Source organism: Rhodanobacteraceae bacterium, assembly GCA_024234055.1.
In the GTDB taxonomy this organism is placed as follows: domain Bacteria; phylum Pseudomonadota; class Gammaproteobacteria; order Xanthomonadales; family SZUA-5; genus JADKFD01.
Window position 1 is genome coordinate 57,672 of record JACKOW010000016.1, and the last position, 47,281, is coordinate 104,952.

Consider the following 47,281-nt stretch of genomic DNA (forward strand, 5'->3'; position numbering starts at 1 on the left):
AAGACAGGAAGTGATGTCAACTATCTGTTCTTTGAAGTACTTCCTCGGTTGCAGCCGGGAGTCATGGTCCATGTCCACGATATCTTCCTGCCCGCGGATTATCTGCAGGAATGGGCGATCGATGAAAATCGAAGCTGGAACGAACAGTACCTTCTGCGTGCCTTGTTGATGCACTCCTCCGCTTTCAAGCCTGTATTTGGCAGCTACTATGCTTGGCTCGTGCATCAATCGGCGGTGATTTCTGCGCTTTCACTTGAGGGTGGTGCCGGCTTCGGCGGTGGCAGCTTCTGGTTCCGGCGCTGTTAGCGTTTCCCTCGCGAGCGCCGTTTCGAGACCACCTGCACGTACCTGGACAGTCACCGCCGATTGTGGCTACAGCGATTGCCTGGCCATGCCTCTGGGTAACCGCGACGAAGTCTGCGCAGGCTTCGCGTTGGCGAGATTCTAGATCACTCGCGATCTCGAATCTCAGACGCATTCGGCAACGCCTGCCTTTGCGACGGCTGAAACGCCATTGCCTTTTTGACGCTGCAGTTGGATGAGCCTCGACTATACTTTTGACTGCGCCAACGGATACCTCCATGAACATCCTGCACCCCGAACTGACGGACGCCTTGCCGCGTCTGGCCGACGAATTCGCTTCTGCGCAGCCTTTCCGCCATGTGCTGATCGACGACTTCCTCGATCCGGCCTTGGCAGCGCAATTGCTGGCCGACTTTCCGGGCTTCGAAGAGCGCTATGCGCGCAACGAGAGCGGGCAGGTCGGCGGCAAGGCGGTGCGGATGGACATGCGTGATGTGTCGGCGGCCTATGCCGAGCTGGACCGCTTTCTGCAGACCCCCGAGTTCCTGCAGACGATTTCGCGCATCACGGGCATCCCGGACTTGCTGTACGACCCCGACTATGTGGGCGGCGGCACGCACGAGAACGTGCACGGTCAGGGGCTCGACGCGCATATCGATTTCAACTACCTGCCCAAGACCCATTGGCATCGTCGGCTCAACCTGATCGTCTATCTCAATCACGAGTGGCATCAGGAATGGGGCGGTTGTCTTGATCTGCACCGGGATCCCTGGAGCCCGGAGACTGATGAGGTCAAGACGGTGTTGCCGCTGTTCAACAGGTGCGTGATTTTCGAGACCAATGAGATCTCCTGGCACGGATTCAGCGCGATTACCCTGCCCGAGGACAGGCGCACGCTCTCGCGCAAGTCGGTTGCCATCTATCTCTATACCAAGGACCGGCCAGCGGCGGAAACCGCGCCTTCTCACGCGACCATCTACGTGCCAGCGGGACTGCCCAAGGATCTGCTGCCAGGTCAGTTATTGAATGAGCCCCAGTGGCTGGATCTGCGCCGGCGATTTGCCCAACTGCGAGGGCAGCTGAAGTTCCTGTACCAGCGCGAGCTCAAGTTCAGCCGAGACTACGATGAAGTGGTGACAGCGCTGCACGAAGCCAGGGCCAGTAATGGACTGCCCTTGCAGGGCTTTGTCCTGCGGGATGGTGCCAGCAGCGGGCACTGGCCCGATGGTTGGGTGGGATCACAGCTGCAATTTGGCTTCAGGACGACGCGCAAGGCGCGCCAGCTGAAACTGGATCTTTGGGCGCCCAACCAGCTGGCGACAGCCCAGAAGCTCAGTATTGATATCGATGGCCGCGGCTACACCTTGGCCTTGCAACCCGGTCAGCGCACCCCGATCCAGCATGTCGGGAACTGGGGGGCAGACGAAGCGTGCCGGGTCAGCATCCGGGCATCACAGACTTGGCAACCCTCCAGCAACGGCCAATCGCCAGACAGCCGCGAACTGGCCTACAAGTTGATCGAGGCGGTGGTCGAATAGCCCAGCGGTTCCTCATGGAAGCAGCGCCGGATCGCGAGGACGCCGCGATCCGGCAGGCTGTTCAGGGGATTGAGATCAGCGTCTGACCCTGGAAGTCCAGCAGGCGCAGTCGCAAGTCTCTGGCACCCGATGCGCCGTAAGTCGGAGCCGACAGTACTCTCGCCGTGCTGGAGTGCTGATCGCCAAGGCAGATCGCGGCGAAACCGGACACGCCGCCGAAGGGATGTGCCGCGTGGTAGCCGCCGACGACGGCGCCGGCAAAGAAGCCGCCGCCGGGGCGGTCGACGAACTGCGTGGTCGCGGATACAAAGACTTCGCCGTCAGCGGCGCCTCCAGGCACGCTGGCTGCTCCCTCCGGCGCGACCGTCACCACGTAATAGGCAGGCGTCAACTCGAGACTGCGCGTGAACGGCGTCGCCAGGTTCAGCGACGCTGTGGTTTCGAGGATCAGCTCATTGACATTGGCTGCCGGCTGACGGATCACCTTGATACGCACAGGCAACGAGCCTGCCTGATTTGATGCGGGCGCACCGGTCATCGACAGGTTCAGGCGTTGGGGCTCGTTGGCGGCATTCTGGAAGTTGAAACCTGCAAAGGCGACCTGGCTGCCATCCACCAGCCCACCGAAATTGAGGCCACCTTCCAGCCGCTGCGTACCCGGTGGGTTCAGCAACAGCTCCAGCCCGAAGATTCCCGGCGTCAGACCGGCGCCCGGGCCATCATCAATGGCTGCGACGAAATAGCCCCCAGGACAGTTCGGGAATGCGGCTCCCGCGAAGGGCAGCGGAAAACCCTCGAAGCCCGGCTCATCCCTCGGTGCGTTGGTGGTCAGGCCGGCGGTGAAGATGTCGGTGGCGTTGTTGTTGTCTCCAGGCGACAGATTGGTCGCGCCCGAACCGAACACGATGGTGCTGCCGTCGCCGGAGACCACCGGCACCGTGCTCGGGCCATTGGGTTCCTGGCCGGTGGAGCTGCTGTTCTGGCGGATCACATCGCCGGTCAACAAGGACTTGATCATGACGTCGCTGGCGCTGTTGTTGTCGGCGTCGGCCAGATTGGTGGCGTCGGTCTCGAAGGTCACGAACAGCCCGTCGTCGGTGATCGTGGCATTTCGGCTGGCGCCATTGGCCTGCACGCCGGTCTTGGACACCGACACGCGCTCCAGCGACACCACGGCATTGTTGGCAATCTCGAAGCGGTAGATGTCGCTGAGTCCGTTGGTATCGCCGCTGATGAGATTGGTGGCCAGCGACTGGAACACGCCGAAGCGACCGTCCGGTGTGATCTTGACGTTGGTGCTGTCGCCGTTGCCGAGTTCGCCGCTGCTGAGATTGCGGCTGAGATAGAAGCGGCTCTGACCAAAGCCGCCACCGCGCATCATCGTGGCCTGTTGGATCGTGCCGGCCTTGACCCCTCTGGGCAGCGTGGATTGCTGCACGGTCGCCAGCACCAGATTGGTGGCGGTGACGCTGTCCAGACGCGCGCCCAGACCGCCAACGGAGGAATCCGTCGCCATGCGCCAGCGGAAGCGCAGCTGGCTGCCGGTGGCAATGGCGGCATTGCCCGGATGGGACAGGGTCACCGGCACGAAGCCGCCGGAATTGCCGGTCCAGGCATTGCGTCCGGCGATCGGGCTGAAGAAGTTCTGCGAGATCACGCCGGTGTAGCCATTACTGGTGAATGTGCCTCCCAGAGCGGTGACATCCATATAGCTGCCACCGTTGACCGAGACTTCCAGGACCACGCCGTCGAAGGTGCTTTCGACATTGAAGTAGAGCTGGAAGCTGAGCGTGAACGGCACCGCCGTCACCCGAAGCGGCGGCCCGATCAGCAGCTTGTCGGTGATCGTGTCTTCCTCGTCCACGACCACGCTGTTGGGCGGACTGTTGGCCGCCGGCGTTCCGCTGCTGGTGCTTTGCCAGCGCACGCCGTTGCCCGGGAAGGGGCTGCTGGCACTCCAGTTCACCGGCAGCGCCGGCGCGGTGACGCCGTCGAAGTTCTCGCTGAATCCGCCGGGATTCGGGCTGCTGCCGGGCACGATGTTGGTCGCCAGCGTCGAGAACACGATGGTCTGGCCGTCCGCCGAGGCCGAGGGCGCAAAGCTGGGGCCGTCGGCAGGCTCGTCGTTCGGGCCGCGCGAGATCAGGATGACGGCCTCGGTATTCAGATCCTTGACGAAGATATCCTGGGTGTTGCCATTGCCGTCACTGCCGCTGAGCAGATTGGTGGCTTGCGAGTTGAAGAACACCAGCTTGCCGTCACCCGGCGCCGCAGAGCGCCCCGACGGACCGTTGCCCGGCGTACCGCTGGCACTGGCGCTGATCCGACGCCCCAGGCCATCGACCGAGGCGTAGACCTGACCTGATGAGCCGGTAAAGGCCACGGTGGTGGCATTGGGCGACACCGAGGGCTCGTTGAAGGACTCCTGCGCACCCGAGTTCAGGGCTTCTGCCACCGCGCTGACACGGGTGGTGGTGCCGGCCATGCGGTCGCGCAGGAATACGTCCTTGCGACCGTTGCTATCGCCGCTGACCAGATTGCCGGCGTCGGAATTGAAGATCACCTTGGAGCCGTTGCGCGACAGGATCGGGCTGCCGCTGCCCGCATCCGGGAAACCACCGGATACCGAGACCACGGCCAGCGAGGGTTGCTGGATTCTCGGTGGCGGCAAGACCACGCCGGCCGGGCAGGCGAGCGTCCAGCGGCGGACGATGGGCTGGCCGCCGACACCGCGTCTCTCCTGGCAATCGAGCATCGCGTTGACGGCCACCGATTGCGGCACGCAGTTCGGCAGGTTGATCACGCCTGGCGAAGGCGAGGCATTGGCGATCACGCTGATGGCCGGGTTGAAGCTGGTGGTGGGGAAGGCCGCGCCGCCGCCACTGATGGTGCAAGCCGTCAGCGTGGTGGTGGCCACCGGTCCGGAGCCGGAGCCGCCGCCGCCATTGCTGACGGCGATGGGCGCGGCGGTACCGGTCGACGTGTAGGGAATGGTCAGGCCGGAGGCCGGATTGAAGGCCAGCGCTGGCGCGGATCCGCCGATCGAGCAGCCGCTGATCCGGCCCGGGAAAAAGGGGTCGATTTGAATGAGATTGCCGCCGCCGCGATTGTCGCCGACCAGAATCGCGACACCCGGCGCCGCGGCTCCAACGCCGCCCGGGTACTCTGCAAAGATGGAAAACACCCGAGTCTGGCCGACCGGCGCGCTGAAGGCCTGGCCAAACTTCTCCTGCATGTCATCGTAGATGGTGAACCAGATCAGGTCGAGGCCATTGCCGTCGTTGATGCGCCCGGTAAAGGTCAATGTGGCGCTGTACCTGACGCCCCCACAGTCGTCCTCGGAACTCATGACATTGCTCAGGAAGGCAGCACTGGTCCCGTCCGGCATGCCCGCGGCTGGCGAATTGGATGCGGGGTGGTTGCCACCCGCCCAGGTCGGGGCGGTGACCAGCATCAGCGACGACAACGCGATAACCAGGATTCTGTTCATGACCGGCACCTCAAAGGTTCTGATCCGGGCCAGGGCCCGGAAGGCAGCAGTCCTGACTCAAGCGCTGAGCGCGGACGTCTGCAGCGTAGTGGCGCACTTGCGAGTATGGATCTGCGAGGCGCCTCCCGGAATCAGAAGGGCACCACAAATTGGCTCGGGGCGCAAGCAATGGATGCCTGCTGTATGGTTCAAGCAAACGCAATCGGAAGCCGTCGAGGGACGTGGCGCTGCCCAGGCAATTGGCATGCACCCGGACTGGACTTCGATATCCGCTGACGCGCCGTGCCGTCCGCATCCGAGCCCGTAGCCCTCATCCAGCGCTGGATCGTCCCCTACTGCGGCACCGTGATCACCGCTTGATCGGTGTAGTCAAGCAATCGCAGACGCAAGTCGCGCGCGCCAGTCGATCCGTAGGTAGGGGCTGACAGCACCCTGGCCGTCGCCGAGTGTTGCGTGCCCAGACAAAACGCGCCGTACCCGGATACGCCACCGAAGGGATGCGCGGCGTGGTAACCGCCGACGACGGCGCCAGCGAAGAAGCCGCCACCGGGCCGATCGACGAACTGCGTGGTTGCGGAAACATAGACTTCTCCGTCAGCGGCGCCTCCGGGTACGCTGGCGGCCCCTTCCGGTGCCACCGTCACCACATAGTAGGCGGGAGTCAGTTCGATGCTGCGCGTGAACTGCGTGGCGATGGTCAGGGATGCGGTGATATCAAGGACCACTTCATTGACGTTGGGTGCCGGCTGGCGGATCAGCTTGATACGCACGGGCAGTGAGGCTTCCCGGTTGGATGAGGGCGCGCCGATCATGGTCAGATCCAGACGCTGCGGTTCGCTGGCGGCATTCTGGAAGTTGAATCCCGCGAACGCGACCTGAGAGCCATCCACCAGACCACCGAAATTGAGGCCACCCTCCAGACGCTGGGTGCCCGGAAGGTCCAGCAACAGTTCCAGCCCAAAGATGCCTGGCGTCAAGCCTGCGCCTGGGCCATCGTCGACGACCGCGACAAAGTAGCCGCCCGGACAATTGGGAAAGGAAGGGCCGGCGGGCGGCAAGGAGAAACCGGTGAAGCCGGGTTCGTCGAGCGGACTGCTGGCACCGGGCACAACCGGGGCACGTATCTCGACGGAAAACACGTCCGCCACGCCGTTGGTGTCGTTCGGCGCGAGGTTGCTGGCACTGGAGGTGTACGTGACGGTTGCGCCGTCCGGCGAGATCGCCGGTTCACGACTGGCCCCATTTGGGTTCCATGCCATCAATGGTGGGTGCTAGCCGCACGATGTCGCCGGTCAGCAGTGATTTCACCACGACATCACTGACATTGTTGGCATCGCCATCGACCAGATTGGTGGCGTCGGTTTCGAAGGCAATCGACTGGCCGTCATCGGAAACGCTTGGACGCCGACTGCCGCCGTTGCCAAAGCCGAGCGCCGAGGTTGACACCGGAATCAAGGACACAACCGTATCGCCGTCCAGCTCAAAGCGGAATATGTCGCTGGCATGGTTGGTATCGCCTTCGACCAGGTTGTCAGCCAGAGATTCAAAGACTCCGAAGCGCCCGTCAGGCGTCAACTGCACGTTGATGCTGTCGCCATTACCCAATTCACCGGATGCGAGGTTCTTGCTGATGAAAAGGCGGGAGGGCGCAGATCCTTCGCCGCGAATCATCGCCACCTGTTGGAACATCGCCGTCCTGACGTTGTGGGGCATCTGCTGTGCGTCCGGGACGATGTTGCTCGCCAGCGTGGAAAATACGATCGTGTCACCATCGGCAGAGGCCCAGGGCCCCGTGCTCGCGCCATTGGCGGGTTCGCCGTTGGCTCCCGAAGTGATCAGGCGGACGACATCCGATTCGAGATCCTTCACGAAGATATCCGGCACCGAACCATTGCCATCCGCGACAGGCCCGAGGTTGGTGGCTTGTGATTCGAAAAAGGCCAGATGGCCCCTGCCTGGAAGTTGAACGCTGCCGGATGGACCATTGCCGACAACGCCATTGACGCTGCTGCTGAGCACGCGCCCCTGGCCATTGACCGCGGCATAGACCTGACCCGACGACCCAGAGAAAGCGATTCGGGCGCCGTCATCGGAAATTGCCGGATCGTAGAAATCTTCTGACGCACCACCATTGATTGCCTCAGCCGTGGCGCTGATGCGCACGGTCGTGCGCGCAGCCGGGTCGCGCAGGAAGACATCACGGCGGTTGTTCGGGTCGGCAGCGAGGTTGTTGGCGTCAGAGACAAAGACGATCTTGCTGGCATTGCGTGAGGCCACGCTCTGTCCGCTGTAGGCATTCGCCAGCGTTGCCGTCGTCGACGTACTCTGCAGCAAGGGTGTCCCGGTAGCGTAGCCCGGATTGACGTCACCCAATTGCGCGGCTCTGCGCCAGCCCCAGCACTTGATCTCGCCGCCGGCAACCACAGCGCAGGTGTGATTACCGCCGGCTGCCAGCGCAACTGCGCCGCTGATGCCGAGCACACTAACCGCGGTCAGGCTGCGGTTCTTGCTGCCATCGCCGAGTTGACCCAAATGGTTATCACCCCAGCATTTGACCGCACCGTTGGAGACCACGGCACAGGTGTGGTTGACTCCCGCCGCTACCAAGGTAGCGCCGCTCACACCGAGCACGTCGACTGCCGTTGGGCTGCCAGAATAGATGCTGCCATCGCCCAGTTGACCTTGCGTATTGCTACCCCAGCATTTGACGTTTCCGGCTGCGAGCACGGCGCAACTGTGCTTCCAGCCGGCCGCCAATGCCGTTACGCCGTTGACGTCCGTCACAGCAACCGCTGTCATGCTGTCTGCAAAGCCGCCAGTTCCGAGTTGTCCGTCACTGTTTCCGCCCCAACACTTGACCGCTCCGCCTGCGAACGCAGCACAGGTGTGATACGCACCCGCTGCCACCGCGCTTGCGCCGCTGATGCCGGTTGCCGGCACCGCCGTCGAACTGTTGGTGGTGCTGCCTGTTCCCAGCTGCCCGAATTGGTTGGAGCCCCAACACTCGACCGCGCCGTCGGCAGTCAAGGCGCAGGTGTGATAGACGCCCGCACTGATACCGGTGGCGCCAGTGACGCCGATGGCCTGCACCGGCATCCAGCTGTTGCTGGTGCTGCCATTGCCGAGTTCACCAAGGACATTTCTTCCCCAGCACCAAACCGCGCCTCCCTCGATCACGGCACAGGTATGGACCCAGCCGGCCGCCAGTGCGATGGTGTTATGGATGCCAGCAACATCCACTGCTGTTGGGCTGTTGCTCACGCTGCCGATACCAAGCTGGCCGAAATCATTTGCTCCCCAGCATTTGATCGCCCCGTTCGTTGCGATAGCGCAGGTGTGAGCGACACCTGCAGCCACCGCGCTGGCGCCAATCACGCCACTGACATTCACCGGCGTGTTGCTGATCTCCGTCAGACCGGTTCCAAGTTGTCCCGATGAGTTCGCGCCCCAGCACGGCAGGGCACCGCCAACGACCATGGCGCAGGTGTGAGAAGCGCCCGCCGCGAGCGAGATTGCACCTCGGACCCCACGCACACTCACAGCTGTCGCGCTCGGCACGCTGGTGCCATCACCGAGTTGCCCCAAACTGTTGGCGCCCCAGCATCTGATCGCTCCGTCTGCCACCAGCGCGCAAGTGTGAGAATAACCCGCGCTCAGCGCGGTAGCGCCACCGACGCCGACAGCGGGCATCGCCAACGCGTGGTTGTTGGTGCTGCCATCACCGAGCTGTCCGTCCGCGTTCAAGCCCCAACACTTGACGGCGCCGCCTGAAAGCGCGGCACAGGTGTGATAGCTGCCCGCTGCCACCGCTGTGGCCCCGCTAATGCCGGTTGCTGGCACTGCTGTTGTGCTGCTGTTGGTGCTGCCGTTGCCGAGCTGCCCGTACCGGTTGGAGCCCCAGCAATGGACCGCGCCGTCGGCAACCACCGCGCAGGTGTGATAGCTACCCGCCACCAACGCGATAGCACCGCTGACGTCGGCTACGTCCACGGCCACGCTGCTGCTGCTGGTGTTGCCATTGCCAAGCGCGCCATCAAAGTTCTTGCCCCAGCACTTCAACGCGCCGTTCTGGACGATCGCGCAGGCATGAGAGTTGCCCGCAGCCAGTGCAGTAGCCCCATCGACGTCACCCACGTCCACAGCCAAACTGCTGCCAGTGGTGCTGCCATTGCCGAGTTCGCCGTAGGTATTCGAGCCCCAGCACTTCACTGCGCCACCGCTGATGATTGCGCAAGTGAACGTGAAGCCAGCTGCCAGAGCGTTGGCGCCGCTGACGCCGGTCACTGCGACGGGCGCTGCGCTGTCGATGATGCTTCCATTGCCAAGTTGCCCGTACTGATTCGAGCCCCAGCACATGACCACACCCCCCGTCCCAATGGCGCAGGTGTGATGTCCCCCCGTCACCACGGCAGCTGCGCCAGCCACGAAGGCCTTGGCCTGCGAATCTGACTCCCTTGCCTTCGCGCTGGCGGCCGAGGCAAAGACCAGCGCCAAAAGCAGCACCCAGCGCAGGATCGACGCATGCACTGGAATCAGGTTTGAGCTACGACAGGCGTTCATGACAACCTTTGAGATGATGCGCGGGGTGAAGGAGTAGGCGCGGCGGATCAGGCAATGCCTTGCCCGTCGACTGGGCCGCGTAGTATGGCAGGTGCATGGTATTTTACAATTCGTGCAAGAGCTGGTACGGCTGCGGGGCGCCAACGCTGAGCGGGAAGTCGGCACGCTGCTGGTATCTCCATTGACCCTTGCTCCGCGCTCAGACGCCATAATGAAAGCTCAGTCTGCCGTTGTGTCCATTGACTGATTCGGGCAATCGGAGCAGTTTGGGCACCTCATTACTGGCGCGGCTTCTGCGCTGCCCCTAGGAGGAAACATGCGAACTTCAGCCCTGTCCCGCGCTCTGATGGTTGCGTTTGCGGCCTTGCCAACCCTGGCCCATGCGATCAACGATGATGAAGTGAACCGCGTGCTGCAGTTCAACTTCTCCAATCCTGGTGCGCGTTCGCTGGGATTGGGCGGCGCTTTCACCGGCCTCGCCGATGACGCAACGGCGGCCTATGCCAATCCGGCTGGATTGACGATATTGCGAACCCAGGAATTTGGCGTCGAGGTGCGACACACGAATTTCGATACGCCCTATGCCTCGGGTGGCGTGGTGGTCAACAACCCCTTTGACAGCAGCGGCGTCGGCACCGATTCGCTGTCGCAATCGGTGACTCAACCGTCCTTCGCCTCGTGGGTCTATCCGACCGAACGCGCGACCTTTGCGCTGTACTACCACCGGGTCGGTGATTTCGAAGGTCGTGTGGCCGCCGATGCCATCGAATTCGTCAATGCCAATGGCAATCCCACGGATCAGTACCTGTCGGCCAGTGGACGTATCCGCTATCAGATCGAGAATTTCGGGGCCTCGGCTGGATTCAAGGTCAGCGACAGCTTTTCGGTAGGCCTGTCGCTGGCCTACTCCGATTTCACCATCAGCTCGCGCAGCCAGCGCAGTTTCGATGTCGGCGAGCCGCCCTTCAGCGAGCAGCGACAGAGCGGCAGCGACAACGATCTGGTGTACACCCTCGGCGCACTGTGGCAACTCAATTCGCAATGGAATCTGGGATTGGCCTATCGCAGTGGCGGCGATTTCTCCTATCGCGCGTCCAACGTCATTCTCGACACCGGCGATCGCCTCGATTTCACGCCGGACTTCAAGGTGCCGCAGGTCTTCAGCGCCGGCCTGGCCTTCCGACCCAGTGATGTCTGGTTGTTCACCCTGGATCTGAACCGGATCGAGTACAGCCGATTGTCGGACGGCATCGAAAGCGTGTTCAACAATCCGAGCGCTCCGCCCTTGTCCATCGACGATGGCACCGAGATCCGTTTCGGTGCCGAGTACGCGCTGATCGAACTCAGCACACCGATGTTCCTGCGCGCCGGTGTCTGGCGCGATCCTGATCACCGCCTGGCCTTCGACGGCAACCGCCCGAGCAATTGCGCCACCCAGTTCGACGATTGCCTGGCTTCGACGCTGTACACGCGCGGCAGCGACGAAACCCATTACAGTGTTGGCCTGGGTTGGGCTTTCCCCAAGGGTCAGCTCGACTTCGCCGCCGACTGGTCGGATCTGGTGGATACCTACACGGTGTCGGGGGTGATCCGGTTCTGATCGACACGGGCAGGAGCCGTCTTGCGGCGAGAGCGGAGATGCAGGAAGTCCCGGTTTTCACGGTCACGACGCAAGGTCGCTCCTACCCACAGCAGGCTTGTCGTAGGAGCGCCCTTGTGGCGCGACCGCCTGTGGCACCTGTGGGAGCGGGCTCTGCCCGCGATGTTCCGGCCGGTGCAGAAGAGCATCGCGGGCGGAGCCCGCTGCCACAGGCCTGACGCCTATAGCTTGCCGGCAAGCGCATCAACGCGGAGAACGCAGAGAACGCAGAGCAGAGCTGATCAGGGATTGCTCTTGCCCTTCTCCGCGTTCTTTCTGCTGTTCCTTTGTGTTCTTTGCGTCCTGCTCCTGGCATCAGATCACCGCAAGTCCCGGTTTTCGCGGTCGCGACACAAGGTCGCTCCTACGAGGGGCCGCGACGCAAGTTCGCTCCTACGACGGCGGTCGCGACGCAAGGTCGCTCCTACGACGGCGGTCGCGACGCAAGGTCGCTCCTACGACGGGGGTCGCGACACAAGGTCGCTTGTACGACGGCGGTCGCGACGCAAGGTCGCTCCTACGACAGAGAACTCGTTGCCTAGCCCGCATTTCTCACACCTGCGCGAGCAGATGCTCCCGATCTTCTAGTGATAAAAGGGGATTCCGAGGCACGCACCAGTCACAGAGTGTTTGGCTGCATCTGCCCGCTTTGCGGACCTCGCGCGTTCTTTGCGACTATCGCTGCGTTGCTCCTCCTCGCAATGGAATCACCATTCCTCGTCGTCGCGCCTTGCGCTAGTCGCAAAGCCCTGCGCGATCTTCCGCAACAGGTGTCAGAAATGCGGGCTAGAGGCTGGCAAAACGCTCGATCAGGCGTGGTGAGAAAGCCTGTGGATTGGGCTTCAGGGCTTCATCGAGGCGCCGCGCTTCGCGCAAATCGATGTCGACGGCGGCGCTGAGCTTGCCGTCGACTTCGCCCCCGCGCACGTACAGATGCCAGCGCGAGGCCGCACGCACGAGCAGGGCGTTGGCGCGGGCACGGGCGTCGGGCAAACGCTCCAGCTGATCCCAGTCGGCGGCTTTGCTGTACTGCGCCGACAGATACCAGCTGACCAGCGTGCGCAGCTGCTCGGGCGCGGGCTTGGGGGCGGCGGCGATGGCCTGTTGCAGATCGCCGCTGGCTCGGGTCAGGGCGTTCAGGGCTGACTCGATCGCCTTGCGATCGCTGCCGGCGCTGGCCTGTTGCAGCCGGCCCCGGGCTTCGCTGGCCGCCTTGGCCTGGGCAGAACCGGCAATGCCGGCGCTGTTGGCGGCGCTCAGATCCTGATCGAGCCTGGCGATGGCGCTGCTGGCGCGCTGTCTGGCTTGCTCCAGAGCCCGCGCTTCTGCCGCCTGCGCCAGTCCGCTGCGGGCCGAGCTGACCCGATCATCGAGCGTGGCCACATTGCGCTCCAGCGCTTGCGCCTCGCTGCTCAGGCTGCCCAAGCGCTGGCTGTCACCGCCGCTGCGGGCGCGCTCCAGATTGCTGCCCAATTGTTGCCGGCCTTGCTTGAGTGACTCCAGATCCCGACCCAGCGCCCGGGCATCGCCGCTGCCGGCCAGCGGTTGACTGCGCAACTGCCCGGAAATCCCATCGATCTTCTGATCGATCCGGGACAGCAGCGTCTGGATCGGGGCGATCTGCGCTGCGCTCAAAGCCGCGGGCCCTGTGGGGGTCGTGGGAGTTGGCTTGCCAGTGACCACGGGATCCTTGCTGACCACCACCACCGGCGGCTTGCCCTCCATGGGGGTGGTCGGCGGCGGCTCGGGTTTGCTCCGGGCCTGCGCCAGCATCTGCGTGCAGCGGGCTTCCTCGCGCGCCTGCGTGTCCGATTCCTTCGACAGTCCGGACACCACGCCACGACTGGCGGGGTTGCTGAAGGCGTCGATGGCGGCGGTGCAATCGCCGAGACGGGCATTGGCCAGACCCAGATAGTAGTGCGGCACATAGGGAATGAAATTGGTGCCGTAGGTGCGCATGCGGTTGCTGGGTTTGGCGTTCTCGGCCAGCGCCGCGCGCATTCGCCGCTGCACTTCGGCCCAGTCGCCCTTTTCGGCAGCCTCGATCCCGTCCTGGTAATCGGTCTTGTAGTCCGCCCGGCCGCTCGCCGGCAGCGCCATCAGGGTGGCGGTCAGCAGAGCCAACAGGACGAGGCGGGCGCTCATTGATAGCCCGCCTGTTGCAGGTAGGCGTCGGTATCGAGCGCCGCAAAGCGCAGTTCGGTGACGCTCAGCTGGCCGCGTGCGACGGTGGCTTCCGCCTGTTGCTCGGTGCGCCCGTCCGGACCCTGCACCGTCAGCCGGTAGCGCCCCTCGGGCAGAGTCAGCACCAGCGGTGTTGCACGTTCGCCGCCGATGGCTTGCTCGGTGCCGTCGGCGGCGGTGACCGAAATCAAGCGACCCCAGGGTGCCACGTCCAGCGCCAGACGTCCGGCGCGCTGTGCTTCCTCACTGGCCCGCCGCTTCGCCAGCAGGGCTTGTTCGGCCTGCTGCACGGCGCTCTCGATCTCGCGCAGCGTGGGGTCCGCCGCAAAGCGCATGCGCACCGGCCCGAGCAGTGCCCTGGCCTGGGTCAGATCGCCGGCTGCCAAGGCCCGCCGGGCGGCGCCGGCCGTACGCTCGACCAGGTCCTCACCCAGTGCCTTGCCGGCTTCGCTGATGCCGGCAGCTTCGAGTGTGCCCAGGGTTGCCAGCACCCGATCCACCGTATCTGGCGTCATGGCCGCGTTTTGCAGGAAGGCGCGGGATTCGGCCAGTTCCTGTTCGGCACTCAGCCGCGCCGTCAGCTGATCGACCGCGGCCATGGCCTTGCGCGCGGCAGGGCTGTCCGGCAACAGTTCCTGCAGGCGTTCGCCCAGGCGCGCCGCGCGCGACAGCTTGCCTTCGTCCAGCGCTTGTTGCAGGGCTGCGCCGAGCACCTTCTCGATGCGGCCGGCCAACGCCAGGTAACGACTGTCGCTGGCCTCGGTGAGCTCAGCCAGGGCCTGCATGGCGGTCGTCAGCCGGCTGTCGTTGACGCCCTCGGCACCATCCAGAATGGCATTGATCTCATCCACCCGCTCGCCGATGTCGGCATTCAGGCGGGCCTGCTGCTGGGCTTGATCCAGACGCGCCAGCTGGGCCTGCAGCTCGTCTTTCGAATACACCAGTCCGGCTTCATCCAGCAGCGCCCGCGCTTCGCCAAACTGGGCACCACCCGCCAGCGTGCCCACCTCGGCCTCGATGGCGCTGCGGAAGGCCTGCTGGCGCTGGGTCACTTCCGGGTGGACGCGGGAAATGGCGTACATGCCGCGTAGCATGTTCAGGGCGCTGTCGTTGCTGGGCCGGACCAGCTGCCCGGCCTGCAGTGTGCGATCGAACTGGGTGGCCAGTGTGGTCAGCGCTGCCCGCTGCTCGGGGCTGAGTTTTTCTTCAGAGAATCCCCACCACAAGCCGGTCAGCAGCAGCACCAGCAAGGTCGCCGCGCCGATCAGCCACTCACGCTTGCCAGGTCGCCACGGCTGCACTGGGGTGGGCAGCGGTTTGCTGCTCCGGGTCGGCGCCGGCCGACGCGCCCGTTGACCGGTAGTGCGGTCGGCCAGATCTGCAGGCGCGCGTGGCTTCAACGAGGCCCTCAGCTGTTCGCCGCCGGGCCCGTCGAAGGAAAAGCCGAGTTCGCGCAACTGTTCCGACCACGGCAGTTCGGTGTCGAAGCGCAGGGCCTGGCGCAGCATGGTGCTGTCCATCAGCGCGGTGCGCAGTGCCACCACCACCGCCGGCATGTCGGCTGGCCGGTCGTCGGGGTTCTTGGCCATCATCGCGTCGATGACCGGCTGCAACTCGGCGAAGTCTTCGGGCAGCTCGGGAATCGGTGCCTGCAGATGTTGCATGCACACGGCGATCGGCGAATCGCCCTTGTAGGGTTGGCGCCCGGTCAGCAGTTCGAACAGCATGCAGCCCAGCGAGTAGACGTCGGAGCGGCCATCGATGGGCATGCCGCTGATCTGCTCGGGGCTCATGTAGTTGGGCGTGCCGAGGATGTTGTCGCCGGTGATCTCGGTGCGATCCGGTGACAGGTCACGGGCGATGCCGAAGTCGGTGAGCACCGGCATCTTGCCGCGCATCATCACGTTGGCGGGCTTCAGATCGCGGTGGACGATGCCGATGTCGTGGGCCGCTGCCAGCGCGCCGGCCAGCTGCACGATCACGCTGATGGCCTCGGCGGCGGTCATGCCTTGGCGCAACTGATCACCGAGGGTGCCGCCCTCGATGTACTCCATCGCGATGTAGGCCTGATCGCCTACCTTGGCAATGTCATAGATGCCACAGACGTTCTTGTGCGAGAGCCGCGCCAGCATCCGGCCTTCGCGCAGAAAGCGCTTTTCCTGGCGTTCGGGATCGGTGGATTCCTTCGCCGAAACGCGCAGGATCTTGATCGCCACCTTGCGGTCCAGCGAAATCTGGGTGGCCAGGTACACGGTCGCCATGCCGCCCACGCCGAGCTCGCGTTCGAGCTTGTAACCGGGGACTTGCGGTGGCGCTTGGGCAGTCATCGACGATCCTGCTGGCAGACCATCGATGGTAGCCAAGGGCCGGGGCCATCGCTACCAGCTTCGCACGCCCGCCGTCGACTCAGTTCCGGGAGAGAGTGTTCAGCAGCCGCCGGGCCAGCCGGCGAAGGTGACCGGACAGCCCGGATTTCACGATTCGGTCGAGATGTTGCTTGGTGGAATCCAGCTCCGACGTCAGCCGTGTGATGTCGCCGTAGAGTCGTTGGACATGCTGATCGCGGCGAGCCAGGGCGATCCTGATCTGTTCGGCATCGTCCGCGCTCAGCGTATGCCCAGCCTGCAGCGGACAATCCACCGGGCGGTCGACATAGATGGTCGAGTGTGGCTGGGCAAGTTCCTCCTCGGGACGCTCGCGGCTGTAGAAATACAGTGCGATGGACCGCCTCGACAGCCGCTGGCGCTCGGCCGGAGGCGCGATCCGCGAAAACCCATGCCAGCTCCATTCGGTGGTCTCGAAGATCACGGCGCGGTTCATCAGCGGGGTAATCACGGTGACCTGATCGTGCTCGCTGCGCGGATCGGAATGCAGTTCCAGGCTGCCACCCCAGGCATCGTCCCACTCCGGATTGAGATAGACGATGAGGTTCAGGCGCCGATGCCAGCCGTTGATCGGGTGACGATTGAAGTCAACGTGGGCGTCCAGATCCTGCCCCGGTCGGTTCTCGTGGGTGCCGCCGCCGAAGTAATGCGGGTCGTAGAGCAGATCCGGTATCCCGGTGATCGCCGAGATCAGGTCCAGAAAGCCGCGGCTCTGGATCTGCTGGTCGAGTTCGGCAAAGGCCGGCCCCAGTTCACGGATCCCTTCCACCGTGCTCTTGTGGCCCAGTTCTCCGGCCTCGTTGCGGGCGTTGCCCTGGTCGAAATCCGGGAACTCGGCGAGCACCCGCGCCAGGAAATCCTCGGCGAAGAAATCGTCGATGAGCACATGGCGAAAGGGTTCGCGCCGGGCAAAGGCCTGTGCCAGCAGCGGGATGCGCGACGATAGTGATGGGTGCAGCATGCTGTCCTCAGTTCGATCCGCCGCCCAGCAGGCTGAACTCGTAGGGAAAGGCACCCTCGAAGGGCGAAACCTGACGCGCGGTCACGCAATAGCTTTCGCCGGGCGACCACCCTTGACCCGACATCTGGGTGTCGATCTGAGCGCCGTCACCGAGCGGTGTCGGGCCGATGAAGGTGCCGGTGGAGAGCCTGGCGATGCTGATGTTCAGACCTGAATTGGCCGGGCACTGGGCCGGAAATGGCAGGGTGCAGAACACGGTTGGCCGACGCAGCCTGAGGGTGTTGGCCGGCTGCCCGCTGTAATTGGCGCAGAGCGTGAACTTGAGCGAGTCCTGACGGCCCGCGCTGTCCATCGAGACACTCTGGGCAAAGCTGGTGGCGGCATTGACACAGCCCGGTACTTCAACCACCGGGCTTGGACAGAAGCTGGTCGTGGAGCCAAAGGTCTGGGCGGTCACCACGGCCGTGGAATTGCCGCTCGGCGCGTTCGACAGTGCCTCGAAGCTCTGTTCGAGTATGGTCGCGATGATCCCGGTGCCGCCGTCGATCGCCCGCACCCTAGCCGTCTGTTCCGGCCGGATCAGATAATAGGCTCGGGGATTTCCGAGCAGCGTGTTGTTGCGCACGGTGACCAGGCCAGCGAAGCTGGGTATGGGAATCAGTTCTTCCTGCCCGAGCAAGCCGTCAAAGAACAAGGCTCCGATTGGACTCGGGTTGCGTTGATCGATCTGTGGCGAATACAGCGCCACCGGCTGAATCGACTTCTCCGCCGCGGCTGCAACCTCGATCGCGACGTTGTTGTGACGCACCGTGGCAAGCTGCACCTGGCCGGAGGCCGTAAAGACGATCTCATCGCTGGTCACCAGCTGTACTGCCTGACCAAAGCGGTTGTTGGCGATGCGAAAAGTCAATCGCCCCCGACTGGGTCCGGCATAGTTCAGGTCCACGGTTTGCAGCGGCAACACATTGTTCCAGCTGTTGTCGTTGAGCGTCGGCGCGTACAGATAGGTGTCGAGACTGTTGCTGATGCGCACGGTGCCCTGCACGTTCACCGGCAGGCCCGGACTGGAGTCATAGACATCGCGGCGCAGATAGTCCTGCAATCGCAGCCGCAGATCGTGCGCCCCGGTACTGCCATAACTGGGTGCGGCATACACCTGGGCGCTGGCCCTGTCGGCGCTGGCCAGACAGAAGGCGGCAAAGCCGGAGCTGCCCCCGAACAGAGCCGGCGCGTGGTATCCGCCGACCACGGCGCCGGCGAAGAAGCCACCGCCGGGGCGATCCACGAACTGGGTCAGCAGAGACACATAGACTTCGCCGTCGGCGGCACCGCCGGGAACGCTGGCGGGGCCCTCGGGGGCAATCGTCATCACATGGTAGCCCGGTTGAATCTCCAGCGTGTGGGTGTATGCCTGGTCGACGCTGAGCGTGGTGGTGGTCTCGAACAACAATTCCGAGACCCCGGGTTCCGGGTTGCGCAGGATCCGTACTCGAACCGGCAAGGACGCTTCGCGATCGCTGGCCGGATTCCCGGTCAGCCTGAGTTCGAGTCGCTGTGGCTCGTTGGCCGGATTCTGGATGTTGAATCCGGCAAAGGCGACTTGACTGCCGTCGAGCATCCCGCCGAAATTCAAACCGCCCTCCAGCCGTTGCGCCCCCGACGGATCCAGCAACAGACTCAGGCCAAAGATGCCCGGTGACACGCCGCTCGCTGGGCCATCTTCGACCAGCGCGATGAAATAGCCGCCCGGGCAGTTGGCAAATGCCGGGTCGGGCAAGGGCAGGGCGAGATCGGCAAAACCCGGTTCGTCTTCGCTGGCAGCCAGGTCCTGCGCCGCCGCCAGACCGAGTACAGCAACGGACAGCAGGATCTTCCGGAAAAGGCTGGAAATAGGGCTCATGGCGGTGCTCCCTCGGGACTTCCAGTATACGCAGCCCATCGACAGAGCCATTGTCGAAACGCACCGCGCGGCTATGCTCGCGACATCTGATGGCGTGCCGACGCAATGAATGCCTACCCTCGTGACCTGATCGGCTATGGCCGCAATCCACCGTTCGCGGATTGGCCTGGCGCTGCCCGCATCGCCGTCCAGTTCGTCCTGAACTACGAGGAGGGCGGCGAGAACTGCGTGCTGCACGGCGATGCTGGCAGTGAGCAGTTCCTGTCGGAAATCATCGGCGCGGCCAGTTATCCGGATCGCCACCTGTCGATGGAATCGATCTATGAGTACGGCTCGCGCGTGGGTGGCTGGCGCATCCTCGACGAATTCGCCCGGCGTGGCTTGCCGCTGACCGTGTTCGGTGTGGCCATGGCCATGCAGCGCAATCCCGATTTCGTCCACGCCTGCCTGCAGGCGGGACACGAAATCGCCTCTCACGGCTGGCGTTGGATTCACTACCAGAACATGGATGTCGCCGAGGAACGCGCCCACCTGGAACGGGCCGTGGACATCCACCGGCAACTGACCGGCGCCGCGCCCTTGGGGTGGTACACCGGGCGCGATTCACCCAACACCCGGCGCCTGGTAGTCGAACACGGCGGTTTCGAGTACGACAGCGACTACTACGGCGACGATCTGCCGTTCTGGACCGAGGTGGAGCGTAGCGACGGAGTGCGCCAGCCGCATCTGATCGTGCCCTACACCCTCGATGCCAACGACATGCGCTTCGCCACGCCGCAGGGCTTCCATACCGCCACCCAGTTCTTCGAATACCTGCGCGACAGCTTCGACGTGCTCTACGCCGAAGGCGAGAGCCAGCCGAAGATGCTGTCCATCGGCATGCATTGCCGATTGCTGGGTCGCCCCGGGCGCTTCATCGCCCTGCAGCGCTTTCTCGACCATATCGGCCGGCACGACCGAGTCTGGATCTGCCGGCGTATCGACATCGCCCGGCATTGGCGCCAGCGGCATCCGTGGCAGGGGTGAGGCTCCGCTCTTCGCAGGACTTCCCGAGCGGCTTTAAAGAGGGATCGCGATCAGACCCAAGACCGCTCGTTCACGCGGAGGCGCGGAGGCCGCAGAGAACGACCAAAGGCCCGCGATGGCGATTGCACACGTCCGCGGCCTCCGCGCCTCCGCGTGAGACATCCGGCCGGAACCTGTGGATCGCCGCCGTGGAGGGTGCCGCGCTGCGGCGCCGCCTTGCCCTATCGGGAGATCAACAGCGGCCGCGCAGGCGCGCGTCCCTCCTCAAGACGGCTCGGTACTTGTCCGCGTTCATGGCCATTGGACAATGTTTGCAGATGCAGGCGGAGCAGAGCGGACCATGGACAGCCATTCTCTGCGTTCTCAGCGCCCCTCTGCGTTCTGTGCGTTGGGTTTGTGGCAGCGGCGCCCCCGTGGTCCCCAAGTGCGGCCACCACGGCCCGACACCGCGGTCGCCAGTTCCTGGATTGCTTCGTCACTGCGTTCCTCGCAATGACGCCTTCGTGTAGCTTCTTCCCGTGCCCCGTGCCCCGTGCCCCGTGCCCCGTGCCCCGTGCCCCGTGCCCCGTGCCCCAGGAACCCGCAATGACGCCCGCCCAACTCAACGACTTGTCCCAGGAACAGTTCACGGCCATCCTTGGCGGCATCTTCGAGCACTCGCCCTGGATCGCCGCCGCCAGCTGGTCGCAACGGCCTTTCTGCGATGTTGAGGCGCTGCATGCAGCCATGTGCAGGGTGCTGGCCGATGCCGATGACGAGGCCAAGCTCAGACTGATCCGCGCCCACCCGGAACTGGCCGGTCGAGCCGCGATCCGCGGCGAACTCACCGAGGCCTCCAGCCGCGAGCAGTCCGGCGCCGGCCTCGATCAATGCTCCGCCGAAGAATTCGCTGAGCTGACCCGGCTCAACCGGGCCTACAACGAGCGCTTCGGCTTTCCCTTCATCCTTGCCGTGCGCGGTCACACCCGCAGCAGCATCATCGCCAACATGGCCGAGCGTCTGGGTAACAGCCGTGAAACCGAGATTGCCACTGCCCTGGCCCAGATCGAACGCATCGCGCTGTTGCGGCTGCGTGATCTGCTGGAGTGAGTGCCGGTCTCCCCGGGTCTGCTGCGCCGCCCGGTCTGCCCTCCGTTCGAGCGGTCACTCGAAAGCATCGCGGATGAATCCGCTCCCACAGGGCGTGGCTCCTGTGGGAGCGGCTTCAGCCGCGACCGGCCGGTCAATGATCGAGGCCCCTGCCGCCAGAAAGAAAAAGGGCGCGGGTTGCCCCGCGCCCTGAAAGATCCGATCAGTACTGCCGATCGTTCTTTTTGGAGGTGTTACTCAGCGCAGATCGAAGGTCCAACCCGCCGCCCAGTTGTCATCGGCGCTCTGGAAGGCACCGATGAAGTCGTTGGCGTCGAAGAACTCGCCCGGCTTGGTCGGGGCTGCCAGACGCACCGCTGCAGCGCTGCTCGGGAAGGCCGTGGTGCCGGCCAGCGGGCTGGCGCCGGTCAGGTTGTTGGTGCCAGCGGCATACCAGGCGCTGATCAGGTACGGATCGGCGGCGTTGTCCTCGAAGTTGGTGTTGTTGCTGAGGAACATGTCGCGCATCTGCAGCTGCGTGCCCAGTGCGGTTGGCGTTCCGCCAAGACCGAAGGTGACGCTGTCGTTGAAGTTCAGTCCCTCGGCGTTGAAGCCGACCACCAGACCCTTGGCGTAGTTGGCGCCGGAGCCGCGACGCAGACGGATGCCTTCATTGCCCGCGGCGCCGCCGATCAGCGTGAAGTTGGAGATCGTCGGGCGCGTGCGCGGCAGCAGATCGAAGGAGCTCGGGTGGTTGTCAGACTCGATGCCGTTGGAGTCCGAACCGACCACGCCGATTTCCGGCACCTGACGCACGTAGGCGTACTGGATGTTGCCCTGGTAACCCAGGTCAAAGTCCAGCGCATCGTCTTCAGCGCCCTGGATCACGACGTAGCGCAGGTTGACCGTGCCACCGAAGAATTCAATGCCGTCGTCCTTGCCACCGTAGATCTGCACATGATTGACGACGGTGCCGCTGCCGACACCCAGCATCGTGATCGAGTTCAGCTCTTCGTTCGGGCGCACTTCCTGCCCGGCATGGCGCACCTGCACGTACTCGAGCACGCCGCTGGAATCACCGGTGTTGGTACCGCCGAACTGCTGACTGGCGACCGCTTCGAAGGTGCAGGGCGTGCCGTCCTGCGAGGAATTGCACTGCGAGTTACCTGCCAGCACCAGACCGGCCCAGGAGCCGTTGACCGGGGTCGGACCCGTGAACACGATCGGCGCGTAGGGCTTGCCGCGGGCGATCAACTGCGAACCCGGCTGCACGGCCAGGTAGCTCAGCGTGGCGCCGCTGCCGGAGATGTAGGTGCCCGGCTCGACGATCAATCGACCCGGTCCGGTGTTGCGACCAGTGCCGACCAGCGTGGGGCCATCAATCAGGTAGGTGGCCGCGTTGCTCAGACGCACATCACCGGTGACCGGCGAGGTGATCTTGCAGACGCGATCGACGCCGGCAACTGCCGTGGTGCCGGCCGGGCAGGCGCTGAACGGCTCGGTGTACACGCAGGTGCTGGGCACCGTGCCCGGGCGCGAGAAGCTGTAGTTGACGGCCGGCAGGGTGGTGCCAGCGGCGGGCGTGAAGTTGATGCTCATCGCGTTGCAGGAAGCAAAGCTGACGTTGGCCTTGCCGAGTACGGCACTGGCCGGGGTCGAGAACGGAGTGCCGAAGTTGCCACCCGTGAAGCGCAGCACGTCCATGTCGGACCAGGAGAACTCGCCTTCGACGACGGGCGTTTGCGTGGTCAACCACAGCGGGTTGCCGGCAGTGTCGAAGCTGAAGATGGTGATGAACAGCACGCCATTGCCCGGCGTGGTGGCAATGTAATCGACCAACGCGCCACGGCCGCTCTCGGCCGGGTTGAACCACGCGCCCTCGAAGGAATCGTTGACGGTCAGGGCAGCATGGGCCTGCGCGCCGATGGCAAGCGCAAGCGCGCCGGTGAGCAGGGAGCCTTTCAGGCGACGGATTGACAACATGATGACCTCTTCAATGCGTGACGGATCGGGAGCCAGCCGAACTTCGACCGGGGAATCACATGCTGGAACCCGTGTGTTACAGGTTCTTGACTGTGACACGACGGTTCGATGTCGTAAGAGCGGTGGCACGGGGCACGGGGCAGGGGAAGAGCGGCGGGTGGCGAGGCTCTTGTGGGTCCGGACTTGTCCGGACGCTTTTCCCGGCAGAGACCAGAAGCGTAAGAGCGGGGGCAGGGGGCAGGGGGCAGGGGAAGAGCGGCGGGTGACGAGGCTCGTGTGGGTCCGGACTCGTCCGGACGCTTTCCCGGCAGAGACCAGCAGTGTAAGAGCGGGGGCAGGGGGCAGGGGAAGAGCGGCGGGTGGCGAGGCTCCTGTGGGTCCGGACTCGTCCGGACGCTTTTCCCGGCAGAGACCAGCAGCATCCACACAAGTCTGGACCCACAACAGCGCCGAAACCCTTAGCCTTTCCCGTGCCCCGTGCCCCGTGCCCCGTGCCCCGTGCCCCGTGCCCCGTGCCCCGTGCCCCGTGCCCCGTGCCCCGTGCCCCTCAGCTGCCGCTCACCACTTCCACTCGATCGCGAGATTGAGTTCGCGGCCCTTGCGGTACTCGCGGGTGATGCCGTCGCCCTGGGTAAACTCGACGGTGGGGTCGAGCAGGTTCTTGGCGCGCGCCTTCAAGGTCCAGCCTGACCAGGGCAGGCTCTGCTTGTACACCAGGTCGAGTTGATCGAAGGGCTCTTCGTAGATGTCCGGAGCGCCGAAGGTGCCGACATTGGAGATGCGCCGGCCGAAGCGGTTGAACACCAGCGAGGTCTCGCGGCCCGACTCGGGATTGATGTAGCCGAGCTGGAAGTTGGCCACATAGGGCGACTGTCCTTGCAGCGGACGCTCGCGGGTGGTCTGGATGCTGGCGGCAGACCCGAGCTCGATGGTGGAATCGATATAGGCGTAGTTGGACGAGACGTACCAGTTCTCCCAATGGAAATCCGGAAGCCATTGGGGATTGGCCCAGCTCTTGTCAGCGAGCATGCCCAGGGTCTTGTAGATGTCGAATTCGATGCCGCGCAGCGTGGCGCTCTGGACGTTGACGTAGGTCAGCAGCTCGCCGGTACCCGGCACCAGCACGCGTTCGATCGGCTGGTCGAACTTCTTCATGAACAGGCTGGCGGTGAAGCTCTCGGAATCGGTGAAGTAGTATTCCCAGCGCAGGTCGTAGTTCTTGATGCTGGTGCTCACCAGATCAGGGTTGCCGATGGTCTCGGTATCCAGCAGCGGATCGGTGAAAGGCGCCGCGGACAGTTCGCGGAAATCCGGCCGCGACAGGGTCTCGCTGTAGCCCACCCGGAACTGATCCTTTTCCGTACGCACCCAGGTCAGGCTGGCCGAAGGCAGCAGGTCCTTCTGCTCGATGCGGGCTTCGGTGATCGCCGCGCTCGGCTGTGTCGGATCACCGGTCGACACCAATTGGAAGTTGTCTTCCTGGCGGGCGCCCACGGTCAGTCGCCAGTCCTCGTGCCAGACCAGATCGGCGCTGGCATAGAGCGCATCCAGCGATTGTTCGGCGACATAGAAGTCGGTGTCGCGGCCAGTCTGGTCGAACTGGAAACCGCCAGGCCCGATGTTGGCGGGCACAAAGATCTCATTCGGAGTCAGTCGCAGGATGGCCGGGTTGCGCGACAGCGCGCCGACCGCGCGATAGGCAAAACGCAGGATGCCCGAGTCACGATCGCGCCGCAGCTGCGAGGCACCGGCGCTGAAGGTGACCGAGCTGTCATCGGCAAACTGCCACGGCAATTTCAGGTTGAGCGAGTACTCCTTGGCGCTGTCATCCAGTTCGCCAAACTCGATACTGTTGCTGTCGGCACGCGAGGAGAAGCGGTACTCGCCGCTGTTGTTGTCCTGGTCGTAGCGAATCTGCACATCGCTGGGTGCGTCGCGCCCGGCACGCGCATTGGTTGATTGCCAGTCGACCGTCAGATTGCTCAAGCGCGGAAAAATGTGTTCTCCCGAAATTTGCTGAGAAATCAGGAAGTTCTCGTTCCACTGGTTCTGGTAGAAGCGCGAGCGGTCGCCAGGGTCTTCGGTATAGCCTTCGGTGAAGCGCGCCTCGTCGGTGGTCTGGCGCACCAATACGGTGGTGGAGGTGAGCTTGTGGTTCTCGCCGAACTCGATGCCGGCATTGAGGAAGGCTGAAAGTTCAATATTCTGCTCGGTGCGCAGGCGCTCCAGTTCGGCGCCCAGAATCAAGGTGTCTGCACCCTGGACGTTGAACCTGCGACGCGTTTCCTGGGTGGTATCCCATTGATTGTTGTAGCGCAGCGAGGACAGAAAGCCGACCTTGTTGTTGCCGAACTGCCAGACATTGCCGAGCGAGGCCGACACATTGGCGCCGGGTGGCAGCGATTCGGGCGATTGATTGAATCCGCGCTGGGCGAATGTCTCACCATAGGCTTCGTACTCGGCCGGCGTGACACCGCCCGGATTGAAGGTCGTGCGTGGCCGCAAACGGCCGTCCTGGGCGATGCGGTCGGCAATCGCGCCAGGCAGATCGCGCGTGCCACCTTCGAACCCGGTCCAGTCCGAATCATCGCCGCGATAGGTCAGGCCTTCGCTGCCGGTGGTGCCGTCGAGGTAGGTGCCGCTGATCTGCACCTTGGCGACAAAGCCCTCCGGCACGCCTCGGGTGCGCAACTGGATGGTGCCGCCGCCGAATTCACCGGGCATGTCGGCGGTGAAGGTTTTCTGGATGACGATGCCTTGCAGGATCTCGGTCGGAAACAGATCCAGCGGCACCACGCGCCGGGTGGGATCTGGCGAGGGAATCTGGGCGTTGTTGAGCAGCGTGGACGAGTAGCGCTCGCCGAGGCCGCGGACATAGACGAACTTGCCATCGACCAGGGTCAGGCCGGTCACGCGGCGCAAGGCGCCGGCGGCATCGGAATCGCCGCTGCGGGCAATCTGTTCGGCGCCGATGATGTCGGTCACTGCGCTGGAGGTACGTTTCTCTTCCACGAACGCGGCCAGTGAGCCTTCGACATAGGGCTCGGTCACGACGAACTCGGCCAGCTCCAGCCCGGCCGGCGTCAGTTCGATATTGCGCGTGGCCTTGCCCTTGGCCGGAATCTCCACCGCATCCAGGGTCTGCGAGGCAAAACTGGGTGCGAGGACCGACACCGAATAGCTGCCGCCCGGCAGATCGGCCTTGAAACGGCCCTCGGCATCGGTGGTCAGGTCGATGGGCGTGCCGGCAATGTAGACCCGTGCGCCGGCCACCGGCTTGCCGTTCTCGGCATTGATGATCTGTCCTTCCAGCGTACCGGGATCGGCAATGACCGGCTGCTCGGCCAGATCCTGGGTGGATTGGGCCGAGCTCTCGAGGCTGACGCTGGCCTGGCCATCGCGTTCGAAATTGATGATGAGTTCGGCAATCTCGCCGGCCTTGGTGGTCAAGGGTAGCGTCGTGACCACCTGGCCCTGGCGCAGGATCTCCAGCTGGTGCTCGCCGCTGCTCAGGTCCAGGCGCAGCGCGCCAAACTCGTTGGGTTGCTGCTCGATGCCATCGACCCGCAAACGGTAGTCGGCGGTCGGCCCGGCGACCGCATCAAAGCCATAGACATCGACCAGCGCGCGCCCCGGCGTCTGTGCCTGCGCCACCAGCGCGGCGGACAGCATCAGCGCCAGCAGTGTGCGGCGCGGTGTCTGGCGATTTCGGGTTGGCTTGCGCATGGGTCTCTCGATAACCTTGTGGGTTCGGAAGAATTCGAACCGCTCTTCGTAGGTCACGTTGCGCTTGCGCTACGTGACGCTTTCGTTTTTCTCTGCGCCAGAACTGGCGCTTCACCGCGTCACGTAGCCCGCTGGGCGGCCAACGTGACCTGCTGCATGGCGCTTCTTCTGTGGGAGCGGGCTCTGCCCGCGATGCTTCTGGTCGGGCCCCGGATCGCGGGCAGAGCCCGCTCCCACAGAAAGGCCTGCTCCCGCTTTGGCTGGTCCTACACGCAACGCCAGCGCTCCGCTGCGCAGTCCTGCATCGACTGGCGCAATTCGGTGGCCTTGCGGAACAGGTCCGGCTTGGTCAACTTGGTCAGATGCGCTTCGGCGGCGGCGAAATCGCCTTCCTTGAACAGGGCGTAGGCCAGCGCATAACGCACGTCTTCGTCCTCCAGCAGTCGCGTGCGCGTCAGCGCCAGCTCCATGCCGCGCACCTCGGCGAAACGACCCAACTCAATCAGGATGCCCAGTCGCTGCTTCAGCTTCAGCGGCTGATCTTCAATCTGCGCATTCACCGCCAGGGCCCGCGCATAGAGCTTGGCGCGGCGGAACAGCTCGGCGGCTTCCGGCTTCAGCGTGGGGTCGCTGAGACTGGCTCTATACATCAGCTCGCCGGCGGCCAGCGGCTCGCCCTTTTCCAGATAGGTCGCAGCGAGCACCTTGATCACGTTCTGGCTTTCGGGAAACTTCATTCGCGCCGATTCCAGAAACAGCAGCGCGCCGTCAAACTGGCGCGCGCGCTTCAGCGCGTTGCCGATGGCCACATAGTCCTCTTCCTTGCCTTCGGCCACCGCCAGATACTGCTGACCGCGGGCGGCCGCTTCCTGGTACAGCCCAAGCTCCATCAGGAAGAACACCTCGCGGCGCAGGAACTGGGTGTTGGCTGGAAAGCGCCGCGCGCCATCGGCCAGCACCGCAAAGGCCTGGGCGTGATCCTTCAACAACCAGTGCGCCTGTGCGCGCATGAGGAATACCGGCGCCAGCGTGTCGAAGGCCGCACCGGCGCGATCCAGCGTCTTCAGCACATCGGCATAACGTTCCAGCCCGAATTGCGCCTGCGCCAGATACAGATAGATCGTCGGCTCGGACTGCCCCGCCGCGATCGCCCGTTCAAAGGCCGCGACCGCCGCTTCCGGCTGCTGCCGGTTCAAGGCAATCAGCCCGCCCAGCGTGTAGTACTTGATCGCATCCAGCTCGGGATCGGCCGCATCGACCTTGGCGTACTCGATCGCCGCCTTGTCGTAGTTGCCGTCAGAGGCCAGCACCGCGGCGAGTTCGAGGAAGTCGGGTTGGTCCGATGCCGTCTTGGCGTGGGTCGGGAGCGATGCGGCTGTGAGCAGCACTGAGGCGAGCAGGAGTAAAACGTGAAACGTGAAACGTGAAGGGGGGTGCTGGGGGCCGGGAGCTTTTCGGTTCTGGCGCGACTCGCTCGGGTGCCTTTGTAAAACGTAAAACGTGAAACGTGAAAAAAAGCCGAAAGCCCCGATGTTTCCGCCTTCATATTGACGTTTTACGTTTGACGTTTCACCTTGCTTGCCGCAACGCAGGATTTTCGCGACCAGGGTCGTGCTCATGACAAATCAAACCTCACCCGCTGCGTGGCCCACACGCGTACGGCTTGACCCTGGTACTGGGCGGGTTCGAATTTCCAGGTCTTGACGCCGGCTTCGGCGGCGGCTTCGAAGACGCCTGCCGGCTGCGATTCGAGCACCTTGACCCGCTCGACCTGGCCGGTGGGGCTGATCAGCACGCTCAGCAGGACATAGCCCTCCACGCCCTGGGCCTTGGCGCGCAGCGGGTAGGGGATGGCACTTTGCACCATCGGTCGCGGTGGCACATCGACCGAGGAATCGGTCATGACCACGTCCTTGCCGTCGCCGAGCAGATTGCTGCCCAGCGCCGACAAGTCTTCGGATTCGTATTGCGGCAGGCCGAAATCCAGGCCGGCCAGCGCCGAGCCCAGATTCGCCGACGGCGGCGCCGGCGCCCGTTTGGGCTGACGCTTGGGCGGCTCACGTTTCTGCACCTCACGCTTGGGCTTGGGCTTTTCCTTCTTCTCGGCCACGATCTGCGAGATCGCCGTGCCCGATTCGCCGCTGCGCAGATCGGCCTTGCGATTCATCCACAGGATCGAACTGCCGACCAGCATCAAGCCGATGGCCGTGCTCAACAGCGCGGCGCCAAGACGACGGGAGCGCGTGGCGATCATGGTCGCGCCACCCCGACAGCCCCTGCTGCCCCTGTGGGAGCGGACTCCGTCCGCGATGCTCTGGCCCCTGTGGGAGCGGACTCCGTCCGCGATCGGCGGCTCAAGATCCCAGACATAGCCTGCTCCCCCAGCCGCGGCATCGCGGGCAGAGCCCGCTCCCACAGGAGTGCCGAGCCAGTTTGGCGAAGCCGGTTCATCAGCCCTCTCCCGCCTCAACCGACGTCGCCACGCCGATATCCTCGGCACCTGCCAGGCGGGCCTGATCGACCACTTCCACCAGGCGTCCGGAAGGCACCAGTTCGTCGGTGACCACCAGCACGCTCTTGCTGGTCATGGCCTTGATCTGGTCGCGGATGCGGCTCTGCAGCGTCCAGATCTGCACCGGCTCGCCGTCGATGTAGGTCTGTCCCTGCTTGTCGATGTACACGCGCACGGCCTTGGTCGAGGCCACCTGGGTGGCGGTGGCGCCGGGGCGGTCGATATCGACCTTCATGTCCTTGACGAAGGTGGTGCTGACCATGAAGAAGATCAGCAGGATGAAGGTCATGTCGATCATCGGGGTCAGATCGACACCACCTTCGGCGGGTTTGTCCTGGTGACGGCGAAAACTCATGGATGGATCTCCGGGCGCGCCGGTGACAGCGAGCACAAGATGTCTTTGATCTGGGCAAGGTCATGTTCGATCTGGCGTTGACGCCGGTCGAGCACGCTCTTGACGATGTAGCCAGGCACCGCCACCACCAGTCCCATCTGGGTGGTGAACAGCGCGGTGGCGATACCGCCGGCGATGCCGCCGGTCTGGCTGAACAGGGTCATGTCGCCGAGCGAGTTGAAGGTCTCGATCATGCCGATCACGGTGCCGAGCAGGCCCAGCAGCGGAGCAATGGCGACAATGGTCGAGACCACCAGCGAATAGCGCTTGATCTCGCTCTGATAATGTCCAAAGGCCTCGTCCAGGCGTTCGCGCAGATAAGGCTTGTGCTCGGCCCACAGAGCGACACCCTGATTGACCGCAGTATCGACGATGCCCTTGAGTACCCTGGGCTTGTCACGCAATCGGTTGTTGATCAGCACACGCACACTCTTGGCGCCGCCACGATTGAGCGTGACCCAGCGCCAGCCGATGGCGAACCACAGCACCACCACGCATAGCACCAGCGGCGGCATCACCAGCCCGCCGTTCTGCAGATAGGCGCCGATGGCCTCTGCGGCGCTGCCTACGCTATGGACGCGATCGCCGATCATTGGGAGATACCTGAGGGCACGAGGGCGCGGAGGAAAGAGGGCACGAGGGCGCGAGGGCACGAGGGCACGAAAAAGCGCGTCTCGTGCAACCGGCTGCCATTGAGAGGCGGGTCGGGCGTGAATTGGCGCGTGGCAGCTGTTGCGTGCCCTCGTGCCCTCTCGCCCTCTTGCCCTCGTGCCTCGTGCCCTCGGAGCGCAGCGTCACTCATCAAGCCGCCTTCGCCGAGAGCGTGCTGTCGCGACGCTCCTGGTACATGTTGATGACCTTGATCGCGCCCTGTTCCATATCGTCCTTGATGCGCTCGGCCCAGCCAGACAGCAGGTTGCCGAGCAGCAGGCAGGGAATGGCAACGATCAGGCCAAGCTCGGTGGTGACCAGCGCGGTGGCGATGCCGCCAGCCAGCAGTTTGGGATCGCTGGTGCCGAACTCGGTGATCACATCGAAGGTCTGGATCATGCCGGTCACGGTACCGAGCAGACCCAGCAGCGGCGCCACGGCAGCCACCATCAGGATGATCGAGCCAAAGCGGTTCAGGCGCGTGCTTTCGTGCAGGATGGCCTCGGAAATGATGTCTTCCAGATGCTCGCGCTCACGTTCGATGTTGCGCAGCGCGGCGGTCACCACTCGGGCGGCCGAGCCCTTGCGCTGCTTGACCGCATCGATGGCTTCGGCGGCACGGTGCTGACGCACCAGCGGCGCGGCGGCGGCAATGGTCGGCTGCACGGCGGCACCGGCCTGCGAGAGGAAGATCGCGCGCAGTACCACCAGCACCATGGCAATGGCACCCAGCGCCAGGATCACATAGCCGATGGGACCGCCCTTGGCGACTTCGCCACTGACCGTTTTCTTCTCCGGTTCGGCGATGGCCGAGGCTGCACTTTCAAACACGAACACCGGCAGCACAGCGGGCTTCTCGCCCGCGGCCAGCGCCTTGGCGATGTCGGCCGAGGGCTCGCGCCAGAGCTTGAACTGGCCGCCGCCGGCAGGCACCAGCGCACCGGCACCCTGATCGCTGATGCCGTAGACAGCGATATTGCCCAGGCGCAGCAGCGTGCCCTCCACCTGGGTGCCGTCGGCCAGGAAGAAGCTGCCCGGCTGCTTGCGCACGGTCGACAACTCGCCCAGCTTCTGGTCGGCGGCGGCAAACATCTGCGCGGTCTTGTCGCCATCGGCCAGCGCCGCAAAGGGCTCCGACTTCATCAGTTCAATGCCGAAGCCTTCCAGCGTGGCGCTGGCCTGGGCAAAGGTAGCCGCCAGCAGATTGCTGGTTTCCTCGTTGTTGATGGCGGCTTCTTCGGCCAGATTCGATTCGTCGGCGAGCCGGCTGGTCTCGTTGTCCAGCGCCAGTACGCGGGACTCGAGCGCGGCGATTTCCGAGTTCAGTGCAGCTTGTTGCTGCGTCGAGTTGCGCTGCATCTGCTGCAACTGCGCCGCCAGCTCGCGCTTCTGCGCCGACAGGAAGGCGAATTCCTTGCGATAGGCTTCGTCGACCGAGACTGGTTTGGCCGCGGGCGGCGTGGCTGCTGCGACCGGCGCCGGCGCCGGCGTCGTGGCGGCGGCGGTCTTGGCCGGCTCCGGATTCTGCGCCGACAGCCCGCTGGCGATCAGCAGGCACAGCGCCATCAGGCCATGCTTCGCGCGCTTCATTGCACACCTCCGGCCAGCGCATTGGGCAGTTCGAACCAGCCCTGGCGGATCTGCTTGCCGAGGGCATCAAAATAGGCCAGCACGCGTTTCTGATCGGCCGGATCGGTCAGGACCTCGAAACGCCAGTCGCCGCCGACCGACTTGGCCATGCCGACGCGGCCGTCGCTCAGACGGAAGAACAGCATCATCGACCCGACCTTGGCGACGTCCGCCAGCACCTCGGCGCCGTCCAGCGGGATGGTTTGGCTGTAGATGCCGTTCTCGCGCGTGATCCGGAACTCGTCCTCATAGAAGGCCCACAGGCGGTTGGCTGCGCGAGGCGTGGCCAAGGTGCCCGATTCGACCTGACGCTGAAGCTCGTCCAGCTCGGCCAGCCGTTCGCTCTGCTTGAAGGGCAGCCCGGATGCAATCCGCTGTCGCAGTTGTTGCAGTGCGCTCAGCAACACCGGCTTCAGCGCATCGCCAGCGACACCGGCCGATTCGGCTTCGGCCTGCTTCTTGGCCAGATCCTCGCGCAGCTTGCGTGCATTCAATTCGGCGCGATTGACCGAGGCTTGAAGCTCTGCCTTCTGGGCTGACAGCGCCGCCATCTGCGTGCGCGCCTCCAGGCGCGTCAGCTCGACGTCGTTGTTGAGCTGCTCCACCTCCGAGCGCAACTTGATCAAGGATTCCGCCAGGGCGCCGGGGGAACCGCCCGACTGGGCCGACACGGGAGCGGTGACAAACAGCAGCGTGCACGCAGCAGCAATGCACATGCGCATAGGCATAGGGTTCATGACGCGGACCGAGAGCGCTTGGAGAAAGCGATGGGATCAGTCTAGGAAGCATTTATGACGGCCATGTTGCAGCGTCATCATTTGTCGAATACGACGGGGTGAACGATCAGGCCGCTGCCGCAGCGGCCCGCACGCGCCCAAGACTGCGTGTTCAGGGTTCGTGGTCCATCATTCGCGCTCGCAGGCGCAGCCACCCGGTGGCTGCGCTTGTCCACGGACCTTCAGAAGCTGCCGGCTGAAGCGCAAGCCTTGATTTCCGCCTGCACCCACTCAAACCGAATAAGGACGTCCAAAGCCATGAAATCCAATACCACGCTGTACCTGCTCGGACTCGTCGCCGCACTGAGCGGCAACATCGCCGCAGCCAGCAACTGGGAGACCAGTGGCTACACCGGTCTGGGCTATGTCGACGAGAACGGGATTGACGATCAGTCCTTCTCCAGCAGCACCTCCCTGGTCTATCGCTTCAACGACACGCTCGGCATGGAAGGCGGCTACACCCGTTTTGGTGATTTCAAGGACAACTTCGACGTGACTGGCGGCCGTGCCAAGGCCGAGGTCGGCATCGACGGCTTCACGCTGGGTCTGAATGCGCTGATCAACACTGGCGATTCCTGGTATCTGACCGGGCGCATCGGTTTCTGGGCCTGGGACGCCGATTTCAAGCTCAGCGTGCCCGGCACTGCCACGCTCAGGGACAACGACAGCGGCACCGACCTCTACGCCGGTGCCGGTTTCGGATACAACTTCACGGAACGCTTCGGCGCGGGCCTGGGTGTCAGCTACTACAGCGTGGATGTGGGCGGCTCGAATACCGGCGTGTACATCGTCGGATTGAACACCCACTACTCGTTCAAGTAAGCCAGGAACGACTCGGGCCGGCAATTGCCGGCCCGAGCGTTGCCGTCGCTGCAGCGCAGCCCATTGTGGCACTGCGCTCTACGCCGCGTTGCCGATCAGAACTCCATGCGCAGGCCGAGGTTGATCTGTTCCTGGGTGTAGCGGCTTTCGGCGAAGTTGCGGCGATAGCTGAAGAAGCCCGACCAGCCATTGGCCCACTGCGCGCTCATGCCCAGCGCGGCACTGCCATAGCTGTTGTCTTCGGCATCTGCCACCATCAGGAAGTCGACGGCGCTCAGGTTGACATTGGCCGACAGATCGCCGGTGTAGCGCACGCTGGCGGGTTCATTGTTGGCGCCGTTCACCTTGATCAGTGACAGATCGACAAAGGGCAGGTAGACCCCATTGCTGCCGCTGATGGCATAGGCCGCGCGCATGCCCAACGCCGTGCGATTGAAGGACTCGTCTATGGGCGCCACCTGCAGTGCCCAGCCGCCACCGTTGGCCGTGGGATTGCGCGAGATTTCGGTGTAGCCATCGCTGTCGGCCTTGACCAGTTCCACCCGCAGATAGGGATTGAAGCTGGCCGCACCGCGGTTCACCTGGAAACCGGCCGTCAGTGCCAGCAGGCGCTCGTCACTGTCGAACTTGGAATCAAAGCTCTGGTCTACCGAGGAGCTGCCGAGACCATAGGCAATCCGCCGCACCTGATCCTGCTTGCGCCGATTGAAGGTCAGCAGGGAGTCCAGATAGAAGCCATTGTCGGCTTGCCAACCGGCAAACAGGTTGAAGCCCGTTTCACGCGTGTCCAGCTTGCCCGAGGCGCCGGTGTAATCGAGATTGCTGCGGCCGAAGCTGACCGCTGCGCCGACGTGGGAGTTCGGGCTGGTGCGCAGATCGACACCCACCGTGGCGGCATTGCCATCGCTGCTGAAACCATCCTCGTTGGCACTGCGGTCGCGGTCGTTCTGATCGAAGCGGGCATTCACGAACAGTGACCAGTCAGCCCCATCACCGTCACCAGACAGGCTCATCGCCACCACCGAAGGATCGGCAGTCATCAATGCCGCCCAGCCCGGGCCGCTGCCGCTGGGCGCCACCGGCACCAAGCTGGCCTTGCCGAGGCCAGAGCGATCCAACGGGATGGTGGCGTTGTCAGCGGTGATCCGCGCCAATGCACTGCGCACCGCGGTATCCAGGGCCGGGTCGGCACCGAAGGCCGCACCCACCAGGGTATTGCAGTCACTTTGCAGTCGTGCGCTCAGCCGGTTGCCGGCAAAACACAGCGTGCCTATGGCCCGAGCGTTGTTCAGGGTCGTTGCCGAATTCGCAAACTGGCTCAGCTGATCAATGGCTGGATTCTGCGCATGGGCGATTGAACTCATCGCCAGCAAACCCATCGCCATCCATGTTGTGGTCTTGTGATGCATGTCGCCTCCATCCCCGGTTAACGCGAATCGTGCGCAATCAGCGCGCAGTCTAACGCCTTGTGAACAATTCGTAAGCCTTGGTTTTTTGCACGTCAGCATTCAGAGACCAGCCGACGCTTCCCGCAATCCCTAATCTGGCGTACCCCGCCGTACCGCCTTCGCGTATGCTCCGCGCTCGCGAGACCTGAACGCCAAGGCATGAATGCCGAAGCCGGCGTAGAGCACCAGGGGTAACAGCGGACGGCTTGCGCGCCATGGCGCGCGACCGATCGAACGCCCGGCAGCTATGCTGACGGGCCGGACGGACGGTTCTCGAATGCCTTAGACTTGCCAACAACGCGCCTGTAGCTCAGCTGGGTGAAGGGCGGTCCGCGCAGCGGACGCGAGGCACTACCTCGCGAGAACTGAACGCTGAGGCATGGATGCCGAAGCCGGCGTAGAGCACCATGGATGGTTCTCGAATGCCTTAGACTTGCCAACAACGCGCCTGTAGCTCAGCTGGATAGAGTACTGCCCTCCGAAGGCAGGGGTCGTGGGTTCGAATCCCGCCGGGCGCGCCATCTAAGATGCTGATCTAAAAGACGAAAAATCTCTCTCATTCATTTGCCCGAGTGGACGGTCGTGGAATTTCCCGCAATGTTCCCGCCAGTCTCGCCCCCAATCTCCCAGCATCGTCGGGCCATGTCTCGTGGATTGACGTATCCAAATTGCCCTGAAGCCTCTCTGAGCCGCGACACACTTTGTCGGGTATTGGCGTCAAAATTCCCTATGTCCTGATCTGCCGGCCACACGGCGGCGTTGATCAGCCGGGCAACGCTAGCTCACGGGAGTAGCTCCATGTCGAAGAACGCGGATTTTGAGGTGTTGGCGTGGCTGGAGGCTCTTAGCCATCAGATCGGCCAGCTCAGCGAGTATCGACGGCAGCTCGAGCCGCAGCTTGCACCCGAATTCAGTGTGCTTCGGTATGCGCGCACGGACGAAATCGGCTTGTCCCAGATTCTTGCGGACATGCTGAATCCGAGAGGACCCCACGGTCAGGGTGAGCGCTTTCTCAAGTGCTTCCTGGTCCGATTCTGGAAAGATGCTTCCGCCATCAATGGAGCAGTGTCGGTTCGTACGGAGGTGGCTACCGACAGGATTGTGGCCAAGCAGCGGCGCATCGATATCGAAGTCAATTTCGGTGATCGCGTGCTTGCCATCGAGAACAAGCCTTGGGCGGCAGATCAGCAGGCGCAGATTTCAGACTATCTCGCGCATCTCAAGATAGTCGGTCGCCCGTACAAGCTGCTCTATCTGGCCGGGGTCGACGGCCAGCAGCCCGCGGAAGCCAGCGTCGCGATCGAAGATCGCATGGCGCATGAGAGGGCAGGTACGCTTCACCTGATGAGCTACCGCGACATGCGCGATTGGCTCCGGGATTGCCTTGGCTGCTGTGAGAACGAGCGTGTCTCGATCTTCCTGCGGGACTTCGATCGATTCATCGCGACTCGATTCTCCAACGACGCGGAAGACTTCGAGTCCAGACTAATCCTGGAGTCCGCGCTCGCCTCTACCCAGGGCATCAATGCCGCCGTGCACTTGTACTCCCCCGTCGCCCGGGAGCTCAGGCAACTCTTGCTGCGAGATCTGGAGGGCCAACTTCGGGATGAATTCCAAAGAATTGCTGAATCTGAATTCAAGGGTTGGGTGTTGTCGATCCCCAAGCCCTTGGACACGAAGCACGCTCAGGTCGAGATTGCACGTGATCCCGCCAGTGCATTGAGACTCGCGCTCGCGTTCGAGGCATCCAATTGCGGCGATTGCTTCTTCGGCATCGGTCGCCGCAACGTTCAGGACGACGCCGGTTCCCCGCAGCTAATCGAGGCGCTCAACGCGGCCCTCGGCATCGGCCAGTCCACAGCGTGGTGGGGATGGTGGCGCCCCTTCGAGCAACGTTATTGGTGGAACGATCGCTCGGTCTGGACGGGAATCGTCGATGGAACCCTGTCGAAGAGAATCATGAGGCAGCTCTTGGAAGTGCTCCGGATCGCCGCCAGGTCGGAATTCGGCCCGCTGTTCGACTACCCCACTCGCGGCCCGACAACTCCCATCAGAGTCTCAATCGATGTCCAATCCAGCGAATTGACCAAGAGAATTCATGCTCGCATGAACCCCGAGCTAACCAGGCACGTCTTCGCCGTCGACGCCACGAATTGGCCATTACGCCGGGCCTTGGCGGAGCGAGTCAAGTCGACGCTTCGCAGCCGGCTGGAAGCATTGCCCGGGTTTGGCGGGTGGATTGATGCCACTGAAAACGATCTGACGAAGATCTATAGCGGCATCGGATTTCGAATCCAGTCACATCGTGCTCTTGAAGTCCATCTCGAATTCCAGTCCTGGGGGTGTCGCAATGCCATCTACGGATTGTGCAGTGAAGGCATCGACGGACGCTCGGACATCGCTGCAGATCTGCGGCGACGTCTTCACGCAGCCGGCGTAGGAACTGGCAGTCACTCAAGAGGTTGGATCTGGTACCAGAGCCTTGATCCGACAAACTGGTTCGATCAGGTCGAGACCTCCATTGCTGCCTACGAAGGGCAGATTGCGCGGCAGGCAGCAGCGCAAATTGCAAGCTTTTTGGGTGCCATCGAGCGTGCTGGAATAGGGGTTGCCACCGGATCCACTAGCTGATTTAGGCTACGTCAAGTCTGATGCTTGCCTGCGGCGACGGGAATTTTCGATTGGCGGGCAGAGGATCGGTCAGAGTCGTCACCGAGAACGCGCCGGGATCGCCGCCGTCGTCGACTCCAGGTTGAAGCTGATTAGGAGCCTTCCGTTGATCAATTAGCGCCAATGGCCCTTGAAGAATTTGCCATGGCACGTGATCGCGATTGGGCGTCGACAACTTGACTCAAGGCACCCGTAGTGGCCTTGGAATACGCGCCGGAGAGATCGATATCGACTCGAAATAGCGCTCCGCCAGAGCCGACAATTTGGGCCGCGATGCAAGCCCGTGAGCAACCTCACCTCGGTTCCTGCAACCATCACAAGCATCGAGGCGGAAGCTCGTAGAATCCCGTGCCGTCCTGATCACGGACATGCTGCCGGCCCCCCAAAGTCCGACTCAGCTTGCGCTTCTTCATCGCCAGGCGATCGGCGTAAACTGTCCAACCGAGAAATCCTGCGCGCTCCAATTGAGGGTCCGACTAATGCGACAACTGCTGGCTATTTTCTTGCTCGCGACGTCTGCGTCCACTCAGGCGCAAGGCACCATCATCGTAGACGCGAACCAGGCGATGGTTGGGTATGCCGTTGATTCGCTAACCGGCTCCCTGACGGGGGTCGCCAGTTCGAAAGGATATACATTTGCCGTGGATATGCTGACGGGCGTGATCTCAAGTGACCGTTTCACAATTGCCGGAGGCATAACGTCGACACTTTCGTCCTTGTACTTCACAACTGCCGATTGCAGCGGACAGGCGTACTTCATAGGTCCGCCTGTGGCCGGCGGGTTTCTTCTGAGGCATGGCACAGGACAGGTCTATTACGCTGAAAAGGGAGAAATGCCGCAAGTTAGGGCTATACCGGCCAGAAAGGTATCTCCGGGGGCTTCCTGCGAAGCTTGGGGAGGAACCGCTTCGAGTGTAAGGGCACTGCAAAATGATCCGGCCGTTACAGGCTTGGCAACGGGGGAGTTTGCGGCTCCGCTTGAGCTCTCATTTTTCCAAGTCTGGAATACACTCTTCAGGGATGGTTTCGAATCGCAGTCATGATTGCAATGCCTCACATCTAGGGAAGCTCTGAGCAAGTTCCGCTTCTTGTGGTCTGATCGGGTCAAGGATGCCGGGTGTTCGGTCGTATGAGTCTGGTGAGTTTTGGTGTCGCTGAGTACCCGGGCAAGCGCAAGCGGACGCGCCGGGAGAAACTCTTGGTGGAGATCGAAGAGGCGGTTCCCTGGCTCACGCTGCAGTACTTGATTGATCCGCACTATCCGAAAGCTGGTGGCGGCCGCCGACCCTATCCGCTGGCTGCCACGCTGCGGATTTACTTGATGCAGAACTGGTTCATCAAAGCAGTAGACCGCGCTGCCAGGAAATTGATCACGGTTTAGTAATGGTCATTCTTGCGACATCACACTAAGAGCCCGCTCGCCGGGGCTCCCTTTGCTTCGCATTATTGCTGCATGCAGAAGAATTCTGAGACGACAAAACCCAACCGACCTATGAAGTCGGTTGGGTACTGCCTATCCGCTTGAACACCGGGCCCTCGCGGGCCTGGGAATGCAATTCCAGCTACCGATACAACTTTCCATCTCGAGCCCTTTCGGGCCGAGGAATGCAACTCCAGCAACACCTCTACATCTCCACCTCGAACCCTTTTGGGTCGAGGAATGCAACCGCAGCAACGCGCTTACTTCTTAACCTCGAACTCTCGCGGGCCGAGGACAGCAAACACAGCAGACTCTTCATGTTTCCACCCCAGCCCTCGCGGGCCAGGGAGAGCGACCGTTGCTGCGAGGTTGAGATTACGGCAATCATCCCGATGGATGCAATATCGACGAATGAGGTACTTGGGATCGCAACCCGTGCTTAGAATTGACGCGATGCCCTGTAAGAGCCATTGACCGCAGTCACTTCACCTGGAGGCATGTGCCCGGCTTTCCTGCAAGCGAGCAATTCCGTAGCTCTATCTGGTTCACGGTTCTTGCGACGAATGCCACTCGTTCACCGGCAGTGGTAGCCGACCAGGTCAGCCAATTGGGTGGCAGATTCTTGGCAAGCTCCGCCTGCGCCGTTCGTAGTCCGGCAATCTCTTCTCGGAGGTAGCCAATCCAGCCTCGCTCGGCAAGGGCAAAGACAGATAGATGAGTCGCCATCAGGATCAGCGCCGTGGCCGCAACTAAGGCAAGCTTATGGGCGGGACGCTCCCAGCGCGCTCCCTTGATGGCGTAGCGGGTGAGGTCCGTGATTCGCTCAGCAGCGCGGTCTACCAGTTGCGTCACTTCGTGCTCCGATCTCGCGCGCACATGACTGGTAGCGATGCGCGTGAACCGGTCAAGGTCCAGTCTTATCGCGGCGGCCAGAAGGATCCACACGAAATCATCGTCTGCCAGTCGCGCAGCAGCACCAAGGCGTAACAGCTCCAGTTGCTCGGCAACTGCGAGCCGCTTGAGTGCAACGTCTCTGAGACTATCCATAGACGGCATCCGCCAGCGGCTGGCATTCACGCATCCATCTGCGCAGCAGTGCTCGGTCCACCAGTGGCACATCGCCCATGTCGCCATCAGCGATCCGACTCAAGGGCGCCTCGATTGACCGGATACGTGCCGTCACTCGATCGGCGAGCGCGGGTAGGACCGTCTCTGGGCCATCCCAGACGGCGCGACAGTCATCGTCCCAGCCCAGTCTGTGCGCCGGGCCGAAATAGGTGTTGAGTACCGCCAGTCTCACGTCGGCAACGCTCGCCAGTCCAGTCTCGGCACACTTTCTCGCGGCAGCTGCAGAGTCGTAGCTCGATCCGATGGCATAGGTGACCACCAGCTTGCGACGGACCTGTTGGGCGACGCTGATGATCTCTTGGGCGTATGCGTCGACCACGGCGCTTGCGGCGGCTGGGAGGTTTACCAACACGACGTCGGCATCGCAGGCCTCGATCTCCGACATCAAATCGCTCAACGCATCAGCCGCGCTGTCGGCGGTCAGCAGTGGAATCGATACGCCCTGATATCCATATGCTCTATACCTTCTGGCGACGTCCGGCGCCGATTCATCGCATTCGACCAGCATGGGCCGAGATGGGGCAAGCTCCGTCAAGAGCGTCGCTACGGTGCTTTTGCCAACGCCACCTTTCTCGCCGTGGGACACGATCATCAATCGTTCCATCTCTCAATTTTCCTTTTGCTGCTACTCGGCGCGGCCGGCGCCGGTACGGGAGGGGGGGCGTCGCGGGATGACCGAGCTTTCGCTGGGCTGGATCGAGCCTCGCTGACGGCGACTGCCTTCTTCGCGCGAGCGTACGCAGCCAGAAGCGTGGATCGCGGGATCCCGAGTACTTCGGCGATCTCGGGCCAGCGGGCGCCTCGTTTTCGACTCTCCTCTATCTCCGGGAGCATTTCCCGGACCCGCGCCGCGACGGATCGCGGTCGGTCCAGTGTCTTGAGGAACTCTTTCATTCGACTCTCGGCATCTTCGTGCATTGCTTTGCCCTCCAGAAAATGATCTCATCAACGACGCAAATCGTACAAATAGCGGCGACTATAGTAACTAAAAGACGCACATGGAACATACAGGACGATGGTGGATTCGTATGGACGCAAAAAGTATTGATCACACCCCACGCACCCTTTGGGTTCTGTCCAAATGTTGACAATTGGCAGCCACAACGGCGCTGGCGGAGCGGCGGAATACTTCGAGGACCATCTTCAAACTGGCGACTACTACACTGCGAGTCCCGGGCGCTGGTACGCGGGCGCGGCGGCGTCTGAACTGGGCCTCCACCCGCAAGTTGATGCTCAAGCGTTTCGCGCGGTTGCTGAAGGCCGGAGCCCGGACGGAACTGCATTGGTTCAACGCGCTGGACCGGAGCATCGTGCAGGGTGGGATCTCTGTTTCAGCTCGCCCAAGTCAGTCAGCGTGCTCTGGTCTCAACTGGGCGCGAGTCAGCAAGCTGCCATCACCTGCGCTCATGAGCGGGCTGTCACCGCGGCACTGGGATTGCTGGAGCGAAACGCCCTTCGCGCCCGCGTCGGCAAAGGAGGCGCAGCGCAGGTGCCGGCAAGAATGCTGGCGGCGCTGTTCGCCCACGATTCGAGTCGGGCGCTGGATCCGCAATTACACACGCACGCGTTCGTCTGCAACTGCGGTCTCCGCGCTGACGGTCGCTGGGGTGCCCTTGAGAGCCGCAATCTATTCACGTGGCAAACCGCTGCTGGGACGGCTTATCGCGCTCAGCTCGCGCATGAGCTTCAGTTGCTTGGCTACGCCGTCGTTGCCGACGGTCGCGCCTTCCGAATTGATGGCGTGCCGGATGCGGCCTGCAAGGAATTCTCGCGCCGAAGGAACGATATCGAGCGCGCAGCATTGGAGTCTGGCGTTAGCTCCCCGGCCGAAATGGAGATGGTTACGCTGGCAACTCGGGCAAGGAAAGTGGAAGCGGACCCAGAGGAGTTGCGTCAGGGATGGCGGGAGCGAGGCGTGGCGGTCGGCTTCGGCTACCATGAGGCCGTCGGGCTGCGCGGATCGTCGCACCCAAAGCTCAAGCCAATCGATCCCGACGAGATACTCAATGCCCTGACCGCCAACAATGCGGTGTTCAGAGTCCAAGATATGTGGCGCTTTGTCTCAGAACAGATGCAGGTAGCTGGCGGAGGTATTGATAGAGTCCAGAAACTAGTGGCACGTCTGCTGGACAGCGATGAAGTCGTGTTGATCAATGGCGAGCGATATACGACACGCTCGATGCTTGAGTTGGAACGGCAGGCGATCACGGCAGCGCAAGCGTTGGCCGGTCAAGTTGGCTTTCGTTGCTCGGCCGCCGCGTCCCAGCGACCGCTGAGTGCGGAGCAGTCTCGCGCTTTGGAGCACGTCGTATCGGACGCCGGTATCGCAATCGTCGAAGGCCGCGCCGGTACCGGCAAGTCATACATGCTTGGGGCGGCGAGAGAGTGTTGGGAGAGTTCGGGCTTCGAAGTCATCGGCACCGCCTTGGCCGGCAAGGCCGCCCAAGGGCTGCAGGAAGGCAGCGGTATCTCCTCGCAAACGCTGCACTCCCTGCTTTCAGAGGTGGAATCGGGTGCTCGAAAGCTCGGTCCCAAGACGGTAGTCGTGGTCGACGAAGCAGGCATGGTGGGGACTGCACAGATGCAGCGCTTGCTCACCGCTGCCGCTTCCGCATCTTCGAAAGTAGTGCTGGTCGGAGATTCGTGTCAGCTGCAATCCATCGATGCTGGTGGAGTCTTTCGTCGCCTTTCATCCGAGCTCGGTGCCGCGGAAATGTCTGATATCCGGCGCCAACGCAATGACGGTGACCGACGGGTTGTCGTCGACCTGATGCAGGGAAGGGCGGGCGACGCGCTCGAGACTCTGGCTCGCGATAGGCGCATTCACGTTTGCGATGGCCAACCCAGGACGATCGCACGGATGGTTCAGGATTGGGCCCGCATGTCCGATCCGAGCAGACCCGCTGAATGTCTGATGCTTGCTGCTACGCGCGCGGACGTGCGCGAGATCAACGCTGAAGCACGGCGCCTGCTCAAAGAGCGCGGCAAGCTTGGTATCGAAGCGCTTGCGGTCAGCGGCTGCAGTTTTTCGGTTGGCGATCGCGTGCTTTTTCTTCGCAACGATCGCCATCTCGGAGTCAAGAACGGCACGCTGGGCACGGTCCGTGCGATTGACGCTGGATCGCTGGTGGTAGATATCGACGGCGCAGAATCGATCGTCGTCGATACCGGGAACTACCCTCATCTGACCCACGGCTACGCGGTCACTGCGCATAAAGCTCAGGGCGTGACAGCCGACAAGGTGCTGGTTTTCGTCAGTGATCGCATGGCTAGCCGCGAATGGGGATACGTTGCGGGCTCACGGCATCGCGACGAACTGCACATCTATTCCGACCGCAGCGTCTATGCCGGGATTGCCGAAGACCTGTCGCGCAGCCAGGTCAAGCGCATGGCGCTGGATGAACTCGGCAAATCGGATTCGCGCGGGACGCTTCGAACGACGCCCGGTGGGTTGAATTCTGACTTTGGTGGCTGGTCAGCGGATTCCGTCGGACTCGCGGTCGAAAGCACAGAAGTTGAAGAGCTCGACGTCCACGTCGATTCGGTCGAGGTACGGCCGGACCCGGAGCCCGATGTCTGTGAGGTTGGCGACGGGAACAGGATGGAGGATGAGGATCAGAGCAATGGACTCGAATTGCTCGATCCGTCGATGTAGAGCCTGGAAATGTATCCATGAGGAGGAACCCATGTACTGCAACGAAATGGACTGGATATCCGCGGCGCCCGATCGCGACTGGTTCGATTTGGGAGATGAGGAGGCTTTCCGCAAGCATGTCGTGGCGATCGAGAGATCAATCGATAGATTGAGAGGGAGCACGCATGGATGGTTCTTGAATTCGCCCGAGGGCCGACAATGTCTGGTTCAGTTCTTCAATCGTGCGGGATATGACGCCGACGCCTTGGCGGTCCTGGACGAAGTGCTGAATGTTGTCTGCTCGACTTCAGTGACGCCCGGCTTCGACACGGCGACCATCGTTGCGTCGATCATGTCAGTGCTGACTCACCCCTATTGCGCAGAAATCCCCATCGAGAGATTCGTGGAGATCGCCGAAGATATCAGTCCGATGTTCCTCGAACATCCCGAAGCCAAGGCGGCAGCTCGGGTGGCGCAGATGCTTTTTGTTGCCCATGAGATCTCCCGGCGGTACTCGGCGGATGCCTTTGGAGGCGGGGCCTCCTGCCGGGCAAAACCGGTCGATGAGGAGGATGCGATGACGCCTGGCGCCCGATGACGGCATCCATCGCCTGACGGCGATCTCTCTCGCGACGGATTTGCCAGTCACTACTCCACGACCATCCTCAAGTACTTGTAGACCGTAGCCCGCCCCACGCCAAAACGCTGGCCGACGGCGACGGGGTCAGCGCCGGGTTCGGCCATTGCGGACTGAAGTTGCTTGATCTGCTCGGCCTTGAGCTTGTGTCGCCTGCCGCCGATGCGGCCTTCGGCTCGTGCGGCAGCTACGCCGATCTGGGTCTGTTCACTTCGATGGGCGCTTTCGAAGTCGATCAGTCTCTGGATGATCGCGGCAAGTGCGCCGGGCGGTATGTCTGGCGCTGGCCACCAGTCGCCAATCTGTAGATGTGCGCCCTGCTGGTCCAGGCCCGTCAGTACGTCCGTCAGATCGGCCAATGTGCATGCGAGGCGCTCGATTCGGGTTACCCGCAACTCGTCGCCCGGTTTCAGCCCTTCAATGCACCTCATCAGCGTGTCCGATATCCGGCCGCTCGCCAGCGTTTCGTAATCGGTGTGAATCGAATCGCATCCCTGCAGATGGAACAGCTGCTCCTTCATCTCCGGGTCGTCGCGGGTGGCGCGGGCGTAGCCGATTCGCACGATGGTAGGTATGCCAGGAAAGGTGCCTTTAGTGTACTTGATCGCAAATTGATCGAACGCAGCCCGCATGGTACGGCAATGGTACGTTATAATAGATGATTCCGGGGAACAGGGCGCCCTCATGTCATCGTCACGCTGGAAGAAGGAATTGCAGGCCTTCCCGGAACTCCGTCTCAACGACCTGGCGAGTGAGCCGCTTCGGCTGGTCCTTGCGGCGCTGGCAGAGCGCGACGGCATGCCGGTGGCGGATTGGCTCAGGCTGAGACTGCGGTCGATGGCGGCGTTGGCCATGCCCAATGCTGTCCGCGAGTGCCTGTTTGCCGGGAATGGACGGCGGGGCGTTGGTCCGGCTGAGCCCCTGGACTACGTTGCGTTGTCGATGCCGCAGGAAGAGAGCGATGTTCCAGACGACGGCTGCCTGTGGTGGGCCGCCGACATGCTGGAACCTGATATCAAGGAAGCGGTTGCCCGATTGCAGCTGCAGAACTTGCAGTCGGTGAAGCCGGGCAAGGGACAGCACGAGCTCTGGAAAACCCCGGTCATTGATCGCGGAACGACCTTTGCCCGGGACGATCACCGCAAAGTCTGGCACCAGCAGTTGGTCGAGCAGGGCCCGATGCGACAGCGTGTGCGCGTCACAACGACCATGCAGCGCCGGGTCGAGCGTCTGCTGGTCGATGCCCCGAACTTCAGGGAAGCCACGCTGTTCGTGCTGGGTCAGCTGGCGCTGGCGCGACGGGGTGGGCGAGAGCTTCGAATTCCGCCGCTGCTGCTGGCTGGCCCGCCGGCAGCCGGGAAGACCTGGTGGGCGGAGAAGTTGGCGAAGTCCCTGGGCCTGCACTGCGAGTGCATCACCTTGCCGTCAGTGAGTGCCAGCTTCGAGATTTCGGGCGGCACATCGCAATGGTATTCCGGCGCGCCGGGGCAGGTCATCAAGGCCTTCCTGCGAACCCCCAACGCCTCGCCGCTGTTCGTGCTCGATGAGCTGGACAAGGCGGTCACGGACGGCCGCTATCCCGTAGCGCCGACCCTGCTCGGACTGATTGATCGCTCAGCGGCCGTGCGCTGGCGGGACGAGTTCTACGATCAGGAGTTCGACGTATCGCGGTCCTTGTTCATCGCCACGGCCAACCGCCCCGAACGCATCGATTCCGCGCTGCGCTCCCGCTTCAGGCGAATCGATGTACTCGCCCCGAAACGTTCGGAGCGGGCATCAATCGTCGCATCGGTCTGGCAGGAACACCGCTCCTTGAATGCCGAGATGCGCCTGCCCAGAGCCTTGGACGACGAGCTTGTCGAGATCCTGCTCGATCAGTTCGAAGACGCCCGACAGCTGATGCGACTGTTCGATGACGGACTCGGCCGCGCTGCAAGAAGGCGAGGGCCATTGCGACTGTTGCCCTCTGATGTCGGTGGGCGGGTGGCGTGGCTGGCAGCCTCAACAGCCGCCGATACGAGTACCAGCCCCAAACCCAACTGAATTGCCCGGAGAACCGTCATGCATTGGACCGATGCCGCTGGAACCTGCCCGTTCTGTAATGGCCATGTCACCGGCGGATGCCTGGTGTGCCTGCGCTGCGGAGCGCAACGCTGCGTTGAGCTCGACACAACCAGCAATCTGCGTTGCCGGGTCGGAACAGCCCTCTTCGTCTGGTTCACGCTGTTTTTCTGGATCATCGCGGCCTTCGCCAGATCTGGCGCAGTCTGGGCTTTCTATCTCGGAGGGATCTTCGTGCTAGGCACGTTCGCCTTCTGGCGCCTACCCAGGAAAGTGGAGTGGATGCGCGATGGCGCGAGTTTACTGGTGCCGTACCGGCGGTGATCAGCATTCGCCCGCCAAGGCGCGCCCGTGGGCATCCGATGGGGGATCGTCATATCGTCTTGTGTGTGTCCCTCATTTGGCGCTGTAGAGTCTCTCCCGCGCTTGGTCACGAGGTGTCCGTGAGCCCTTTGCTGATCCTGTCGCCGGAAGGCCAACTGTGGGTGCTTGTTAAGACGGGGAGACGGATCAGTTCCAAGATTACCTACGGAACCACTGCGCCAACTTTGCGGACGTTGACATCATCGTCGAGACTGACGACTGACTTCAGGCGTGCCTGAGTGGCGATATATGAATTATCCAAGCTGCGGCCGACCGGCATGCTTGCTTTGACTCGGAGCTCGAATCGAGCGGCGCAAAAAAGTGCGCTGGGTTCAGCGGCACGACGGGAGTTGTGAAGCTGCCCTTTCGCAGGC

General features: G+C 63.0%; 31 protein-coding genes and 1 tRNA gene (1 of these 32 running past the window's edge). 13 read left to right on the plus strand and 19 right to left on the minus strand.

Going from position 1 to position 47,281, the window contains the following annotated elements:
* Positions 1 to 306, plus strand: the final stretch of a protein-coding gene (locus tag H7A19_18555) for a class I SAM-dependent methyltransferase (GenBank protein MCP5476835.1). It extends 567 nt beyond the left edge of the window; the window shows 306 of its 873 coding nt (coding positions 568-873); the start codon falls outside the window, past its left edge; the stop codon is at positions 304 to 306.
* Between the two features lie 275 nt (positions 307 to 581).
* Positions 582 to 1,841 carry a 2OG-Fe(II) oxygenase gene (locus tag H7A19_18560; GenBank protein ID MCP5476836.1) on the plus strand — a complete coding sequence of 420 codons (1,260 nt, stop codon included), beginning with the start codon at positions 582 to 584 and terminating at the stop codon, positions 1,839 to 1,841.
* A 61-nt stretch (positions 1,842 to 1,902) separates the two neighbouring features.
* Here H7A19_18560 and H7A19_18565 read toward each other — a convergent pair whose 3' ends face one another.
* The 3 genes from H7A19_18565 to H7A19_18575 form a co-directional block, all read right to left on the minus strand.
* Positions 1,903 to 5,331, minus strand: coding sequence for a PD40 domain-containing protein (locus H7A19_18565; protein MCP5476837.1), 3,429 nt, complete (start codon positions 5,329 to 5,331; stop codon positions 1,903 to 1,905).
* Between the two features lie 332 nt (positions 5,332 to 5,663).
* Complete coding sequence (locus tag H7A19_18570; protein MCP5476838.1) at positions 5,664 to 6,590, minus strand: hypothetical protein; 927 nt, start codon at positions 6,588 to 6,590, stop codon at positions 5,664 to 5,666.
* Entirely contained in the window at positions 6,559 to 9,891 is a 3,333-nt protein-coding gene (locus H7A19_18575) for a PD40 domain-containing protein (protein MCP5476839.1), read from the minus strand. The genes H7A19_18570 and H7A19_18575 overlap by 32 nt, the downstream gene beginning before the upstream one ends.
* Positions 9,892 to 10,207: 316 nt before the next feature.
* On the opposite strand from H7A19_18575, the gene H7A19_18580 reads away from it, so the two are divergent.
* Positions 10,208 to 11,491 (plus strand): outer membrane protein transport protein, encoded by a 1,284-nt coding sequence (locus H7A19_18580; GenBank protein ID MCP5476840.1) that lies wholly within the window; start codon positions 10,208 to 10,210, stop codon positions 11,489 to 11,491.
* Between the two features lie 825 nt (positions 11,492 to 12,316).
* On the opposite strand, the gene H7A19_18585 is transcribed toward H7A19_18580, so the two are convergent.
* The 4 genes from H7A19_18585 to H7A19_18600 form a co-directional block, all read right to left on the minus strand.
* Positions 12,317 to 13,675, minus strand: a complete 1,359-nt coding sequence (locus H7A19_18585) for a hypothetical protein (GenBank protein MCP5476841.1) — start codon at positions 13,673 to 13,675, stop codon at positions 12,317 to 12,319.
* Positions 13,672 to 16,041, minus strand: coding sequence for a protein kinase (locus H7A19_18590; GenBank protein ID MCP5476842.1), 2,370 nt, complete (start codon positions 16,039 to 16,041; stop codon positions 13,672 to 13,674). Before H7A19_18590 ends, H7A19_18585 begins: the two co-directional genes overlap by 4 nt.
* Before the next feature lie 79 nt (positions 16,042 to 16,120).
* Positions 16,121 to 17,059: a 2OG-Fe(II) oxygenase gene (locus H7A19_18595; protein MCP5476843.1), complete on the minus strand. Its 939-nt coding sequence runs from the start codon at positions 17,057 to 17,059 to the stop codon at positions 16,121 to 16,123.
* Between the two features lie 7 nt (positions 17,060 to 17,066).
* Positions 17,067 to 18,959, minus strand: a complete 1,893-nt coding sequence (locus H7A19_18600; GenBank protein MCP5476844.1) for a hypothetical protein — start codon at positions 18,957 to 18,959, stop codon at positions 17,067 to 17,069.
* Between the two features lie 105 nt (positions 18,960 to 19,064).
* On the opposite strand from H7A19_18600, the gene puuE reads away from it, so the two are divergent.
* Both puuE and uraD read left to right on the plus strand, forming a co-directional pair.
* The gene (gene puuE / locus H7A19_18605; GenBank protein MCP5476845.1) at positions 19,065 to 19,985 is read left to right on the plus strand and encodes an allantoinase PuuE; all 921 of its coding nucleotides are present in this window, start codon (positions 19,065 to 19,067) and stop codon (positions 19,983 to 19,985) included.
* 585 nt (positions 19,986 to 20,570) lie between these two features.
* Positions 20,571 to 21,074, plus strand: a complete 504-nt coding sequence (gene uraD, locus H7A19_18610; GenBank protein ID MCP5476846.1) for a 2-oxo-4-hydroxy-4-carboxy-5-ureidoimidazoline decarboxylase — start codon at positions 20,571 to 20,573, stop codon at positions 21,072 to 21,074.
* Positions 21,075 to 21,311: 237 nt separating this feature from the next.
* Here uraD and H7A19_18615 read toward each other — a convergent pair whose 3' ends face one another.
* The 8 genes from H7A19_18615 to H7A19_18650 all read right to left on the minus strand — a co-directional run bounded on the left by H7A19_18615 (position 21,312) and on the right by H7A19_18650 (position 32,685).
* Positions 21,312 to 23,036 (minus strand): hypothetical protein, encoded by a 1,725-nt coding sequence (locus H7A19_18615; protein ID MCP5476847.1) that lies wholly within the window; start codon positions 23,034 to 23,036, stop codon positions 21,312 to 21,314.
* Between the two features lie 558 nt (positions 23,037 to 23,594).
* Entirely contained in the window at positions 23,595 to 26,762 is a 3,168-nt protein-coding gene (locus tag H7A19_18620; protein MCP5476848.1) for a TonB-dependent receptor, read from the minus strand.
* 266 nt (positions 26,763 to 27,028) lie between these two features.
* Positions 27,029 to 28,150, minus strand: a complete 1,122-nt coding sequence (locus H7A19_18625) for a hypothetical protein (protein ID MCP5476849.1) — start codon at positions 28,148 to 28,150, stop codon at positions 27,029 to 27,031.
* Between the two features lie 227 nt (positions 28,151 to 28,377).
* Complete coding sequence (locus H7A19_18630) at positions 28,378 to 29,016, minus strand: energy transducer TonB (protein MCP5476850.1); 639 nt, start codon at positions 29,014 to 29,016, stop codon at positions 28,378 to 28,380.
* 196 nt (positions 29,017 to 29,212) lie between these two features.
* Positions 29,213 to 29,629: a biopolymer transporter ExbD gene (locus H7A19_18635; protein MCP5476851.1), complete on the minus strand. Its 417-nt coding sequence runs from the start codon at positions 29,627 to 29,629 to the stop codon at positions 29,213 to 29,215.
* Positions 29,626 to 30,261, minus strand: a complete 636-nt coding sequence (locus tag H7A19_18640) for a MotA/TolQ/ExbB proton channel family protein (protein MCP5476852.1) — start codon at positions 30,259 to 30,261, stop codon at positions 29,626 to 29,628. Before H7A19_18640 ends, H7A19_18635 begins: the two co-directional genes overlap by 4 nt.
* A 208-nt stretch (positions 30,262 to 30,469) precedes the next feature.
* A complete protein-coding gene (locus tag H7A19_18645; GenBank protein ID MCP5476853.1) occupies positions 30,470 to 31,678 on the minus strand; it encodes a MotA/TolQ/ExbB proton channel family protein in 1,209 nt (402 codons plus the stop codon).
* Positions 31,679 to 31,905: 227 nt separating this feature from the next.
* Positions 31,906 to 32,685 (minus strand): DUF3450 family protein, encoded by a 780-nt coding sequence (locus H7A19_18650; protein MCP5476854.1) that lies wholly within the window; start codon positions 32,683 to 32,685, stop codon positions 31,906 to 31,908.
* A 297-nt stretch (positions 32,686 to 32,982) separates the two neighbouring features.
* Between H7A19_18650 and H7A19_18655 the strand changes: the two genes are divergently transcribed.
* Complete coding sequence (locus tag H7A19_18655; protein ID MCP5476855.1) at positions 32,983 to 33,546, plus strand: outer membrane beta-barrel protein; 564 nt, start codon at positions 32,983 to 32,985, stop codon at positions 33,544 to 33,546.
* A 95-nt stretch (positions 33,547 to 33,641) separates the two neighbouring features.
* On the opposite strand, the gene H7A19_18660 is transcribed toward H7A19_18655, so the two are convergent.
* Positions 33,642 to 34,955: an autotransporter outer membrane beta-barrel domain-containing protein gene (locus tag H7A19_18660; protein MCP5476856.1), complete on the minus strand. Its 1,314-nt coding sequence runs from the start codon at positions 34,953 to 34,955 to the stop codon at positions 33,642 to 33,644.
* A gap of 483 nt (positions 34,956 to 35,438) precedes the next feature.
* Between H7A19_18660 and H7A19_18665 the strand changes: the two genes are divergently transcribed.
* The 3 genes from H7A19_18665 (at position 35,439) to H7A19_18675 (ending at position 39,045) form a co-directional block, all read left to right on the plus strand.
* Positions 35,439 to 35,515 (plus strand) — tRNA-Arg (locus H7A19_18665).
* Between the two features lie 277 nt (positions 35,516 to 35,792).
* Positions 35,793 to 37,625: a PD-(D/E)XK nuclease family protein gene (locus H7A19_18670; GenBank protein ID MCP5476857.1), complete on the plus strand. Its 1,833-nt coding sequence runs from the start codon at positions 35,793 to 35,795 to the stop codon at positions 37,623 to 37,625.
* 1,168 nt (positions 37,626 to 38,793) lie between these two features.
* Positions 38,794 to 39,045 carry a hypothetical protein gene (locus H7A19_18675; protein MCP5476858.1) on the plus strand — a complete coding sequence of 84 codons (252 nt, stop codon included), beginning with the start codon at positions 38,794 to 38,796 and terminating at the stop codon, positions 39,043 to 39,045.
* Positions 39,046 to 39,564: 519 nt separating this feature from the next.
* Here H7A19_18675 and H7A19_18680 read toward each other — a convergent pair.
* Both H7A19_18680 and H7A19_18685 read right to left on the minus strand, forming a co-directional pair.
* A complete protein-coding gene (locus H7A19_18680) occupies positions 39,565 to 40,131 on the minus strand; it encodes a hypothetical protein (protein MCP5476859.1) in 567 nt (188 codons plus the stop codon).
* On the minus strand, positions 40,124 to 40,816 hold the full coding sequence (locus H7A19_18685; GenBank protein MCP5476860.1) for a hypothetical protein: 693 nt from the start codon (positions 40,814 to 40,816) through the stop codon (positions 40,124 to 40,126). The genes H7A19_18680 and H7A19_18685 overlap by 8 nt, the downstream gene beginning before the upstream one ends.
* Positions 40,817 to 41,293: 477 nt before the next feature.
* On the opposite strand from H7A19_18685, the gene H7A19_18690 reads away from it, so the two are divergent.
* On the plus strand, positions 41,294 to 43,867 hold the full coding sequence (locus H7A19_18690) for a relaxase domain-containing protein (protein MCP5476861.1): 2,574 nt from the start codon (positions 41,294 to 41,296) through the stop codon (positions 43,865 to 43,867).
* Between the two features lie 31 nt (positions 43,868 to 43,898).
* Positions 43,899 to 44,444, plus strand: a complete 546-nt coding sequence (locus tag H7A19_18695) for a hypothetical protein (GenBank protein MCP5476862.1) — start codon at positions 43,899 to 43,901, stop codon at positions 44,442 to 44,444.
* 50 nt (positions 44,445 to 44,494) lie between these two features.
* On the opposite strand, the gene H7A19_18700 is transcribed toward H7A19_18695, so the two are convergent.
* Entirely contained in the window at positions 44,495 to 45,115 is a 621-nt protein-coding gene (locus H7A19_18700; protein MCP5476863.1) for a recombinase family protein, read from the minus strand.
* A 52-nt stretch (positions 45,116 to 45,167) separates the two neighbouring features.
* Here H7A19_18700 and H7A19_18705 point away from each other — a divergent pair, with 52 nt between their 5' ends.
* Positions 45,168 to 46,526 (plus strand): AAA family ATPase, encoded by a 1,359-nt coding sequence (locus H7A19_18705; protein ID MCP5476864.1) that lies wholly within the window; start codon positions 45,168 to 45,170, stop codon positions 46,524 to 46,526.
* A gap of 18 nt (positions 46,527 to 46,544) precedes the next feature.
* Positions 46,545 to 46,868: a hypothetical protein gene (locus tag H7A19_18710; protein ID MCP5476865.1), complete on the plus strand. Its 324-nt coding sequence runs from the start codon at positions 46,545 to 46,547 to the stop codon at positions 46,866 to 46,868.
* The last annotated feature ends 413 nt before the right edge of the window (positions 46,869 to 47,281 follow it).

What these genes read in the sequence shown, in the direction of transcription:
- H7A19_18560 (MCP5476836.1), top strand. Translation starts at nt 582, where the DNA reads ATGAACATCCTGCACCCCGAACTGACGGACGCCTTGCCGCGTCTGGCC.
- H7A19_18565 (MCP5476837.1), bottom strand. Translation starts at nt 5,331, where the DNA reads ATGAACAGAATCCTGGTTATCGCGTTGTCGTCGCTGATGCTGGTCACC.
- H7A19_18570 (MCP5476838.1), bottom strand. Translation starts at nt 6,590, where the DNA reads ATGGCATGGAACCCAAATGGGGCCAGTCGTGAACCGGCGATCTCGCCG.
- H7A19_18575 (MCP5476839.1), bottom strand. Translation starts at nt 9,891, where the DNA reads ATGAACGCCTGTCGTAGCTCAAACCTGATTCCAGTGCATGCGTCGATC.
- H7A19_18580 (MCP5476840.1), top strand. Translation starts at nt 10,208, where the DNA reads ATGCGAACTTCAGCCCTGTCCCGCGCTCTGATGGTTGCGTTTGCGGCC.
- H7A19_18585 (MCP5476841.1), bottom strand. Translation starts at nt 13,675, where the DNA reads ATGAGCGCCCGCCTCGTCCTGTTGGCTCTGCTGACCGCCACCCTGATG.
- H7A19_18590 (MCP5476842.1), bottom strand. Translation starts at nt 16,041, where the DNA reads ATGACTGCCCAAGCGCCACCGCAAGTCCCCGGTTACAAGCTCGAACGC.
- H7A19_18595 (MCP5476843.1), bottom strand. Translation starts at nt 17,059, where the DNA reads ATGCTGCACCCATCACTATCGTCGCGCATCCCGCTGCTGGCACAGGCC.
- H7A19_18600 (MCP5476844.1), bottom strand. Translation starts at nt 18,959, where the DNA reads ATGAGCCCTATTTCCAGCCTTTTCCGGAAGATCCTGCTGTCCGTTGCT.
- puuE (MCP5476845.1), top strand. Translation starts at nt 19,065, where the DNA reads ATGAATGCCTACCCTCGTGACCTGATCGGCTATGGCCGCAATCCACCG.
- uraD (MCP5476846.1), top strand. Translation starts at nt 20,571, where the DNA reads ATGACGCCCGCCCAACTCAACGACTTGTCCCAGGAACAGTTCACGGCC.
- H7A19_18615 (MCP5476847.1), bottom strand. Translation starts at nt 23,036, where the DNA reads ATGTTGTCAATCCGTCGCCTGAAAGGCTCCCTGCTCACCGGCGCGCTT.
- H7A19_18620 (MCP5476848.1), bottom strand. Translation starts at nt 26,762, where the DNA reads ATGCGCAAGCCAACCCGAAATCGCCAGACACCGCGCCGCACACTGCTG.
- H7A19_18630 (MCP5476850.1), bottom strand. Translation starts at nt 29,016, where the DNA reads ATGATCGCCACGCGCTCCCGTCGTCTTGGCGCCGCGCTGTTGAGCACG.
- H7A19_18635 (MCP5476851.1), bottom strand. Translation starts at nt 29,629, where the DNA reads ATGAGTTTTCGCCGTCACCAGGACAAACCCGCCGAAGGTGGTGTCGAT.
- H7A19_18640 (MCP5476852.1), bottom strand. Translation starts at nt 30,261, where the DNA reads ATGATCGGCGATCGCGTCCATAGCGTAGGCAGCGCCGCAGAGGCCATC.
- H7A19_18645 (MCP5476853.1), bottom strand. Translation starts at nt 31,678, where the DNA reads ATGCAGCGCAACTCGACGCAGCAACAAGCTGCACTGAACTCGGAAATC.
- H7A19_18650 (MCP5476854.1), bottom strand. Translation starts at nt 32,685, where the DNA reads ATGAACCCTATGCCTATGCGCATGTGCATTGCTGCTGCGTGCACGCTG.
- H7A19_18655 (MCP5476855.1), top strand. Translation starts at nt 32,983, where the DNA reads ATGAAATCCAATACCACGCTGTACCTGCTCGGACTCGTCGCCGCACTG.
- H7A19_18660 (MCP5476856.1), bottom strand. Translation starts at nt 34,955, where the DNA reads ATGCATCACAAGACCACAACATGGATGGCGATGGGTTTGCTGGCGATG.
- H7A19_18670 (MCP5476857.1), top strand. Translation starts at nt 35,793, where the DNA reads ATGTCGAAGAACGCGGATTTTGAGGTGTTGGCGTGGCTGGAGGCTCTT.
- H7A19_18675 (MCP5476858.1), top strand. Translation starts at nt 38,794, where the DNA reads ATGAGTCTGGTGAGTTTTGGTGTCGCTGAGTACCCGGGCAAGCGCAAG.
- H7A19_18680 (MCP5476859.1), bottom strand. Translation starts at nt 40,131, where the DNA reads ATGGATAGTCTCAGAGACGTTGCACTCAAGCGGCTCGCAGTTGCCGAG.
- H7A19_18685 (MCP5476860.1), bottom strand. Translation starts at nt 40,816, where the DNA reads ATGGAACGATTGATGATCGTGTCCCACGGCGAGAAAGGTGGCGTTGGC.
- H7A19_18690 (MCP5476861.1), top strand. Translation starts at nt 41,294, where the DNA reads ATGTTGACAATTGGCAGCCACAACGGCGCTGGCGGAGCGGCGGAATAC.
- H7A19_18695 (MCP5476862.1), top strand. Translation starts at nt 43,899, where the DNA reads ATGTACTGCAACGAAATGGACTGGATATCCGCGGCGCCCGATCGCGAC.
- H7A19_18700 (MCP5476863.1), bottom strand. Translation starts at nt 45,115, where the DNA reads ATGCGGGCTGCGTTCGATCAATTTGCGATCAAGTACACTAAAGGCACC.
- H7A19_18705 (MCP5476864.1), top strand. Translation starts at nt 45,168, where the DNA reads ATGTCATCGTCACGCTGGAAGAAGGAATTGCAGGCCTTCCCGGAACTC.
- H7A19_18710 (MCP5476865.1), top strand. Translation starts at nt 46,545, where the DNA reads ATGCATTGGACCGATGCCGCTGGAACCTGCCCGTTCTGTAATGGCCAT.